Annotated in this window: 51 protein-coding genes and 1 pseudogene (1 of these 52 running past the window's edge); 28 read left to right on the top strand and 24 right to left on the bottom strand. The window is 51.8% G+C overall.

Annotation, left to right across the window (positions count from 1 at the left end):
* From SGR01S_RS01220 to dsdA, 4 genes are all read left to right on the top strand, one after another.
* Positions 1–833: the 3' portion of a GGDEF domain-containing protein gene (locus tag SGR01S_RS01220; protein WP_061806291.1), read on the top strand. 610 nt of this gene lie to the left of the window's left edge; only the last 833 of its 1,443 coding nucleotides appear in the window; its start codon lies beyond the left edge, outside the window; its stop codon occupies positions 831–833.
* A gap of 115 nt (positions 834–948) precedes the next feature.
* Positions 949–1,302, top strand: a complete 354-nt coding sequence (locus SGR01S_RS01215; RefSeq protein ID WP_037415424.1) for a DUF1428 domain-containing protein — start codon at positions 949–951, stop codon at positions 1,300–1,302.
* 13 nt (positions 1,303–1,315) lie between these two features.
* Positions 1,316–1,786: a VOC family protein gene (locus SGR01S_RS01210; RefSeq protein WP_037415421.1), complete on the top strand. Its 471-nt coding sequence runs from the start codon at positions 1,316–1,318 to the stop codon at positions 1,784–1,786.
* Between the two features lie 210 nt (positions 1,787–1,996).
* Positions 1,997–3,334, top strand: a complete 1,338-nt coding sequence (dsdA, locus tag SGR01S_RS01205) for a D-serine ammonia-lyase (protein ID WP_061806290.1) — start codon at positions 1,997–1,999, stop codon at positions 3,332–3,334.
* Here the strand turns inward: dsdA and SGR01S_RS01200 are convergent.
* Positions 3,331–4,164 carry an IclR family transcriptional regulator domain-containing protein gene (locus SGR01S_RS01200; RefSeq protein WP_051922518.1) on the bottom strand — a complete coding sequence of 278 codons (834 nt, stop codon included), beginning with the start codon at positions 4,162–4,164 and terminating at the stop codon, positions 3,331–3,333. The two genes, dsdA and SGR01S_RS01200, sit on opposite strands and share 4 nt — an antisense overlap.
* Positions 4,165–4,186: 22 nt before the next feature.
* The gene (locus tag SGR01S_RS01195; protein WP_037415971.1) at positions 4,187–4,831 is read right to left on the bottom strand and encodes a TetR/AcrR family transcriptional regulator; all 645 of its coding nucleotides are present in this window, start codon (positions 4,829–4,831) and stop codon (positions 4,187–4,189) included.
* A gap of 415 nt (positions 4,832–5,246) precedes the next feature.
* On the opposite strand from SGR01S_RS01195, the gene SGR01S_RS01190 reads away from it, so the two are divergent.
* From SGR01S_RS01190 to pcaC, 5 genes are all read left to right on the top strand, one after another.
* Positions 5,247–6,608 (top strand): MFS transporter, encoded by a 1,362-nt coding sequence (locus SGR01S_RS01190; RefSeq protein WP_370452811.1) that lies wholly within the window; start codon positions 5,247–5,249, stop codon positions 6,606–6,608.
* A gap of 339 nt (positions 6,609–6,947) precedes the next feature.
* Entirely contained in the window at positions 6,948–8,300 is a 1,353-nt protein-coding gene (locus SGR01S_RS01185; protein ID WP_061806288.1) for an MFS transporter, read from the top strand.
* A gap of 9 nt (positions 8,301–8,309) precedes the next feature.
* The gene (locus tag SGR01S_RS01180; RefSeq protein ID WP_061806287.1) at positions 8,310–9,488 is read left to right on the top strand and encodes a 4-hydroxybenzoate 3-monooxygenase; all 1,179 of its coding nucleotides are present in this window, start codon (positions 8,310–8,312) and stop codon (positions 9,486–9,488) included.
* Between the two features lie 134 nt (positions 9,489–9,622).
* The gene (locus SGR01S_RS01175) at positions 9,623–10,990 is read left to right on the top strand and encodes a 3-carboxy-cis,cis-muconate cycloisomerase (RefSeq protein ID WP_061806286.1); all 1,368 of its coding nucleotides are present in this window, start codon (positions 9,623–9,625) and stop codon (positions 10,988–10,990) included.
* Positions 10,980–11,369 (top strand): 4-carboxymuconolactone decarboxylase, encoded by a 390-nt coding sequence (gene pcaC / locus SGR01S_RS01170; RefSeq protein WP_061806285.1) that lies wholly within the window; start codon positions 10,980–10,982, stop codon positions 11,367–11,369. Before SGR01S_RS01175 ends, pcaC begins: the two co-directional genes overlap by 11 nt.
* On the opposite strand, the gene SGR01S_RS01165 is transcribed toward pcaC, so the two are convergent.
* From SGR01S_RS01165 to SGR01S_RS01125, 9 genes are all read right to left on the bottom strand, one after another.
* Complete coding sequence (locus tag SGR01S_RS01165) at positions 11,366–12,301, bottom strand: LysR substrate-binding domain-containing protein (RefSeq protein ID WP_061806284.1); 936 nt, start codon at positions 12,299–12,301, stop codon at positions 11,366–11,368. The genes pcaC and SGR01S_RS01165 overlap by 4 nt on opposite strands.
* A 97-nt stretch (positions 12,302–12,398) precedes the next feature.
* Positions 12,399–13,022 (bottom strand): protocatechuate 3,4-dioxygenase subunit alpha, encoded by a 624-nt coding sequence (pcaG, locus tag SGR01S_RS01160; RefSeq protein WP_037415968.1) that lies wholly within the window; start codon positions 13,020–13,022, stop codon positions 12,399–12,401.
* On the bottom strand, positions 13,022–13,750 hold the full coding sequence (gene pcaH, locus SGR01S_RS01155; protein ID WP_061806283.1) for a protocatechuate 3,4-dioxygenase subunit beta: 729 nt from the start codon (positions 13,748–13,750) through the stop codon (positions 13,022–13,024). Before pcaH ends, pcaG begins: the two co-directional genes overlap by 1 nt.
* 346 nt (positions 13,751–14,096) lie before the next feature.
* The gene (locus SGR01S_RS01150) at positions 14,097–14,984 is read right to left on the bottom strand and encodes a PhzF family phenazine biosynthesis protein (RefSeq protein ID WP_061806410.1); all 888 of its coding nucleotides are present in this window, start codon (positions 14,982–14,984) and stop codon (positions 14,097–14,099) included.
* Between the two features lie 407 nt (positions 14,985–15,391).
* Positions 15,392–16,828, bottom strand: coding sequence for a 6-phospho-beta-glucosidase (locus SGR01S_RS01145; protein ID WP_061806282.1), 1,437 nt, complete (start codon positions 16,826–16,828; stop codon positions 15,392–15,394).
* Between the two features lie 128 nt (positions 16,829–16,956).
* Complete coding sequence (locus SGR01S_RS01140; protein ID WP_061806281.1) at positions 16,957–17,691, bottom strand: MurR/RpiR family transcriptional regulator; 735 nt, start codon at positions 17,689–17,691, stop codon at positions 16,957–16,959.
* Positions 17,692–17,779: 88 nt separating this feature from the next.
* Complete coding sequence (locus SGR01S_RS01135; protein WP_037415394.1) at positions 17,780–19,087, bottom strand: MFS transporter; 1,308 nt, start codon at positions 19,085–19,087, stop codon at positions 17,780–17,782.
* Between the two features lie 90 nt (positions 19,088–19,177).
* Positions 19,178–20,128: a 2-hydroxyacid dehydrogenase gene (locus tag SGR01S_RS01130; RefSeq protein WP_061806280.1), complete on the bottom strand. Its 951-nt coding sequence runs from the start codon at positions 20,126–20,128 to the stop codon at positions 19,178–19,180.
* A gap of 201 nt (positions 20,129–20,329) precedes the next feature.
* Positions 20,330–21,235, bottom strand: coding sequence for a DMT family transporter (locus SGR01S_RS01125; protein ID WP_061806279.1), 906 nt, complete (start codon positions 21,233–21,235; stop codon positions 20,330–20,332).
* A gap of 128 nt (positions 21,236–21,363) precedes the next feature.
* Between SGR01S_RS01125 and SGR01S_RS01120 the strand changes: the two genes are divergently transcribed.
* Positions 21,364–21,933 carry a helix-turn-helix domain-containing protein gene (locus tag SGR01S_RS01120; protein WP_037415387.1) on the top strand — a complete coding sequence of 190 codons (570 nt, stop codon included), beginning with the start codon at positions 21,364–21,366 and terminating at the stop codon, positions 21,931–21,933.
* Between the two features lie 134 nt (positions 21,934–22,067).
* Positions 22,068–24,005, top strand: coding sequence for a DUF3857 domain-containing transglutaminase family protein (locus SGR01S_RS01115; protein ID WP_061806278.1), 1,938 nt, complete (start codon positions 22,068–22,070; stop codon positions 24,003–24,005).
* A gap of 46 nt (positions 24,006–24,051) precedes the next feature.
* Here the strand turns inward: SGR01S_RS01115 and SGR01S_RS01110 are convergent, their stop codons facing one another.
* The gene (locus tag SGR01S_RS01110; protein WP_061806277.1) at positions 24,052–24,966 is read right to left on the bottom strand and encodes a LysR substrate-binding domain-containing protein; all 915 of its coding nucleotides are present in this window, start codon (positions 24,964–24,966) and stop codon (positions 24,052–24,054) included.
* A gap of 100 nt (positions 24,967–25,066) precedes the next feature.
* Between SGR01S_RS01110 and SGR01S_RS01105 the strand changes: the two genes are divergently transcribed.
* Positions 25,067–25,465: a GlcG/HbpS family heme-binding protein gene (locus tag SGR01S_RS01105; RefSeq protein WP_061806276.1), complete on the top strand. Its 399-nt coding sequence runs from the start codon at positions 25,067–25,069 to the stop codon at positions 25,463–25,465.
* Between the two features lie 82 nt (positions 25,466–25,547).
* Complete coding sequence (locus SGR01S_RS01100; protein WP_218000713.1) at positions 25,548–26,444, top strand: SDR family oxidoreductase; 897 nt, start codon at positions 25,548–25,550, stop codon at positions 26,442–26,444.
* A 49-nt stretch (positions 26,445–26,493) separates the two neighbouring features.
* Here SGR01S_RS01100 and ggt read toward each other — a convergent pair whose 3' ends face one another.
* Together ggt and SGR01S_RS01090 are read right to left on the bottom strand one after the other, a co-directional pair.
* The gene (gene ggt / locus SGR01S_RS01095) at positions 26,494–28,167 is read right to left on the bottom strand and encodes a gamma-glutamyltransferase (protein ID WP_061806275.1); all 1,674 of its coding nucleotides are present in this window, start codon (positions 28,165–28,167) and stop codon (positions 26,494–26,496) included.
* Positions 28,168–28,309: 142 nt separating this feature from the next.
* Positions 28,310–29,173 carry a LysR family transcriptional regulator gene (locus SGR01S_RS01090; RefSeq protein WP_061806274.1) on the bottom strand — a complete coding sequence of 288 codons (864 nt, stop codon included), beginning with the start codon at positions 29,171–29,173 and terminating at the stop codon, positions 28,310–28,312.
* Positions 29,174–29,321: 148 nt separating this feature from the next.
* Between SGR01S_RS01090 and SGR01S_RS01085 the strand changes: the two genes are divergently transcribed.
* The gene (locus SGR01S_RS01085) at positions 29,322–30,449 is read left to right on the top strand and encodes an agmatine deiminase family protein (protein ID WP_061806273.1); all 1,128 of its coding nucleotides are present in this window, start codon (positions 29,322–29,324) and stop codon (positions 30,447–30,449) included.
* Between the two features lie 94 nt (positions 30,450–30,543).
* Here SGR01S_RS01085 and SGR01S_RS01080 read toward each other — a convergent pair whose 3' ends face one another.
* Positions 30,544–30,747 carry a hypothetical protein gene (locus tag SGR01S_RS01080; protein ID WP_037415360.1) on the bottom strand — a complete coding sequence of 68 codons (204 nt, stop codon included), beginning with the start codon at positions 30,745–30,747 and terminating at the stop codon, positions 30,544–30,546.
* Positions 30,748–30,845: 98 nt separating this feature from the next.
* Positions 30,846–31,544 carry a TetR/AcrR family transcriptional regulator gene (locus SGR01S_RS01075; RefSeq protein ID WP_061806272.1) on the bottom strand — a complete coding sequence of 233 codons (699 nt, stop codon included), beginning with the start codon at positions 31,542–31,544 and terminating at the stop codon, positions 30,846–30,848.
* 43 nt (positions 31,545–31,587) lie between these two features.
* Here SGR01S_RS01075 and SGR01S_RS01070 point away from each other — a divergent pair, with 43 nt between their 5' ends.
* The 5 genes from SGR01S_RS01070 to SGR01S_RS01050 all read left to right on the top strand — a co-directional run bounded on the left by SGR01S_RS01070 (position 31,588) and on the right by SGR01S_RS01050 (position 39,579).
* Positions 31,588–33,102: an MDR family MFS transporter gene (locus tag SGR01S_RS01070; RefSeq protein WP_037415354.1), complete on the top strand. Its 1,515-nt coding sequence runs from the start codon at positions 31,588–31,590 to the stop codon at positions 33,100–33,102.
* A gap of 146 nt (positions 33,103–33,248) precedes the next feature.
* Entirely contained in the window at positions 33,249–34,403 is a 1,155-nt protein-coding gene (locus tag SGR01S_RS01065) for an efflux RND transporter periplasmic adaptor subunit (protein ID WP_061806271.1), read from the top strand.
* A 2-nt stretch (positions 34,404–34,405) separates the two neighbouring features.
* Complete coding sequence (locus SGR01S_RS01060) at positions 34,406–37,561, top strand: efflux RND transporter permease subunit (RefSeq protein ID WP_037415340.1); 3,156 nt, start codon at positions 34,406–34,408, stop codon at positions 37,559–37,561.
* Position 37,562: 1 nt separating this feature from the next.
* Entirely contained in the window at positions 37,563–39,017 is a 1,455-nt protein-coding gene (locus tag SGR01S_RS01055) for an efflux transporter outer membrane subunit (protein WP_061806270.1), read from the top strand.
* A gap of 184 nt (positions 39,018–39,201) precedes the next feature.
* Positions 39,202–39,579: a DUF1493 family protein gene (locus SGR01S_RS01050; RefSeq protein ID WP_061806269.1), complete on the top strand. Its 378-nt coding sequence runs from the start codon at positions 39,202–39,204 to the stop codon at positions 39,577–39,579.
* A gap of 119 nt (positions 39,580–39,698) precedes the next feature.
* Here the strand turns inward: SGR01S_RS01050 and SGR01S_RS01045 are convergent, their stop codons facing one another.
* Positions 39,699–40,265 carry a DJ-1/PfpI family protein gene (locus SGR01S_RS01045; RefSeq protein WP_061806268.1) on the bottom strand — a complete coding sequence of 189 codons (567 nt, stop codon included), beginning with the start codon at positions 40,263–40,265 and terminating at the stop codon, positions 39,699–39,701.
* Positions 40,266–40,481: 216 nt separating this feature from the next.
* Here SGR01S_RS01045 and SGR01S_RS01035 point away from each other — a divergent pair, with 216 nt between their 5' ends.
* The gene (locus SGR01S_RS01035) at positions 40,482–42,020 is read left to right on the top strand and encodes a long-chain-fatty-acid--CoA ligase (RefSeq protein ID WP_061806267.1); all 1,539 of its coding nucleotides are present in this window, start codon (positions 40,482–40,484) and stop codon (positions 42,018–42,020) included.
* A 56-nt stretch (positions 42,021–42,076) separates the two neighbouring features.
* On the opposite strand, the gene SGR01S_RS01030 is transcribed toward SGR01S_RS01035, so the two are convergent.
* The gene (locus tag SGR01S_RS01030) at positions 42,077–43,351 is read right to left on the bottom strand and encodes a Glu/Leu/Phe/Val family dehydrogenase (protein ID WP_037415325.1); all 1,275 of its coding nucleotides are present in this window, start codon (positions 43,349–43,351) and stop codon (positions 42,077–42,079) included.
* Between the two features lie 619 nt (positions 43,352–43,970).
* Between SGR01S_RS01030 and SGR01S_RS01025 the strand changes: the two genes are divergently transcribed.
* The 3 genes from SGR01S_RS01025 (at position 43,971) to SGR01S_RS01015 (ending at position 47,327) form a co-directional block, all read left to right on the top strand.
* On the top strand, positions 43,971–45,428 hold the full coding sequence (locus tag SGR01S_RS01025; protein WP_037415322.1) for an amino acid permease: 1,458 nt from the start codon (positions 43,971–43,973) through the stop codon (positions 45,426–45,428).
* Between the two features lie 131 nt (positions 45,429–45,559).
* Positions 45,560–46,192, top strand: a complete 633-nt coding sequence (locus tag SGR01S_RS01020) for a helix-turn-helix transcriptional regulator (protein WP_037415319.1) — start codon at positions 45,560–45,562, stop codon at positions 46,190–46,192.
* Positions 46,193–46,349: 157 nt separating this feature from the next.
* Positions 46,350–47,327 (top strand): bifunctional helix-turn-helix transcriptional regulator/GNAT family N-acetyltransferase, encoded by a 978-nt coding sequence (locus SGR01S_RS01015; RefSeq protein WP_061806266.1) that lies wholly within the window; start codon positions 46,350–46,352, stop codon positions 47,325–47,327.
* 57 nt (positions 47,328–47,384) lie between these two features.
* On the opposite strand, the gene SGR01S_RS01010 is transcribed toward SGR01S_RS01015, so the two are convergent.
* The gene (locus SGR01S_RS01010) at positions 47,385–48,161 is read right to left on the bottom strand and encodes an NAD(P)H-dependent oxidoreductase (protein ID WP_061806265.1); all 777 of its coding nucleotides are present in this window, start codon (positions 48,159–48,161) and stop codon (positions 47,385–47,387) included.
* 86 nt (positions 48,162–48,247) lie between these two features.
* On the opposite strand from SGR01S_RS01010, the gene SGR01S_RS01005 reads away from it, so the two are divergent.
* On the top strand, positions 48,248–49,156 hold the full coding sequence (locus tag SGR01S_RS01005; protein ID WP_061806264.1) for a LysR family transcriptional regulator: 909 nt from the start codon (positions 48,248–48,250) through the stop codon (positions 49,154–49,156).
* Positions 49,157–49,177: 21 nt separating this feature from the next.
* Here the strand turns inward: SGR01S_RS01005 and SGR01S_RS01000 are convergent, their stop codons facing one another.
* The 3 genes from SGR01S_RS01000 to SGR01S_RS00990 all read right to left on the bottom strand — a co-directional run bounded on the left by SGR01S_RS01000 (position 49,178) and on the right by SGR01S_RS00990 (position 52,334).
* Complete coding sequence (locus SGR01S_RS01000; protein ID WP_370452810.1) at positions 49,178–51,172, bottom strand: TonB-dependent copper receptor; 1,995 nt, start codon at positions 51,170–51,172, stop codon at positions 49,178–49,180.
* A gap of 306 nt (positions 51,173–51,478) precedes the next feature.
* Positions 51,479–51,946, bottom strand: coding sequence for a DUF2946 domain-containing protein (locus SGR01S_RS00995; protein WP_073963397.1), 468 nt, complete (start codon positions 51,944–51,946; stop codon positions 51,479–51,481).
* Positions 51,947–52,067: 121 nt separating this feature from the next.
* Positions 52,068–52,334: a hypothetical protein gene (locus tag SGR01S_RS00990; RefSeq protein ID WP_061806262.1), complete on the bottom strand. Its 267-nt coding sequence runs from the start codon at positions 52,332–52,334 to the stop codon at positions 52,068–52,070.
* Here SGR01S_RS00990 and SGR01S_RS00985 point away from each other — a divergent pair.
* Positions 52,333–53,295, top strand: coding sequence for a 2-hydroxyacid dehydrogenase (locus SGR01S_RS00985; RefSeq protein WP_061806261.1), 963 nt, complete (start codon positions 52,333–52,335; stop codon positions 53,293–53,295). The genes SGR01S_RS00990 and SGR01S_RS00985 overlap by 2 nt on opposite strands.
* Here SGR01S_RS00985 and dsdC read toward each other — a convergent pair.
* A complete protein-coding gene (gene dsdC / locus SGR01S_RS00980; protein ID WP_061806260.1) occupies positions 53,258–54,199 on the bottom strand; it encodes a DNA-binding transcriptional regulator DsdC in 942 nt (313 codons plus the stop codon). The two genes, SGR01S_RS00985 and dsdC, sit on opposite strands and share 38 nt — an antisense overlap.
* A gap of 207 nt (positions 54,200–54,406) precedes the next feature.
* On the opposite strand from dsdC, the gene dsdX reads away from it, so the two are divergent.
* The 3 genes and pseudogenes from dsdX to SGR01S_RS24630 all read left to right on the top strand — a co-directional run.
* Positions 54,407–55,744, top strand: coding sequence for a D-serine transporter DsdX (gene dsdX / locus SGR01S_RS00975; RefSeq protein WP_061806259.1), 1,338 nt, complete (start codon positions 54,407–54,409; stop codon positions 55,742–55,744).
* A gap of 486 nt (positions 55,745–56,230) precedes the next feature.
* Positions 56,231–56,839 (top strand): class I SAM-dependent DNA methyltransferase, encoded by a 609-nt coding sequence (locus SGR01S_RS00970; protein ID WP_061806258.1) that lies wholly within the window; start codon positions 56,231–56,233, stop codon positions 56,837–56,839.
* A 235-nt stretch (positions 56,840–57,074) separates the two neighbouring features.
* Positions 57,075–57,359: pseudogene (locus tag SGR01S_RS24630) on the top strand (site-specific integrase); the annotation flags it as partial.
* A gap of 193 nt (positions 57,360–57,552) precedes the next feature.
* On the opposite strand, the gene SGR01S_RS24475 reads toward SGR01S_RS24630, so the two are convergent.
* Positions 57,553–57,671: hypothetical protein (locus tag SGR01S_RS24475; protein ID WP_255212210.1), on the bottom strand; the 119-nt coding region annotated here is incomplete at its 5' end.

The following is a 57,671-nucleotide window of genomic DNA, read 5'->3' as shown; positions in this document are numbered from 1 at the left end:
TGTTAATCCTGCTGACGTTGGCCTGCATCTGTAGCATCCTGATCGGGGGGCCAGGTGCAGTGATTTTCCCTATGCCAATCCTGTTGTGGCTGGCGATGACGTTCTCACTGTTCAGTACGATGATTGCCGTGTTGGCCTATGTGTTGTGGTGCCATTTGGCGATTGATCTGGGCCTGATCACGATTAATCTCGACATGACATTATTGCAAAACACGGTGTCGATGCGGTTGGGCGTGGCGCTATTGGCGCTGGGGCCAATCGCTGTCGCCAGCATGAACTTTGCCAGAAATGCCCTGTTACGCAGATTAGAGCACGTGGCGAACCACGATGCACTGACCCACGTATTAACCCGTAGCGCCTTTATGCAGCGTGGCACTCGCCTGGTCAGTCAAAAAGGGGAACGGGTTTGCATTATGATGCTGGATATCGACTATTTTAAATCGATCAATGACCGTTTTGGTCATGCTGGCGGCGATGTGGCGTTATTGTCCTTTACCCGCGCCATTATGGGCGATCTGCGCGATCAGGATCTGTTTGGCCGCATGGGCGGGGAGGAGTTCGCGATCGTCGCACCGATCGAACAACCGCAGGATGCGATGTCGCTGGCTGAACGCTTGCGCCGACGAATTGAAATTGAAGCTATTACCATGCCAGCCGGTAACCATTTGCAAATCACGGTCAGTATCGGCATGGTCACCTGTATTGGCGGTTCCGAACAGAATCTGGACAACCTGCTGAAAATCGCAGATTTAGCGGTATACAAAGCCAAAAACAGTGGCCGAAATCGGGTCGCTACGCCAGAGTTACTCCCTCGAAACTCCCCCGACCTCTGAAACTTCTCCCGACGGTGTCAATGGTTGCGCCCGCCAATGGCGTCTAAAATGGAAGAGGGCGTGGGCAACTCCGCCTGCGCCACACCGACTGTCGAACAGACAAGAGGAATCTCCGATGAAATATGTTGAAGGCTTTGTGGTGGCGGTGCCAGCCGCCAATAAGGAGGCGTACCAAAAACTGGCCGCCGCAACGGCACCCCTGTTTAAAGAGTTTGGTGCTACGCGGATCGTCGAATGTTGGGGTAATGATGTCCCCGATGGCAAACTCACTGATTTTCGCGGTGCGGTTAAGGCTGAAGCTGACGAGGTCGTGGTGTTCAGTTGGATCGAATACCCGTCTAAGGCCGTACGTGATGAGGCGAATCAGAAGATGATGACCGATCCGCGGATGAAGGCATTTGGCGATAAAATGCCGTTTGACGGTAAGCGAATGATCTTCGGCGGCTTCGAATCTATCCTGGACCAGTAGCGGAGGGGATATTGTGAAAATAACCCAACACTTGTGGTTTGAGAAAGACATGGAAGCAGCGCTACGTTGTTACATTGATCTTATCCCCGGTTCTTCCCTGACCTGGCACTCCACATTGCCCGCCGATACTCCCAGTGGCCCTGCAGGCAGCGTAAAGCTGGCGGCTTTTACGCTGGGTGATCAGCGGTATGCGGCGATAGAGGCCGGCCCGTTGGATCCGTTCAACCACAGTTTTTCCATTATGGTCGAATGCGCAGATCAGGCGGAGGTTGATCGCCTGTGGGATGCGCTGAGTGACGGTGGTCGTGTTGAGCAATGCGGTTGGCTGCGCGATCGCTGGGGGTTGAGTTGGCAGATTGTTCCCAAGCGACTGACAGAACTTATGAGCGACCCTGACGCCATGAAGGTGAGAAGGGTAACCGAGGCGATGTTACAGATGGTTAAACTGGATGTTGCGGCGTTAGAAGCGGCAGCTCGTGGGTAACAATCACACCGCATGAAGCCCCGCAGCCATGTCGGTTGCGGGGTATTTAGGTGATTCAATGTAACGCAAGGCGTCATTGTGGGTTGTAAATTGACGTAAATCACCTTTTTGCATCAAGCCTGCTCATGCAGGGCTGAATTTTTATCATTTGTCAGCGTCGACGAATCGCTGCACCCTAGAGCTAACCTTTATGCAGCGTAGAGAACAAAAATGGAAAAGACACAGATTCAGCAATTGGTTACCCAATTCCCGCTGGTGCAGGCACTGATCGACCTTAAACCGGTGACCTGGTTCAACCCACGAGCAACCACGTTGAAGGCTGGACTGCCGTTTGTCGGCCTCGGTGTTGCCGACGTGACTGATGCGGAGCAACGGTTAATGCGTTTTGCCCCTTATCTGAGCGCTGCTTTCCCCGAAACACGCATCACCAACGGGGTGATTGAATCTGATGTCGTGGCTATTCCTGCGATGCAAACGGCGCTCGATCAGCGCTATGGCCTGCCGCTGGGTGGGCGTTTATTGCTTAAAAAAGACAGTCACTTGCCAATCTCCGGATCGATCAAAGCCCGCGGGGGGATTTACGAAGTGCTGGCACATGCAGAAAAACTGGCTCTGGAAGCAGGGCGACTGCAATTGACGGACGACTACGCCACGTTGTTCTCCGCGGAGTTCCGCGAATTTTTCAGCAACTACCGCATTGCTGTGGGTTCGACGGGTAACCTGGGTATGTCGATCGGCATTATCAGTGCCAGACTGGGTTTCAGCGTCAGTGTGCACATGTCGGCGGATGCCCGTGAATGGAAAAAGCAGAAGCTGCGTGATAATGGCGTCAACGTGGTTGAGTACGCGCAAGATTATGGCGTTGCTGTGGAACAGGGGCGTTTGCAGGCCGCGAAGGATCCACACTGCTTCTTTATTGATGATGAAAACTCACAGACGCTGTTCCTGGGGTATTCCGTTGCCGGCGGGCGCTTGAAGCGTCAGTTTGCCGAAAGTGGTATTCAGGTTGATGCCCAACATCCGCTGTTCGTTTATTTGCCGTGTGGTGTCGGTGGTGGCCCAGGCGGGGTCGCTTTTGGATTGAAACTGGCCTTTGGTGACCATGTGCACTGCATTTTTGCCGAGCCGACACACTCACCTTGTATGCTGCTTGGTGTACATACCGGACTGCACGATGGCATTGCCGTTCAGGATTTGGGCATTGATAACCACACCGCGGCAGACGGACTGGCGGTTGGGCGAGCATCCGGTTTTGTTGGTCGTGCGATGGAGCGTCTGCTTTCCGGTTTTTACACGCTCAGCGATGACGAGATGTTTGCACTCCTGGGACTGTTGGATCGTCATGAGCACATTCAGCTTGAGCCTTCAGCCCTGGCCGGCATGCCTGGGCCATGGCGCGTCACGGCAGATACCGAGTGGCTGGCAAGTCAGGGACTGAATGAAGAACAGATGAAGAATGCAACCCATCTGGTATGGGCCACAGGCGGCGGTATGGTGCCCGAAGTGGAAATGGCCAAATATTTGGCTAACGCACAACAGGTTGTTTAGTGTGACAGCAGCGAAAGCTCTTGTGCCCCCTCCAGCAGGATCGGCAGGATACGTTCGGTCAGTGCTTCCAAGGGTACATGACCAGCCTGCACTCCCACGTTTAGCGCGGCGGTAACACCGCCGTTGATCGACATAATCGGCACTGCGATGGAGCGCAGGCCGATTTCCAGTTCCTGATCGTTAATTGCATAACCCTGCGCACGAACTTTATCCAGTTCGTCGCGCAGTTTATCGATCGTGCCAATGGTGTATTGCGTGTAGCGCATAAGAGTAATGCGTTGCAGATAATCCTCGCACTTGTCTGCCGGAAGATGGCTCAGTAACACACGTCCCATCGAGGTGGCGAACGCGGGCAGACGACTGCCAATGTTCAAGTCGATAGTCATAATGCGTTCGGCAGAAGCACGCGCGATATACAGAATGTTGTCACCGTCCAGCGTGGCGATAGAGCAAGATTCATTCAGCAATTGGCTGATGTGCTTGAGCACTGGCTGGGTGGCTGTAGCCAGTGGTGTGGCACCGAGATAAGCATGAGCCAATGCCAGAATACGTGGACGCAGTTCAAAATTTTTTCCGTCCTGTGCGTAAACGAACCCCAACTTGTTCAGTGTATACAGGCAACGGCGCACCGCAGCACGCGGAATGCCTGTTTTCTGGCTGATTTGTGAAATGGACATCAGACGGCGCTGCGGAGTAAAAGCTTGGATGACCTCAAGGCCTCGCGCCAGTGACGCCATAAAATTGGGGTCACCCCGGAAGGGATCGCCACGGGAGGCGGATAGTGAACTATCAGGCGCGGCAATCTCTTCACCAGCAGAGATCTTGGTCATCACAGTCTCCCAGGGACAGTGCCTACAACGCCAGATAGCGCAGGGTTGCCACAACCGCTAACTGACGGTTATGGATCACCTGATCTTCAGGCGGCTCATGGCTTTCAAACAATGTATTAAAAGTATACTGGTTGGCGACATAGTGGAAACACAGGCTACTGATTAATCGATGCACGTCTGCGGCGCTGGCGTCTGGAGTGAACTGCCTGTCTTGCTTGCCGCGCTGCAATATCTCCTCCAGCAGTGTCAATGCACTCTGATTCAAGGCCTTAATCCGCGGTGACTGACGGATATACTGGCCGCGCATCATGTTTTCCATGCAGATTACGCGGATGAAATCAGGGTGTTCTGCATGGTAATTAAAGCTTTCTTCTACCAGTCGGGTCATGGCCTCTACGGGGGGCAGTGCCTGTAGATCCAACCCCGTTTCGTGTGCACGTATATGCTGATATACGTGTTCAAGTACCTCCAGGTAGAGTGATTCTTTGTTTTTGAAGTGATAAACCACCATACGTTTGGTGGTCGCAGCATGCTCGGCAATGTTTTCCATGCGAGCACCTTTTAGGCCCGCTTCGGCAAACTCAGTCAGTGCCGCAGTGAAAATGCGTTGCTTCAGGCCGACGGGGTCGTTTTTGCGCTTGGTTGCGGGGATCTCATCATTCTTCAAAACATCAGTCACTTATCTTTGTGGGGACACCGGTTAAGAGTAACCGGGGTGACTCGGCAATACAATCCGCCGCATTTGCGCTTTTGTGAACGGCATCATGTTACGAGAATGTAAATTTCGTGGCAATAATAGTCGTCGTTAAAGCCATTAAACAAGATTATTTTTCGCCTTATAACTGCAAGTTTTGCGGAGGGTAAGACCAGGTAAGGGATAAGCTTGCAGCGTAATGTCCTGACTGGTGGTGATGGGGTGACATTTATTCTTGTTGTGAATGTACCTAACGGTTCGATAATCATCAGATTATCGATAATCTCCGTTGCTGACCCACGCGGGAATTCTTACAGTAGCAGCACGGTATTTCACGGTTTGTTCGATTATTGAGCATGGGCATGTTGGGCGTTTGCGCGAAGGAAAAATTGTGGTTTCAAACGAAATAGATGTTCGAACGCTGATCAACGATCGTCCGATATGTGGTTACCAGAAACTGATCATTTTGCTGGGATTCATCGTTATCGCTCTGGATGGCTTCGATATTACCTTGATGGGGTTTATCGCCCCTGAGCTGAAAAATGAATGGGGTGTTGGTAATCATCAGCTTGGTATGGTGATCAGCGCAGCGCTGGTTGGCCTGACAATAGGTGCATTACTGTCCGGCCCGCTGGCAGATTGGTTGGGTCGCAAAGTGATCATTATCAATAGCGTGTTCTTTTTTGGTGTATGGACGCTGGTCACTGCATTCTCACACAATATTGAACAAATGATTTTCTTCCGATTTATGACCGGATTGGGGCTGGGGGCGGCGATGCCGAATGTGGGCACGTTGATCTCCGAATATGCACCAGAAAAGAAACGTTCGTTTGTTATCACCGTGGTGTTCTGCGGCTTTACTTTCGGTGCTGCGCTGGGGGGATTTGCTGCGTCGTGGATCATTCCACACAGAGGCTGGCATGCTCTGTTATTACTTGGTGGCGTACTGCCGCTCGTGTGCGTGCCACTGTTGATCGCCAAGCTACCGGAATCAGTGAGATTTTTGGTGACCAAACGCGCCAGCCGTCAACGCATTGGCAACATTGTGGAAAAACTGGCACCCGGCAGCACGGATGCCAATACGCGTTACACCTTACCGACGCAGGTGGAACCGGGCAAAGGCGCAATGCAGATTGTGGTCTCACGACAGTATGGGTTCGGTAGCGTAATGCTGTGGCTGGGCTATTTTATGGCGCTGTTTCTGGTCTATTTGCTGGGCAGCTGGCTACCGACGTTGGTTAAAGGTATTGGCTTGAGTGTGGCGCAGGCTGCGGTCATCACCGCGTTGTACCAGGCGGGTGGCACCTTCGGTTCCCTGATTACCGGTTGGTTAATGGATCGTGTGAATCCGCATCGGGCGTTAGGCGTAATTTATTTGTTGGGCGCGTGTTTCACATTATTGATTGGGCTGACAGCCCATAACACGGTCATGCTTGGTGTGGTGGCATTGGCCTGTGGTTTTTGCCTGAACGGCGCGAATACCGGCATGAATGCGCTATCCGCTCATTATTATCCTACAGAAGCACGGGCTACCGGCTCCAGCTGGATGCACGGCGTTGGGCGTATTGGTGCCATCCTGAGTGCCTTCGCCGGCGCGGAAATGTTGGCGCTGGGGTGGGGGTTCGACCGCATTTTTGCCATTATTGCCATTCCGGCGTTAATCACCGCCTGCGCTATCTTTGTGAAGGGTGCCAAAGGATATAATCGTCAGGCGCAGTTGGCCCCCCGCGAAGTCGCCAAAGGCCTTTGAACTGAGCACAGCAGCGCATCGGCAGCTCAGACCGATGCGCTGCCGTGGTCCTATGTTTCATCAATGTTAATCAGCTCACAAAATACCCATGTTCCCTATGGATGAAAAATCCATGCATCTTTCTGATAATTAAACCCTTCCTTTGTTTTCATTGTTTTCCCGTTCGGTTATCGCACGCTAATTAATTTAACAATATTGAAACTTTTTGTCGGCGATGCTTTGATGAAAAGGCGATTAACGAACCAAGTTTCGATAATCGCACAACTAGCGGTTTTGCCAAGGAAACGCCTGGCCGCTCCCGCCGGGGTTAATTCGCCAGGCCAACCTAGGAAGCGCTCTATGACCCAGCAAAACACCATAGAAATTCAATCATTTATTAATGAAAAACCCTTTTCCCGCTATCAGTGGTTGATCCTGACTCTGTGCTTTTTAACTGTGGCACTGGATGGTTTTGACACTGCAATCATCGGGTTTATCGCCACCTCATTGGTACAAGACTGGGGGATTGAAAAAACATCACTGGGGCCAGTGATGAGTGCTGCGCTAGTGGGACTGGCCGTCGGTGCGTTGACTGCCGGCCCGTTGGCAGATCGCATCGGCCGCAAAAAGGTTTTGGTGCTTTCGTTGATCCTCTTCGGTGGTTTTAGCCTGTTGACGGCATTTGCTACCACGCTACCGATGCTCACACTGCTGCGCTTTTTGACCGGGTTGGGTCTGGGAGCCGCGATGCCGAATGCGGCCACGCTGATGTCGGAATATGCGCCGGAACGCAAGCGCGCGCTGTTGGTGAATTTGATGTTTTGTGGTTTCCCGCTGGGTTCATCAATGGGTGGTTTTGTTTCCGCTTGGTTGATCCCGCATTTCGGCTGGCAGAGCGTGATGGTCCTGGGGGGGGTGATGCCGTTGCTGCTGGCGGTTGTGTTGATTGTCGCGCTACCTGAATCTGCGCGTTTTATGGTGGTGCATGGTTACCCGGCACAGCGCATTGCTGCTGTACTTAAGCGTATCGCACCACTCAATGTCACAGAACCATTGTTTAGCCTGGTGGAAGAGGGCCAGGTGAAAGCCAGGTCGGCGCTGGGCGTGATTTTTTCCCCGCGTTATCTGTTGGGTACCCTGATGTTGTGTCTGACGTACTTTATGGGGTTGATGATTTTTTATCTGTTGACCAGTTGGCTGCCGCTGTTAATCCGGGAAACGGGCGCTTCTATCCGTCAGGCTTCTTTGATTACCGCGTTATTTCCTTTAGGTGGCGGCATTGGTGTGCTGATTATCGGCTGGTTAATGGATCGCATGAATCCGCACAAAGTCGTGGCCGTTGGCTACCTGCTGACCGGGCTGTTTGTTTGCGCCATTGGGTACGTTTACACGGATCCGATACTGATGGCCGTGACGGTGTTTATCGCGGGTACCTGCATGAATGGTGCACAGTCTTCAATGCCGGCATTGGCTGCTGGTTTCTATCCGACACAGGGGCGAGCAACCGGTGTGGCCTGGATGCTGGGGTTAGGGCGGTTTGGCGGCATTCTGGGCGCGATGAGCGGGGGGGTATTGATGCAAATGCAGTTGACGTTCAGCACCATTTTCACACTGCTGGCGATCCCGGCACTGGTGGCTGCGCTGGCGTTGGTGATCAAACACATTTCTGCAAAAGCGACGGCATTGTCCGGCTCACTCAACAAGGCGTTATAGGAGATAACCATGCGTACACAGATTGCGATTATTGGCGCGGGCCCAGCAGGATTGATGTTGTCACATTTACTGCATCTACAGGGGATTGAGTCGGTGGTATTAGAAACACGTGACCAACAGGCGGTGGAGTCCACTATTCGCGCTGGCGTGCTCGAACAGGGTACCGTGGATTTGCTCAATCAAACCGGGCTGGGCGAGCGCATGCGCAAAGAGGGGACGCAGCACCATGGTATCCGTCTGGCGTTTGGTGGCCAGCAACACAGGATCGACCTGACTGAGCTAACCGACCGGGCGATCACCGTTTACGCCCAGCACGAAGTGTTGAAAGACATGATTGCCGCGCGACAAGCGGTAGCAGGGCAGCTTTACTTTGAGGTTGAAGACGTAAAGCTTAAGGAACTGGATGGTGTTCGACCACAGGTACATTACCGCCACAATGGTCAACAACAGCGGCTTGACTGCGATTTTATTATTGGTTGCGATGGGTTTCACGGTATCAGTCGTGCCGCGATGCCGGGCGGGTTGCGACAAGATTATACCCGGGTTTATCCCTTTGGTTGGTTCGGCATTTTGGTGGAGGCACCACCGTCCAGTGATGAATTGATCTATGCACGGCACCCGCGTGGTTTTGCATTGATAAGCACGCGTTCACCGGGGGTGCAGCGCATGTATTTCCAGTGCGACCCGACGGAAAATGTCGATCAATGGTCAGACGATCGTATTTGGAACGAACTGGAAAGCCGGTTGGAAAATCATGACGGTTGGTCACTGAAAAAAGGGCGGATATTCCAAAAAAACGTGGTTGGCATGCGCAGCTTTGTCACTGAGCCAATGCGTTGTAAACGGCTGCTGTTAGCGGGGGACGCCGCGCATATTGTGCCGCCGACCGGGGCTAAGGGGTTAAATCTGGCCATGGCAGATGTTTGCTTGTTATCACAGGCTTTGGATGAATTTTACCGACACAAAAGTTGGCGGCGGCTGGATAGCTACAGCGATGATGCATTGCAACGTGTCTGGCGTGCCGAGCATTTTTCCTGGTGGATGACCAATATGCTGCACACCCATCAGGACGACAGTGCATTCCAGCAGCGTTTGCAGCTGTCGGAACTGCAATACACCGTAAGGTCGCGCAGCGCGATGACGATGTTGGCAGAAAACTACGTCGGCTCACCGTTTCAGATGATGTAATCCGTGCGGAATCGCAAAAACCAATAAAATTGGCCAATGTTTCGATAATCGCCCAAGGTCACGTTTATCGTTCTTGACGCTGCCGACGACGTCACGCCATCATCGGGAGAATCAGCCCTTTGCCTGGAGGATTTATGGAATTACTGACGCCGCTGCTACGGCCTTCAGCGGTAAGCCATTGTTTCAGTGATGCAGCGACGCTGCAAGGAATGCTGGATTTCGAAGCCGCATTGGCCACCGCTCAGGCTGACTTGGGCATTATTCCCACGGAAGCTGCGCAGCATATTGCCGCTGCGTGTCACAGCCATTTATTTGATGCGGCTGCTTTGGCTCAATCGGCGGCACAGGCCGGTAATCTGGCGATCCCATTGGTGAAGCAGCTCACTTTCATCGTGGCGCAGCAGCAGGCCGAAGCCGCACGCTTTGTTCATTGGGGGGCGACCAGCCAAGATGCTATCGACACCGGATTGGTGCTGCAATTGCGGCGAGCAATTGAACTGACGCAGCGCGATTTGAACCGGTTAATTGCGGCACTGGTGCAGCACATTACGTTACATCAGGATTGCATACTGGTTGGACGGACCTGGATGCAACATGCACTACCGACCACATGGGGCTTAAAACTGGCGGGTACCCTGGATGCGTTGTTGCGCTACCGCTCCCGGCTCAATGAAATGTCGCCTCGAGTGTTAGCACTGCAATTAGGTGGGGCCGCCGGTACGTTGGCATCGTTGGGGGATAACGGTGAGCGGCTGGTGAACGCGTTAGCGTTCGGATTGCAACTGACCGCCGCTAATGCGCCTTGGCATAGCCAGCGTGATCGTCTGCTGGAGATTGCGGGTTGGTATGCGGGCTTAACCGGTACGCTGGGTAAATTGGCACGTGATATCGCTTTGCTGACACAAATGGAAGTGGCGGAAGTGGCTGAGCCGGAAGCGGTGGGCCGTGGCGGGTCATCCACAATGCCGCACAAACGCAATCCGGTGGGCTGCGCGGTGATCCTCTCGGCGGCTAATCGCGTACCAGCGTTGATCGGTGGGTTGTATGCCGCCATGGTGCAAGAACACGAACGCGGTTTGGGCGGCTGGCATGCAGAGTGGGAAAGCCTGCCTGAGTTAGTGATGCTGTCAGCAGGAGCATTGCATACTGCGGGTGATCTGATCTCCGGCTTGCAGGTGTTTCCACAACAGATGCAGCATAACCTGAGGTTAACTCATGGCGTAATTATGGCAGAAGCCGTCACTATGGCCTTGGGTGAGGTTATGGGGCGTCAACAAGCGCATCAACACATAGAAAAACAGTGCCATTACGCGTTGGCGCAAAGGCTAACACTGCTAGATGTGCTGCTTGAGGATCCTGTCGTCATGGCGCATTTGTCGGCACAGCGGCTTTCGGAACTGTTAGATCCGCAGCAATACCTCGGCAGTGCACACGCCTTTACTCAGCAGGTACTTGCACAGGCTGCCGCTGCAATATCAGGAGCACATCAAGATGAACGATGAACAACGTTACCAACAGGGCATTGACGTGCGCAGAGCGGTGCTGGGAGACGCCCATGTTGATCGCAGCCTCAGCCAGCTCACACCGTTAAACGAAGAGTTTCAGGATTTTATCAGCCGCTACGCCTGGGGGGAGATCTGGACACGGCCGGGGCTGGCGCGCCATAGCCGCAGCCTGATCACCATTGCGATGCTGATCGCGCTTAATCGGGAAGCCGAATTGCGGATGCACTTAAAAGCGGCAGTAAACAACGGTGTGACCCGGGACGAAATCAAAGAAGTGCTGATGCAAAGCGCGCTTTACTGCGGTCTGCCGGCAGCAAATTCGGCGTTCCATCTGGCAGCGGAAGTGTTTGCCGAGCAGGACCGGGAAGCCGATTAAACGTTTCGCGCAGCGCCGGCGATACGGCGCACCGTCGTGATAAATGCCAGTACGGACTCGCTCAGCTCACCGTCGTTACGTGTCAGAATGCCGACGGCCTCCTCCATTCCCTGCGTGGGTAACGGCAAGGGGACAAGCTGACCGGAGGAAATATCCATTTTCACTGCACTGGAGGGGACAAACCACAGATAGTCGAATTGCAGTGTCATCTGACGTGCCAGCGAGGCGGATAGCGTTTCGATGTACTGGCCAGGCAGACTGAATCCCTGTGTTGAAAGCAGGTTCTCAGTATTGTGGCGCGGCACCGTGCCCTTTGGTGAAATAATGGCTGGATAGTTCAGCGCACGCTCTAGGGTGATGGTTTCACTTAACAATGGATGTCCGGGCCGGGTCACCATCAACAATGATTCCAACAGTAATAACTCAAACGCCAGTCCACTCATCATTTCGGGATCGGCCATTCGACCTATTGCCACGTCAATTTCGCCCGCTTTAAGCTGAGCTAACAGCTCCGTGTTTTTACCGGTGACGACCTGAATGCGCGAATAAGGGTGCGCCTGCTGATATTGTCCGATGGATTGCGGCAACATGCCCAGTGCGGTGGTCGGTAGCGCGCCGACACGCAATACGCGTGCAGGTTCGTCATCGAGCCGGTCGAGCGCGTGTCCCGCCGCTGTGAGTGCCTCCAGCACGCGAGTGGCATAGCCGAGAAACTGCTCCCCTTGTTCAGTCAGCCGTGTTCCCTGGCGGTTACGTACCAGCAGGCGGTTGCCAGTCAACGCTTCCAATTCGTTAAGCGTCTTTGACAGTGCAGGCTGGCTTAGGCTCAGCTTATCGGCTGCACGGCTCAACGAGCGCTCTTGCGCCACGGCAACAAAGCTGTTGATGTGGCGTAAACGCATGCGTTGGATAAATAAATTGGCTTTTTTCATACCTCAGTGTAGGAAGAATTCCCCAGAGGTAACAAGTGATGGTGGCCGCAAATTTGTACTGGCGTACAGATTCTTTGCGGCCACAGGCAGGCAGAAATTACAGATCGAAAAAGACCGTTTCGCCTTCGCCCTGGATCACAATATCAAAGCGATACACAACCTCATTATCCCGACGTTCTGGGTGGGCAATCAGCGTTTTACGGCGTACCTCCAGTTCGATCAGATTCAGCACAGGATCTTGTTGGTTTGCTGTAGCCTCGTCGGCAAAATAAACCCGGGTATGTAACCCAATATTGATGCCGCGAGCGACAATCCACAGGTTAATATGTGGTGCCATCATCCGCCCATCACGACCACAAACAGCACCCGGCTTGATGGTGTCAAAACGGTAGAGGCCTGTTTCAAAGTCGGAACAGCTGCGTCCCCAACCCCGGAATGTGGGATCAAGCGGTTTGTGCTGTTGTTGATCGCCTGGGTGGTTATAGCGTCCATGGGCATTGGCCTGCCAAATTTCCAACAACACGTCACGAATAGGTGTGCCGCTGCCGTCGAACACCTGTCCTTCAAGCGTTATGCGTTGACCCTGGGTTTCCGGTTGGGTCAGTACGTGCCCAAAGTTGTTTTCGAAGATCTCAAAACCCGCGGCAAGGGGAGCAAGGCCAATGTGTACATAAGGCCCGGCGGTTTGGGACGGCGTTTCCGGTAGGTAGTTTTGCGGCATCATGCTTTCCCCTGCAAACGGTTTTCAAATAAGGTGGCGCGGTGACCGCGTAGCACCAGATCGAAACGATAGGCCAGGCTATCGAGTTGAACCGAAGCCGTTTTGTCCAGACCGGCGATCAACGTGCGCACGGCATCGTCATTTTTGATAGCACGGACAATCGGGCAACTGGCAATCAGCGGATCGCCTTCAAAGTACATCTGGGTGATCAACCGCTGGGCGAAGGCATCGCCGGACAGCGAAAAGTGAATATGTGCAGGACGCCAATCGTTAACCCGGTTACGCCATGGGTAAGGGCCCGGCTTGATAGTACGGAAAAAGTAATAACCGTTATTGTCGGTCAGCATGCGTCCGCAGCCTCCAAAGTTCGGGTCTATCGGTGCTAAATACTGATCCTTTTTATGGCGGTAGCGACCACCAGCATTGGCTTGCCACACTTCGACCAGCGCATTGCGCATGGGGAGGCCATTTTCATCGCGGACATAGCCGTGCACGATAATACGTTCGCCAATGGGCAAACCCTGCTTGGCGTAATTCAGGATCAGATCGTTATCCTGTGCGCCGAGTTCATGTTGACCAAATACGGGGCCAGTGATCTCGGAGAGCGAATTTTGCAGTGATATCAGCGCATTTTTGGGGGAGCGGAGTATGCTGGTTTTATATTCCGGCACCAGGACCGGCGGATGCAGATCATAGTTGCGATGGTACAGTTCATTTATCTGGCTCATGCGGAAATCCTCATGGCGTGGGCAGGGTGCAGAGGGCTGATCTGTTTTATTGTTGTGTCAGCGCGAAGGGGCGTGAATGTCATTCCCCACTCTGAGTCTCGCAAGCCAGAGTGTTACGATAAAGTGAAATTTAGCGGTGTTTTACATAACCTAAAGTTATGTAATGACATGGGTTCGCTTCTTTACTAACCCCAAGAACGTAAAGGCGATATACCCAAAATGGAAAAATGGGGGGTATAAGAGTGAAGGTTCTGACATGACTCACTGCGCGTAGTATCTCACTCTGGGGCAGACCACCTTTCTTCTGGTTTACCCCGTATTTGTGCAGAACGCGTTCATTTATCTTTTAAAGTCTAACCATTTTTATACCGGCCATCATTGCTTGTCCGCCGACGCTAACGCGGCTAATTGCCTGCGCCTGCGTCTCAATCGTCACCTGGATCAGAGAAGAACATCCCATGGCCCGCCCTTGCTCTAACAGGAAGTGCGTTTCGCCGGGCTGGAGATGATGGTTCAGATAGCACCCCAGAGCGCCGCTGGCACTACCGGTTGCGGACTCTTCATTTATGCCATAAAGCGGTGCGAAATTGCGGCAGTGGGCTGTGATGGCAGCATGGCGACTCAGTTCAAATACGTGGAAGCCGATAGCGTCGAATGTGCGGCTCAGGTTGGCGATCGCGTCATAATCGGGTCGCAGGCTATCTAAATGGCCGGATTGCACGGGGATAATAATGTCCGGTAACCCTGTTGAAATCACCGCGATGGGCAAGCCAGTCCCTGCAATGACCTCTGGGTGAACGCCGAGGGCAAGTGCGACATCTTCGATATCAGGCCCTGGCCGCGTGATCGGCAAGGTTTGCTCCATAACGATACACTGGGAGCTGACGGCGACACTCAGAATACCGGCCTTGGTTTTTTGCATGTATTGGCCCGGTGTAAGCAGATTGAGCGAAGCCAGGGTGAAAAAAACGGCTAATGTCGCGTGTCCGCAGAAATCCACTTCCCCTTCAGGCGTAAAAAAATCCACCTTGAAATCTGTGTCCTCACCGGCATAGACAAATGCGGTCTCGGAAAAGCCCACCTGTCGCGCGATTGCTATTTTTTGCGCGGCGCTCAGGTCCGGCGGGTAGAGAACGACCCCGGCGGGGTTACCACCAGAATTATCCCGGGTAAATGCGTTCACGAGGTGCACCTTGACGTCATATCCGACCGAGTGTGTTGTCTCATTTTGCATTTGTTGCTCCTGCATTATGGCTTGGTGAACGCGTGTGCCCATCATCTATCCCTTTATTTTAACTGTAGAAATGCTTTCTACCATCTTTTGGAGGGAAACGTTTAAAAATAAATACCCCGGCCCGCAGCCTCTCGAATCAGGCCTGTTTCTTTCAGGCATGGCCATAGATAAGTCTTGTATCTACAGTCGAACCCAAACTGGATCAGAAGACATGGCTAACATCCGAGGGTGCTCATCAACGGGACACAGGTCAGGTCGTCTTCAGGTGTTAGGGATCATGCTTCGACAGGGAGAGCGTTGAAATCAGTGTAAAAGAAGTGTCTGGGAGGGGGGAATCTGTGGGTGCGCTGTGAAGTGACTCAATAAAAATGAGCCACAAGATGTGGCTCACATGAGGGACTGACGTATTAAAGTTGTTCGCCGTTGCTGGCGATCACCCCTCGGTACCAGTCAAAACTCTTTTTGCGCGAACGCTCGAGCGTGCCAGTGCCGTCGTCGTGTTTGTCGACGTAAATAAAGCCGTAGCGTTTGCCGTACTCCCCGGTAGTGAAGGAAACGCAGTCGATGCAGCCCCACGGGGTGTAGCCGATCAAATCAACGCCATCTTCGATCACTGCTTTTTTCATCTGTTCGATATGTGCACGCAGGTAGTCGATACGATAGTCATCGTTGATTTTACCGTCTGCTTCGACCTTGTCGAAAGCACCAAAGCCGTTCTCAACGATAAACAACGGCTTCTGGTAGCGTTCGTACAAGACGTTCAGTGAATAACGCAGCCCAACCGGGTCAATCTGCCAGCCCCAGTCGGAGGCTTTTACGTGCGGGTTCGGTACGTTGCCAGGGAAGTCGAACATCGCATCGCCCGTGCTTACCGCATCCGCCTTAAGGGCGTTGCTCATGTAGTAGCTAAAGCCGATGTAATCCGCACAGCCTTCGCGCAGGGTTTGTGCGTCCTGCGGTTGCATTTCAATCTGAAAACCTTTGCGTTCCCAGTCACGCAACAGATACGACGGATAGTAGCCTCGCACTTGTACGTCGGTGTACAGGTAGCGTGAGTGCATGGCTTCGACGCTGTACATGACGTCGTCAGGTTTGCAGGAGTACGGGTAGAAGGGGACGCAGGCCAGCATGCAGCCAATTTTGAATTCCGGGTTAATCTGGTGACCCAGTTTCACTACCAGGGCGCTGGCGACAAACTGATGGTGCAAGACTTGATACAGCGTCTGCTCAGGGTTCTCTTCCTGAGTATATACAACGCCGGAACAGCAGTAGCCGAACAGCGGGTACTGATAGTTGCTCTGGTTGTTGATCTCGTTAAAGGTCATCCAGTATTTCACTTTGTGCTGATAGCGGCGCAGCACCACTTCGCTGAAACGCACGAAGAAATCGACCACCTGACGGTTCTTCCAACCGCCATATTCTTTCACCAGGTGATAGGGCATCTCAAAGTGCGACAGGGTGATTACCGGCTGGATATTGTATTTCAGCAGTTCATCGAACAGATCATCGTAGAATTGCAGGCCGGCTTCATTCGGCTCAAGCTCATCCCCGTTGGGGAAGATGCGCGTCCAGGCGATCGAAGTGCGGAAACATTTGAACCCCATTTCTGCGAACAGCGCGATGTCCTGTTTGTAGCGACCGTAGAAATCCACCGCTTCGTGGTTAGGGTAGCGATAGCCTTCCAGCACACCGTCAGTCATCACACGATCCACGCCATGTGCACCGCCCGACAATACGTCAGCGATACTTGGGCCTTTACCGCCCTGATCCCAACCGCCTTCAACCTGATGCGCAGCGACGGCGCCTCCCCACAGAAAATCTTTCGGTAACTGTTGCTGTTTCATCGTTGGTTTCTCATTCCATTATTAATGAAAGGTCACGTCTGAGAATATAGTAGCAAGCTGAAATTGAATGTCACGATATAACAAATCCCCCTCTCAGGTGACGTGTCACATTAAAAAAACAGGCTGTTTTATTTTGTGGCGCCAATATGACCCAGCCGCTTTCCGATGGTTTCAATAATGTAGATTACCGGGATTTGTGTCGTGATATTATGTTGTCCGGCAATCAGCTGCGGGGGAACATGGTAGGAGAGGTTGAAGTCTGCCATACGTGCCAGTGATGAGGTTTCATTGTTGGTGATGCTGACGATCTTGCAGTTATGCAGGCTGAACTGGCTGGCAAGGCGCAGGATTTCTTCTGTCTCGCCAGACACAGAAAGCATAATGGCGATCGCGCTTTTATACATATCACTGTTGATAGGATAATACGGATCATCAATATGGGTGCTAAATTTTCCTACATTGGAAAAGAAACGCGCACCGTATTTCCCCAACGCCCCCGACGTGCTGACGCCAACAAAAATAATACGCTCTGCGGCAGCAATATATTGTACCGCTTGGTCAAGCAGTTGGTTAAATTCGTCGTTGTTGATACTTTTAAAGAAACTGATTATTTCGCTGGTGCCGAAATCTATCGGCGGTGCTTCGGTTTGCTCAAGATACAATTTAAAGCGAATACGAAATTCTGAATAACCGTCGCAGCCCATTTTTTTGCAAAAACGCAGTACCGTGGTCGTGGATACCCCGGCGGCCTCCGCCAGTTCACGAATGGTCATGTATATCACTGGGTTCTTATTCTTGATGACGTAGTTATAAACCATCAACTCCAGTGTATTGAGTTCGGCAATTGCTTTATGGGTAAACATAGACCTATCCAGCGAGTAACAACAGACCTTAATCAGCGGGCTAACATAGCAAATTTTGCCGTTGCCCGCTTGTGGTTTTCATTGTCACTCAGGCCCGTTTGGCCTTGTCCAGCAACGCATCATGCGCTGTTTCACTGTCGGTCAGGTCGCACTCTTTTGGCAAGCGCCATGCGATGATCCCGGCAATGATCAGTGACACCGCCAATCCGCAAACCGCAACGTTTTGCCCATACAGATAAATCATCACACCCACCAGATAAGGTCCGCAGAACCCACCCAGGTTGCCCAAACCATTAATCACCCCACGTGCGCCACCGGCCACTTCTGCTGAGGCGATACGCCCAGGCATTGACCAGAATGGGCTGGTCGCCGCTTTCAGGAAGAAACCACAAACCACTAACGCGATATAGGCGGCCACCACGTTATGGCGTAACACTACCGATGCCAACAAAGCGGCAGCGAAGCAGAACAATGAAACCATCACCCACAGACGGCGCTTGCCGGTTTTGTCGGTAAGTACAGAAATCAGGTAAATCCCCAACAACGTTGCCACGAAAGGCAAAATTGCCAGGAAGCCCACAGAGGCCATATTACCGCCAGTGAGGTTCTTCAGAATGGTGGGCAGCCACAGGGTGTAGCCGTAGTCACCGGTTTGATAAAAGAAGTTCAGCAACACCAGCTTCATTAGCCCTTTATTACGGAATACGTCCTTCAGTGGGGCATTGCTGACAGGTTGTGTTCTGCTGCGTGCCTGACGTTCTCGCGTGAGTTCTGTTATCAGATATTCTCGCTCGCGGGCCGGTAACCAACGTGCTTCTTGTGGTCGATCGCTGATCAATAACCACCACACGGCTAAAACCACTAACGACAGCAAGCCTTCGAGGATAAACAACCAGCGCCAATCGAGTTGGTTAATGATGGCTCCAGAGATCGGTGCAGTCAGCATGCCTCCCAACGGCGCAAACATCATGACAAAGGCGTTGGCTCGGCCCAGCTCTTTTTCTGGAAACCAGTTGCTGATCATGGTCAGTACGACCGGTAACATGCCGCCTTCAGAAATCCCCAAGACAAAGCGCAGTACCAGAAGTTGATAATGATTGGTGACAAAACCGGTTGCTATTGAAACCACCGCCCAGGCACACAGTGACCACGCAATAAAGCGTTTGCCGCTGCCGTTAACCGCAATACGTCCACCAGGAACCTGCAAAAACAAATAGCCGATAAAGAAGATGCCGCTGGCCAAACCGGCCATCTGACTGGTGATGCCCAGATCACTTTCCATACCGCCGGGCAGTGCAAAACTGATATTTACCCGGTCCATAAAGGAAATAATGCAGGCAATCAGGATCGGTGCAATGACCCGCAGCCAGCGGGTGTTGGGTATTTTATTATCCATGGCGATCTCTCTTTATAAGGCGCAGGGAGAACCTCCAGACAAAGAGGTTCTGTTATTCGGCGGTAATAAAATCGAAAGAAAACGCGTTATTTATTCAATGGCGTGGGGCAACGGCGCATGATTAAAAAAGGCTTCGACGTTGGTAAACACGATCTCGCTCATTTTTTGCCGTGTTTCTTGGGTAGCGCTGGCGATATGCGGTTGCAGTACAACGTTATCCATAGCGATCAGCGCGGCAGGGACCTGCGGTTCGTGGGCATAAACGTCGAGCCCGGCACCGGCAATGGCACCGCTTTGTAGCGCTGCGATCAGGTCGGTTTCGTTGACGATGCTACCGCGAGCAATGTTGATCACCAGCGCATGAGACGGTAGCGCATCGAACACCGCTTTATCCACCAGACCTGCGCTGTCCTTACCGCCGGAAATGGCAATCACAAAGAAGTCACTTTCCCGCGCCAATGCCAGCAGATCCGGATAATAGGTGTAGGGCAGTGAACTGTCCTGTTGGTGGCTGGCGTATTGGATGCGCATGTTGAAGCCGGCTGCACGCTGGGCGATGGCCCGACCGATGTTCCCCATGCCAAAAATGCCCAGTCGTTTGCCGCTGACCTGTACCGACAGGCCTGGCGCTTCGTGTAGCCAACGGCCATCACGAACAAAGCGGTCGTTGTGACACAGTTGACGCGCAGTTGCCAGCAGCAGCCCGAGTGCCATATCGGCCACGTCTTCTGTCAATGCGCCGGAGGTGATGGTGACCTTAATACCGCGCTTGCGGGTGTAGTTCAGGTCAATGGCGTCAGTTCCTACGCCAAACACGGCAATCAGCCCCAAGTGCGGTAACTGTTCGAGAACCGGCGTTGTGACACCGATGTCCCCACGGGTGACGACAGCCCGGATAGTACGTCCATTCGTTGACAGGAAGGCGACCGGGTCCGCCTGTTCATATAACCGATGCACGACAAAGGTGGCATCAAGGCGAGCAAGCAGGTTTTCCATTACTGGGGCAATTAACAGCACTTCATCGGGCGTATAGGTCGTCATGGTTTCACCTGTTCAAAAATAGCGTTACGTCGTTATTGCTATAAAAGCGGTTTTCCACAGACGGTTTTGCGACAGATATCACGCTGAAGGATGTTAAAAAAGGGTGTTACCGGTAATGTGACCGAGGGGGTAAAACCGGTAACAGCGAGCCGTAACATGCGATTCGACGGCGAAGAGGCTCATTGGTAGATGTCGCAGCCGTTAGTGATCTTCGGCCTGTGAGGCGGATTTACTCGCTCGCAATAGCCGCCAACCAAAGTTCATGCCGGCTGCCGACAACAATATGGCGGCAGCGCCCAACAACTGCATTAAGCTAAGGCGGTGCCCGAATACGGCCCAGTCGACGATAATCGCCATTAGCGGGTAGATGAACGACAATGCGCCGATCAGACTGGTGGGGATTTTTTGGATCGCACTGTACAACAACGATGACATCAACCCGGTATGCAGTAAGCCAAGGGTGGCCAATAGTAGCCACGTGTGGGCTGTTGGTGGCAGAGAAGTCAGACCGGCGAATGGTGCCAGCAATACCATGCCAACGGTGAGCTGAATGAGCACAAGTAGATGCGGCGGCACGCCTTTCAATTGCTTGACGATGGCTGCAGTTACCGCATACATAAAGACAGCGCCCAGTGCCAGTAACACGCCGGTAAGGTAATGGACATTGGAACTACCGGCATCTTGTTTGCCAATAATGATCAGCAACATTCCCCCAAAGGCCAATAGCAGCCAACCGAGTTTATTCGCCGTCATTTTTTCACCAAAAAGCAGCACCCCCAACCCGACTAACATAAAAGGCTGAACGTGATAGGTGACCGTAGCCACAGCAATCGAAGCGTAAGAGTAGGCGCCGAAAAGCAGCGTCCAGTTCAACACCAGTGCTATACCCCCCAGTACCGCAATGGCCGCCTGGCGACGAGTTAGCACGTCTTTTCTTAGCTGGCCGAGCGAGGCACAGACAATAAGCATTGCCAGCGCACCAAACGTACAGCGCCAGAAAACCACTGTGGGTGCCGGCTGCCCCAGTAAGATGACAGGCCAACCCACGGTGCCAGAAATCACCATGGCAAGGACCATCTGCAGCACACCGCTGGTTTTTATTTTCATTCGTTTTCTCCCTGATCTGCTCAGCGCTTGCCGATGTTGGTGTATATCATTAAAATGAACAACTGAACATTATGATGAACATCCTCAAGGTGTTCGTCAAGTCGAACAAATGGATGATATGGTGAACGATGAGCGATAATGCGAGTAATAACGCAACACCCATTGGCCTGCTTTCTGCCGCAATCCGCCGTGAGCGCGAACGAATTGGGTTGACGGTTACCGAACTGGCCCGCCGGGCGGGCATAGCCAAATCGACACTCTCGCAACTGGAGACCGGCAGTGGTAATCCCAGTCTGGAAACGCTGTGGTCGTTGGCAATGGCGCTGGATGTACCCGTCAGTCGGTTAATCTCACAACCGCGCCAGCACGTTCAGGTGATCCGCGCTAATGAAGGGGTTACTACCGTTTCTGAACACGCTAATTATGCAGCAACGTTGTTGGCGACTTGCCCTCCGGGGGCGCAAAGGGATATTTACCGTCTGCGCGTTCAGCCGGGAGAATCACGTATTTCCCGGCCGCATATGCCGGGCACCATTGAACATGTGATTATCAGTAGCGGTAGAGCGAGAATTGGACCGACAGAACAACCAGTGGAACTGAGCGCGGGGGACTACATCAGTTATTCCGCCGATCGAGAGCACATCTTTGAAGCCCTGGAAGCGGATACCACGGCGGTCATGTTGATAGAGCAAGGGTAGTTTTGCGCATTGATGGAATAATGCATCCGGGTTGACCCGATGTTTATTGAACATGAATGATTGTCATAGTGTTGTGCCAGGGTTCTATGGATACGGTGCCTTATGGCCGGTTACTCTTTGTCAAAGGAATGAGAATGAAAATAGCGATCCCATCGATACTGCTGCTCACCAGTTTGACGGCGGCACACCCTGTCATGTTGCTGGCCGCCGATTCGACCTTGCCCACAGGGCAGGAAGCGGCAGCCAGCAATGACTTCAGCTTTGTACGTTACCGTGCTGACTATCAGGTTCTTGCCAATGCCCACAGCGTGAAAACCGAAAGTTATGAGATCTTGCTTAAAACCAAGGCAGCGGTTGAGAAGTTCAGTCAAATTCGATTGAGTTACAGCGAGAAAATGGAAACGCTGGAGGTGGTTTTGGCCTATACGCTCACGGCTGACGGTCAACGTCATGATGTGGCACCTGATCGCATTTATACCCAGGAAAGCTACTCCAGCGCTTCAGCCGCCGTGTATGCCGACCGTAAAGTGAAAGTGATCGTATTCCCCAACCTGGCACCAGGGTCTCGTATCGTATATCAGCTGCGCCAAACCCAAAATGTCCCTTACTTCCCAGATTATTTTGGTCTGTGGGAAACCTTTAGTGTATTCGAGCAATTTGACGATGCAGAGGTCAATTTGCAGGCGCCGGCAGATTTGCCAATGCATATTTATATTCGGGATGTAGAAGGCAGTGATAAGCCGCAGATCCGTGATGGGCAGGCTTACTGGCGTTGGCATTACCAACGAAGCGTGCCACTGAAGGCGCAGAATTGGGCGGCAGATCGCTGGACATTCAGCCCAACCATTATGGCCAGTACCTACCGCGAGTGGCCACAACTGGCCAAAGCCTATCAGTTGAAGGCCAGTGAAGCGGCAAAGGTCACTCCGGCAGTGCAGGCAAAGGCAGATCACATCACCGTCGGCATTGACGATCGCCGTGAACAGGCCGCAGCAATTTATCGCTGGGTGGCACAGAATATCCGTTATGTTGCGGTATACCTGGGTAACGGCGGATTGGAGCCTAATTCTGCGCAAAGTATTCTCGACAACCATTATGGCGATTGTAAGGATCATGTGGTGCTGTTGGAGGCGCTGTTGGCTGCCAAGGGGATAGAGAGTTCGCCGGTGTTAATTGGCATGATGAAAGGACCGATTCTGCCTGAAGTGCCCCTGCTGGGTCGCTTTAACCATGCCATCACTTACGTGCCTGAGTTTGATGTGTATCTGGATTCAACCAGTCCTTGGGCACGCTTTGGTCAATTGCCGGAGGGTGATCTGGGCGTTCCGGTGTTATTGACGCGTGAAGCGAAATTGGCACATACCCCGAACAATGATGCACAACGGACTGAAAGCCCACTCAATGTTGACGTTGTGTTCGATCAGTCGGGCACAATGCGTGGGCAAACCGAACGAAAATTAAGTGAAGTTGATGAGATCAACCTGCGAGGTTATTTCTCTAAAGTTAATCCGCATAATCGGGCGCGGACCGAGGAATCCATCATGTCTTCCTCCGGCATCGACGGGCGCGGGCAGGTGGCGATGAGCGGTGATCCGCTGGATCTAAAAAAACAGTTTAGTTACAGCTTCCGTTTCAAAGCCGATGACTATGTCGATTTTGGCGTTGTGGGTGGGATGACCGTGCCCAATCCGCCGGGCGGCAAGTCTTTCCGCACACTTTATACGACCACTGCCGCGTTAACGAACGAAACGCCATTCTATTGCAATGCGCAACGCTATGATGAAACATATCGTCTGCAATTGCCTGCGAATATCCCCATTATTGCTATTCCAAAAGATCAGCAATTCCGCAATACGGCGGGTGATTATCAGGTTAAATGGCAGCGAGATGGACAACAGGTGATCGTCAATCACAGGTTGCAGCTGAATGCCATTCACGGTGAAGCTACCCTCTGTCAGGCGCAGGATTATCCGGCGTTCCGCGAGTTATTCCAGCAGGTGCGTCGTGGTTTCCGCGGGCAGGTGGTTTACGGCGAGTTGGCGAACGGTGCAGTGAATAAAACCAGCGGGTAATCGTGTTCATGTCCCATTGTTGTCTGTCGGACAATGGGACATTGTTTTACCATGACAGCATCTGACTGTGACGTTTTAATTCATCGATAAATACTCTGACTTTCTTCGGTACATATTTCCGATTGGCGTAGTAGACCCACATGGGTGGCAAAGGGCGACAAGAGCCGGGCATTATTTCAACCAGCGAGCCTGCTTCAAGTTCCTTTTTTATCCGGTGACGTAAAAATACATGGGCAATACCCATTCCAGCTCGAGCAGCCTCTATAACTGCCTCTGTATTGTCGGTAATAAATACGCCAGGCATGTCAATGTCATGATCTTTTCCACCCTCGGTCAACGCCCATTTATGCAATACGCCGCGATCAGGGAAGCGAAAGCGTATGCAGCGATGTTGTTGCAAATCGGAAATGGTCTCTGGGGCAGAATATTGCTCAATATAACTGAGTGAAGCGATGAGTGCACATGGCAGCTCCGGGGTGATCTGCACGCCAACCATACCGGGTTGTAATTTATCCGCGAGTCGAATACCCACATCAATGCGTTCCTGAATAATATCCACCAGATGATCTTCGTAATTTATTTCCAATGTGATTTGTGGATAGCGGCGGTTGAATTCGGCTAACAAGGGCGCTTTGAGCAGTTCTTTGGCCATTTGCACAGCGGTGATGCGTAAATGGCCTGACGGCAGGTTTTGGTTTTGATGCAGGCCTTCGCGGGCATTAAGTATATGTTGATAAAAAGGTGCAACGCTGTGATAGAACCACTCACCCGCCTCACTGAGGCTGACACTGCGTGTTGAGCGATGAAACAGCTTTACCGCCAGTTCAGTTTCCAACTGCCCAATCCTCAGACTTACTGCGGCAGGTGTGACACCAAGCATCGACGCGGCACGGGAAAAATTGCCAGCCTCGACCACGGTCAAAAACAAGTGAATGCCGTTAAGCGGGTCTTGTCTATTCATAAGATAAACTAACAACTGTTGTCAGGTGAGTGTGTATTGTTCACATCCTAGCGCAACTTTATAGTTTCCCCCAAGATTACATTAATAGGGGGGAATCACCATGTCAGGATCGCTATCGCTGGACTATGCCCAGCAATTGATTGCCAGAGGGGTTGCGGCAGCTCGGCAGCAGGGTGTGGCCGTTTGCATTTGTGTCTATGACGACGGTGCCAATATGATTGCCTTTATACGTATGGATAATACCCCGCTGGGAGCTATTGATTTGGCCCAAAGGAAAGCGAAAACGTCAGCGTTATTTCGCATACCTAGTGCCGATCTGGGGCAGCTTTCAGGTTCTGGTCAGGAATTATGGTCTATCGAACACAGTAATCAGGGATTGGCCTCTTTTGCTGGTGGACTACCAGTCTATTCATCCACAGATGAATTCATTGGCGCAATTGGCATTTCAGGCGCCAAATCTCATGAGGATGCTTATATCGCAGAAACCTGCTTAAAGTAATGCTCATTACTTATTAGTCATCGCGTTAATTAAATAACTATTTACTGGCTTATATCATTCTGCTTATGCAGAAGGAGGGCGCATGTATGGAATAACCCGAAGGAAATTTATTATCAGTAGCGGTGTGGTCGCGGCAACGTCGGTATTGCCCGCAATGACCGTTAATGCAAGTCATATTAATGTGGATAGAGGAAATAATCAGATGGTTAAAAAAACGGTATTAGTGACAGGCGCAGGATCGGGTTTTGGCCGAGAGGTTTCATTGGCGTTGGCCGCTCGCGGGCATAAAGTCATTGCCGGTGTGCAACTCACGCCACAGGTAACCCAACTGCTCGAGGCGGCAAAACAGCGGGGCGTCGAGTTACAGGTCGAAAAGTTGGATATTTTGGATCACCGTGATCGAGAATACGCGTGGAAATGGAATATCGATGTCTTGTTCAATAATGCTGGTATTGCTGAGGCGGGTGCTGTCGCAGAAATGCCCATTGATGTGCTGCGTGCCCAGTTTGAAACCAATGTGTTCTCCAGTATGGCACTGACCCAGGGATTCATTAAACAAATGGCAGAGCGTAAGAGCGGCAAGATTGTTTTCGTTTCTTCGGTTGCAGGTTTGCTTACCGGAGCCTTTACCGGTGCATATTGTGCATCTAAGCATGCATTGGAAGCGATCGCCGAATCCTTACGTATGGAACTGGCTGATTTCGGCGTAAAAGTAGCGACGGTAAATCCAGGGCCTTATCTGACAGGTTTTAACGATCGAATGATGGAGAGTTTCAGGAAGTGGTATGACCCAAAGGTGAACTTCATCGACCATAGCAAACTCAAGTTTCCATTTGATCAGTTCGATCCACAGGAGATGGTCGACAAAATGGTCAGCGTTATTGAAGAAGATAATGGGTTATTCCGCAATCTGCTGCCTGAATCCTTCATTGAGGTGGTCAAGAATGACCAAAATGACGCATGGACGCGTAAGCAATAACTGAATGATGGCCGACCCACGATTCGACGTGCGGGTCGGCCATATCATATTACTTTTTCACCACCAGTCCCATGCCGCGGCCCCGTGGGTCGGATGCGGTTTCCGGTGTGTTACCGTTAACGCGTATTACCTGAATATCCCCCATATACCAGCCTTGATCCTCCAGTTTATAACCCATCGCTTTCAGCTGTTCGGCCACTTTGCCAGTCAGTGGGGCAAAACCGTCGTAGAAAATGGTGTCTTTCGGTAGCAACTGATGATGAACGCGCTGCGCAGCAACCGCTTTTTCTAAGGGTAAGTGATAATCATAGATATTGTTGATTACCTGGAAAATCGAGGTAAAGATACGTGAGCCACCCGGCGTACCAATGACCAGACTAACGTCGCCGTCACGTGTGATGATAGTCGGGCTCATGGAAGAGAGCATGCGCTTGCCTGGTTCAATGGCGTTAGCGTCACTGCCTACGACACCGAAGGCATTAGCCACGCCCGGCTTGGCGCTAAAATCGTCCATTTCGTCATTCAGCAGGAAGCCCGCGCCTTTCACCACCACGCCACTGCCGAAGTCCCAGTTCAACGTGTAGGTGTTGCTGACCGCATTACCTTGGGCATCAACAATCGAAAAATGGGTGGTCTGATGGGGCTCAAGCCCAGGGCGCACCTTTTCGGTCGGTGAAATCGCGATTGGGTTGATCTCCGCCGCCCGTTTTTGCAAGTAGTCCGGGGCGATCAGCTTGTCGACAGGCACATGAGTGAAGTCCGGATCGCCGAGATAGTCTGCGCGATCGGCAAATACACGTTTTTCAATCTCAGACAACAGGTGAATGTAACGTGCGGAATTCAGTTCTACACCTTTGAAATCGGCAGCGCGGTCCTCTTTTATTCCCAATAGCTGCGCCAGCGCGATCCCCCCGGAACTGGGCAGCGGAGCGGTATAGATGATGTTACCGCGCCAAGCGATTTGCATCGGATCGCGCCATTTCACGCGATAGTCAGTCAGATCAGACTGCGTGATGAGGCCGCCATCACGCTGCATCTGTGCCACCAGCAGTTTGGCAGTTTCACCCTGATAGAAGTCGTCGGCACCTTTGTTGGCGATGCGTTCCAGCGTTTTAGCCAGTTCAGGTTGTTTAAACACCGCACCGGGTTTCATGTTGCCAAAGTAATCACCAAAGTTGGTTTGACCGGCAAACAGCTTATTGGCGTCCTCACGGTACTGATATTGCTGATCGGCCACTTTAAACCCTTGCTGCGCGTAGCCGATAGCTGGGGTAAGGAGCTCTGCCCAAGGCAATTTGCCAAAGCGTTTATGTGCCTCCCACAGGCCTAACACCGTGCCTGGTACACCGGCCGCCTTGGTGCCCACCAGGCTGAGATTTTCAATAACGTCACCGTTTTTATTCAGGTACATGGTTTTGGTGGCCGCTTTTGGGGCAATTTCACGGTAATCGAGGAAATAGGGTTTACCGTCGATGTACAGCGTCATAAAGCCACCGCCACCAATATTACCGGCTTCTGGGTAGGTTACCGCCAGGGTAAATGCGGTAGCTACCGCAGCATCTACCGCATTGCCACCAGCTTGCAAAATTTGTGCGGCCACTTTTGCGCCGTATTGATCCGGTGCCGCCACGGCACCGGCATTCAAATTCACAGCCAATAGCGAGGGGCTGAAGGTGGCAAGCGCCACGCCAAGTGCTAATGTTTTCAATATGACAGAATGCATAGCGGTTCCTTTTCGAATTGAACGATGACAGGTGAATTCAATCTCAACAATCACTTAGCGCCATTCTGTGGGCGCTTGATTGAAAGTAGCACTGCACAATCCGGCGTGCTTTATTCACCGTCTGGAACCGTGAGCTAGAACGTTAAACCGCGTGAGGTAATTGGGTTAGCAACCACTCACAAAAATGTTGGGTAAACGGATTGTTTTCACTGTCGCGATGAATCAGCCATGCCCAATTGGGACCACGTACATTTTGTTCCGTCAAAGAGGTCAGCAACCCTCTGTCATGCGCGTGTTGTGCCAACAGTTGGCTAACCAATGCGACGCCAAGACCGTCGCAGGCGGCATCCAGCAACAGCCCAGGGTCTGAGAAATTCAGCCCATGGCTGCTTTGCCCGATGTTGATGCCGCCCTGAAGGACCCAATGGCTCCAGTCCATTTCGCGTTCACCATGCAAAGTGGTGCGCTGTTCGGCCTCAACGTTCAGCAAGTCAGGGTGGCATGCCGGATATAGCCGATCCTGATGCAATATTCTGAAGCTGCATTCCGCTTGGGCACTGAGATCGTCGCGGATCGCCAAATCGATGGTTTCTGTCGCCATATCCGGCGGATCAAAGGTCGTGAACAACCACACGTCGATATCTGGATGCAGTCGATTAAAACTCTTCAGGTGTGGTACCAACCAGTGACGGGCAAACGCCGGGGTAGTGTTGACGATCAGTTGATTAGGTTTACGGTACTGCTCTAAACGACGGATACCGATAGCCAGTTGCTGAAGCATCACCTGTGCGGTGCTATAGAGATCGTGACCGGCGTCGGTAAGGCTGACGCTGCGACCACTGCGAAAGAACAAGGGTTGTTCAAGAAAGGCCTCCAGACTGCGTATCTGTTGGCTGATGGCAGACTGGGTGAGGTGCAGTTCGTCTGCGGCCTGGTGGAAGCTGCCTAGCCGGGCGGCGGCTTCAAACCCGCGTAATGCATTCATTGGCGGCCAGTGTTTTAACATTATCGATAAGCCTGTCTAATCACGTGTCTGCTAAATGTATCGTTTGTTCAGGCTGTATTGGAAGCTTTAACATGTATTACATCAAAATCATGCCGTCTTCAGCTGAACAGAATATCTTATTTCAATGATGGCAATACAGGAGCAAACCATGTCAACGCGTCGCGAATTTATTAAGCAGGCATCCCTGATTGCCGGCATGAGCCTAACAGCCTCTATGGGGCTGTCGTTACCCGCCCATGCTGCACAGGCTATACGTGGAGAAGGCTGGCGTATGCCTGATGAAGGAGAGGTGCAGCAGCGCGCGTTTATCTCCTTTGGTGCGCAGCGGGCGATTTGGGCTGATTACACATCGGGCGTACAAGATGCTTTGGGGCGAGTGGCCCGTGCAATCGCTCAATATCAGCCGTTAACGGTGTTTTGCCGAGAGAATGAACGGCAATTGGCCGAAGAGAAATGCGGTACTCACAATGTGACCTTCATTATCACTGAGCTTGATGATATTTGGATGCGCGACATTGGCGCCAACTTTGTGATTAACGATAAAGGTAAGCTGGGGGCCGTGGACTTCAACTTTAATGGTTGGGGTAACAAACAACAGCATACCTACGATTCGCGCCTGGCGGCATTTGAAGCGAAACATTACGGCGTCGCCAATATACGGCGCAGCGGACTGGTGGGTGAAGGCGGCGGCATAGAGGTGGATGGCCATGGCACCGGGATCATGACCGAGAGCAGTTGGGTCAATGCTAACCGTAACCCTGGCTGGAGCCGTGACCGGGTGGAACAAGAGTTAAAAGACATGCTCGGCCTGCGCAAAATCATCTGGCTGCCGGGAATTAAAGGTAAAGATATTACGGATGCCCACGTCGATTTTTATGCACGCTTTGCCAGTCCAGGGGTCGTGGTTGCCAATCTGGATACCGATCCTGAATCTTACGACCACAAGGTGACGCAGGCCCATCTGGCTATCCTCAAACAAGCGACTGATGCTGATGGTCGCAAGTTAAAGGTCCATACGATGTCGCCCCCGATGGATCCACGTCGCAGTCGTTTCAGCAAGGGTAATCCGGATTTTGCTGCGGGATATATCAATTACTTTGTGATCAACGGTGCGGTTATTGCCCCGGAGTTTGGTGACCCTGAGGCAGACACCGAAGCACTGAATTTATTAACGGAGCTTTACCCTGAGCGTGAAGTGGTACAGGTGAATATTGACGCCATTGCCGCCGGCGGCGGGGGGATTCACTGCGTGACCAACCAACTGCCGGCAGTGTAAATAGCATTCGCAAAACAGGGCCACTTTTGGCCCTGTTTGTATAATTCTGATGGCTTGTCAGTGTATTCCACAAACCCGCTCGAGAAGTAGTAGTTTATTGATAATCCTTTAGTTTTAAAACATACTTTTTCCAGAAATGGCTTGAAAGGAATGCGTAAAGCAGGGTGATGATGATTGAAGCAAAGCAGGCTTTAATCAGGGAGTTGGGAAAATGAAACTCCCCGATATGTGTTATCAAATAGACTGCGAAAGAGATACCTGCGACCTGTGCCAATCTTTTACGCCGTTCCTGTTTCATCGTTAATCCCTTCGATCTTAAAGACGTTATATTACAATCTCTCATCTATACGGCCCAACGCAAATCGTTCGTTCCCATTTTCTAAGCGATCTCACCTTTCAGCGTTGTGGTCCCAGCCCCTGGGTAAGCAGCGTGATGGCGTGACGGGCAATAACGTCAGCGTTCAATGGATGATCATCGTCATTGCGCTGCCATTTTGGCGCAGTGGCTAATGGCAACAGCGTCATGCCAAACAGGGTAATAAACATCAGTGATGGCTCCAGGCCTGCATTCAGCTTGCCTTCTGCCTGCCAGCGAGTGATCGATTGCAGCGCCGTTTTGCGTTGCGCATCACCAAAACGTTCGTTCATGCGCTGCTTCAGAACGCCGTTATCGCTCATTACTTCACGCAACCACAGTGGGGCAAACCACGGATGATCAGTCGAGATATCGATAAACCGCTGCGCCAGTTGGGTGAAGGCGGCTACCGGGTCGTCTGTATGCGCGTCAAACACACTGCCAGCGGCAAGCCTTACCGGCAGAAAACGTTCGTCGATCAGCACATCCAATAGCTGTTCACGGTTGTGAAAATAGTAGTGGAGCATGGCAGGGGTTACGCCGGCCTCGCGGGCAATGGAATTCAGCGATGTATCAGCAATGCCTTGACGGGCAAACATATTCAGCGCCGTGTCGAGCAAATGCTCGCGTTTTTCTGCGCCATTAGCGCTGCCGCTAGGGCGGCCGGGCCGTCGTGGTTTTTGAACGTTTTGTGCTGTCATCGCGGTGAGATCCATTGACCGGAGAAAAGAATAACTCATATATTAATTACTCGATTAATTAATTACAAGCGGGCTCACTTAAATGGGTACTGATAACGTAGCAGGCAACGAAGAAAACGGCAGGGTGTCGGAACAGGCCCCCTCGATCCGTTTGTTGTTCTCAGCACTGCTGCTGGTCATGTTACTGGCGGCGCTCGATCAGACGATTGTCTCTACTGCGTTGCCGACCATCGTCGGTGAATTCGGTGGTCTGGAGAACCTGTCGTGGGTGGTGACCGCTTATTTGCTGGCGTCGACCATTGTGGTGCCGCTGTATGGCAAGTTCGGCGATCTGTTCGGTCGCAAGATCGTATTGCAGATCGCTATTGTGGTGTTCTTGCTCGGTTCCGTGCTGTGCGGGTTAGCCCAGAATATGACGGAACTTATCCTGATGCGTGCGTTGCAAGGACTGGGCGGGGGTGGCTTGCTGGTGGTAACCATGGCCGTGGTTGGCGATGTGATCCCACCGGCCGATCGTGGGCGCTATCAAGGGTTATTTGGCGGGGTCTTTGGTCTGGCGACGGTGGTTGGGCCGCTGATTGGTGGGGTGCTGGTGCAACATTTCTCTTGGCGTTGGATTTTCTATATCAACCTGCCGCTGGGGATTTTTGCGCTGTTGGTGATTGGCGCGGTATTCCAGTCCAAGGTCAATCGGGTTAAACATGAAATTGATTTTCTCGGGGCCAGCTATCTCGCAGCGGCATTGACCTGCATCATCTTGTTTACCAGCCAGGGCGGCACCGTAATGGCCTGGTCCGACGGCCAACTGTGGTGCATTTTAGCCTTTGGCCTGGTGTCGATAGGCGGGTTTATCTACGAAGAGCGACTGGCGAGTGAGCCAATCATCCCGTTAGGGCTGTTCCGTAATCGCACCTTTGTGTTGTGTGCATTAATAGGCTTTATTGTCGGCATGTCGCTGTTTGGATCGGTGACCTTCCTGCCGTTGTATTTGCAGGTGGTGAAGGATTCCACACCGACACAGGCTGGGATGCAATTATTACCGCTAATGGGCGGGATTATGATCAGCTCGATCATCAGCGGACGGTTGATCAGTAAGCACGGTAAATACCGCATCTTTCCGATCATCGGCACGTTATGTGCGTTGGCAGGGATGATACTGCTGGGTACGCTGAAAAACTCGACCCCGGTGCATTTGTTGTATCTCTACATCAGCCTGTTGGGGCTAGGATTGGGTATGGTGATGCAGGTAATGATCCTCGCGGCACAAAACAGCGTAGAGCCGAAACACATGGGGGTCGCGACCTCCAGTGCCACGCTATTTCGTTCTATCGGGGGGTCTATTGGGGTCGCCGTATTTGGCGCGATCTTTACCAACGTATTGCACAGCCGTCTGTCCAGTCTACTGCCTGAAGGTGCTGAGTTGCCTCGCTCACTGGGGGCAACTGCCGTGCATCATCTACCAGCAGCGCTGCAACAGGACTACTTGCAGGCATTCGGTGGTGCGATTCACTCGGTGTACCAAATTGCCGCCGTGGTGATGGCACTGGCCTTTGCGTTAACCTGGTTGCTGAAAGATATCCCACTTCGGAAGAAATAGCCTGTTCGCCGGTGCGTCGTAAGCGCGCACCGGCTCTCTTCATGCTCTGCGATGCAATTTTACTGAATCCTTACGCAACCCTGTCAGACTAAAAACGTCGCTTTCTATATATTGAGAATAAACGTTCTCAATAGGATAGAAAGTCGATGCAAAGGAAAAAGGTTTTTCTTGTCAGCCTGTCGTTGTTACTGGCCGCCTGTGATGGCCAAAGTGGCAGCGCCCCCACAGGCGCCAGTGGCGTGCAGGAGGTTGGGGTGGCGACACTGCATGGTCAATCTGTAACGCTGAGCAGTGATCTGACCGGTCGAGTGAACGCCACCATGACCTCGGATGTCCGTCCTCAGGTGGAAGGCATTATCCAACGTCGCCTATTTACCGAAGGTGCGGAGGTCAAAGCCGGCCAGGTGTTATATCAAATCGACCCAGCGACCTATCAGGCGAGTTATGATCAAGCGGCCGCACAGGTAAAAAGTGCCCAGGCCACGGTGAATTCCAGCCGTCTGAAAGCGCAACGCTACGCTGTTTTGGTTAAAGAGAATGGCGTATCCAAGCAAGATGCAGATGATGCAATGGCGACCTATCTGGAAGCCGTTGCCGCTGTTGCACAGTACAAGGCTGCGCTGGAAACGGCCAAGATAAATCTTGCCTATACACAGGTGCGTGCGCCCATCTCCGGCCGTATCGGTATTTCTTCGGTTACCCCTGGTGCGTTGGTGACTGCCAGCCAGACAGATGCACTGGCAACCATTCGTGCGCTTGATCCTGTCTACGTCGATCTCACACAGTCCAGCAGCCAACTGCTGAAATTACGCAAACAACAGGCTTCGTTACAACGTGACGATGTCACGCCGGTAACCATCAATCTCGAAGACGGTACGCCTTATTCTCACTCAGGCAAACTTGAACTGACAGAAGTGTCGGTAGATGAGTCTACGGGCTCTGTCACGCTGCGCGCCGTATTCCCCAATCCGGAACACGAATTATTACCCGGTATGTATGTTCACGCCAAAGTTGATAACGGTGTCGATCCCAAGGGGATTCTGGCGCCACAACAGGGCATAACCCGCAACGCTAAGGGTGAGGCGACCGCGCTGGTGGTTAACGCACAGAACAAGGTTGAGCAGCGCACTGTTACTACCGAGCAAGTTATTGGCAGTAGTTGGCTGGTCAGTAAAGGGCTGAGTGAAGGTGACCGGTTGATCGTCGAAGGCACCAGCAAGGTGGCTGTCGGCGCTGAGGTCAAAGCGGTTGACGTGCAAAAACAGGCGGATACCGCTGTGGCTAACGGCGGGGAACAGTAACCATGGCGCAATTCTTTATTCGTCGCCCGGTGTTTGCCTGGGTGATTGCGATCATCATCATGTTGTGCGGCCTGATGTCGATCAATTCGCTGCCCATTTCGCAATATCCTGACGTGTCGCCACCGCAGATTTCCATTTCCGCAACTTATCCGGGCGCAGATGCGGAAACCCTGGAAAATAGCGTTACTCAGGTGATTGAACAGCAGCTCACCGGCTTGGATGGGTTGCTTTATTTTTCGGCGACCAGCAGTTCTGACGGTTCAGTGAGTATTAACGTGACCTTCGATCAAGGCACGGACCCAGATATTGCCCAGGTTCAGGTACAGAACAAGGTACAGCAGGCGGAAAGCCGTTTACCGACCGAGGTCACCGCCCAAGGGGTGACGGTTAAGAAATCGCAGAGCAGCTTTTTGCTGATCGTCGGTCTGTATGACGAGACGGACAAGGCCAGCATGGCGGATATTTCTGACTACCTGGTGAGTAACATTCAAGATCCCTTGTCACGTATTGAGGGCGTCGGCGACGTGCAGGTATTCGGTTCAGAATATGCCATGCGCATTTGGCTGAACCCAACCAAGCTGGCGTCCTATTCATTGATGCCATCTGATGTGGAAACGGCCATTGAGGCGCAAAATACCCAGGTTTCAGCCGGTAAGATCGGCGATTTGCCATCGGGAGCCGATCAACAACTGACCGCTACCGTGAAGGCGCAATCACGTCTGCAAACGCCGGAGCAGTTCCGCAATATCATCCTGAAAAGTGACAGCAGCGGGGCGCTGGTACGCTTGGGCGATGTGGCGCGGGTTGAGCTGGGCAATGAGGACTACTCCTCCAGCGCTCGGTTGAATGGTCATCCTGCGTCCGGCATTGCGGTTAAATTGGCTGCCGGTGCCAACGCGCTCAACACCGCCAAATTGGTTAAGGCAAAAGTGGCGGAATACCAAACGTCCATGCCGAATGGTTACAAGGTAGCTTACCCGAAAGACAGCACCGACTTTATTAACATCTCGATCGAAGAAGTGGTGAAAACGCTGATCGAGGCAGTGGTGTTGGTGGTGATCGTGATGTTTGTGTTCTTGCAGAATCTGCGCACCACACTGATCCCGACCATTACCGTGCCGGTGGTGTTGCTGGGTACCTTTGGTGTGCTCGCCGCTTTCGGCTATTCGATCAACACGCTGACCCTGTTTGGTATGGTGTTGGCGATCGGCCTGTTGGTCGATGACGCCATCGTGGTGGTAGAGAACGTCGAACGCGTGATGCGAGAAGAGAAACTGCCACCGCGCGAGGCAACGGAAAAATCGATGTCGGAGATCACTGGCGCATTGGTGGGTATTGCCATGGTGCTGTCAGCGGTATTCCTGCCAATGGCGTTCTTTGGTGGTTCGACCGGGGTGATCTATCGCCAGTTCTCCGTCACCATTGTGGCTTCTATGGTGCTGTCGGTGATCCTGGCACTGACGCTGGCACCGGCACTCTGTGCGACTTTGCTGAAACCTGCCCATGACGATCTGACCAACAAAGGTCTGCTTGGCAAGTTCAACCGCGGCTATAACCGTCTGCAGGAAAAGTACGCAGACAAAGTTGGCCGGGTGATCCACAGCCCAATGCGTTATCTGCTGCTGTATGGCCTTTTGTTGATCGCCGCCGCAGTGATGTATATGCGGTTGCCGACCGGCTTCTTGCCCAACGAAGATCAGGGCGTGGTGATGGTGCAGTATACGTTACCGGCCGGGGCAACCAATGCCCGTACCGCTGCGGTCAGTGACGTGGTGAAGGATTATTTCCTGACCGACGAGAAGGCCAATGTCAGCACTATTTTCACCATTAACGGTTTTGGGTTCAGCGGCAGTGGGCAAAATGCCGGTATGGCTTTCGTTAGCCTGAAAGACTGGAGTCTACGCACCGGCAGTGCGAATACCGCCGATGCGATTGCCAAACGTGCAATGGCGCACTTCGCCACTATCCGCGACGCGCAGGTCTTCTCGATGAGTCCGCCGGCGATTGATGGTTTTGGCCAGTCTGACGGTTTCACCTTCGAGTTGCAGGCCAAGGGGGCAACCACCCGTGCGGAGCTACAGGTGATGCGCGATCAGATCATTGCCGCCGCGGGTAAAAATCCGAGCCTGAGCGCCGTACGTGCCAACACGTTGCCGGATACGCCGCAGCTGCAAGTGGAGATCGACAACGACAAATTGCAGGCGTTAGGTCTAAGTGCCAGCGACGTTAGCAGCACCCTGTCCAGCGCGTTCGGCAGCACCTACGTCAACGACTTTATCGATCGCAACCGGGTGAAGAAAGTCTATATGCAAGGTGACGTGGAATATCGCTCCAAACCGGAAGATCTCGATAAATGGTTTGTGCGCGGGACATCCAGCACAAGCACCACCAGCATGACACCGTTTTCTGCCTTTGCCGCTTCCCATTGGATCTACGGCCCGGAAAACTTATCTCGTTACAACGGCTTGTCGTCCTTTGAAATCACCGGTGAGGGCGCACCCGGTGTCAGTTCTGGCACGGCGATGGATGAGATGGAAACGCTGGCAGCAAAATTCTCCTCCGCCAGCAGTTTCTCGTGGAGCGGCCTTTCTTATCAGGAGCGGCTGACCAGTGGGCAAGCGGCATCGCTGTATGCTATCTCGCTGGTCGTTGTGTTCCTGTGTCTGGCTGCGCTGTATGAGAGTTGGTCCATTCCGTTTGCAGTGATGATGGTGGTGCCGATGGGTGTGGTTGGCTCGCTGTTGGCGATCACGCTGCGCGGTCTGGAAAATGACATTTACTTCCAGGTAGCGTTGCTGACCATTATCGGTTTGTCGGCCAAGAACGCGATCCTGATCGTTGAGTTTGCCGAAGAGAAATACCAGCGGGGTGAAACCTTGATCGCCGCAGCCATAGAAGCGTCCCGCATGCGTTTGCGACCTATCCTGATGACCTCGTTAGCGTTTAGCGCCGGTGTCTTGCCGTTGGCTGTTTCCACTGGTGCAGGGGCCAACAGCCGGATCGCCATTGGTACAGGGATCATTGGCGGCACCATCACGGCGACGTTATTGGCCATCTTCTTTGTTCCTTTGTTCTATGTATTGGTGCGCCGGATGTTTTCACGCAAAACGCCCCTCGCTACACCGGTAAAAAATACTGCGCCACAGGCAGGAGAATAATGTGCTGCAACGTTTAATCACTCTGACATTTCCGCTGCTACTGGCGGGATGCCTCTCGCTGGATCCAGACTACCAGCGCCCACAAGCGCCGGTTCCTGCCAATCTGCCGCAGGGGGCGGCATATGCCGCACCTTCCGGTAAATTGTCATTGAGCTACCCGGATATCCCCTGGCATGACTATGTGGTCGATGCCAAGTTACGGCAGGTGGTGGCAATGGGGCTGAGCAGCAGTCGTGACCTGCGTGAAGCGATTGCCAATATCGAATCGGCGCGGGCGCTATACGGCGAACAGCGTTCTGATTTGTTCCCAACCATTAATGCCGGAGTGGATGGCAGTCGTGGTCGTGCGCTGACCGGCAACGGTAACGCCACAGCAATAAGCCAGAGCTACGAAGCTACGGCAGGCACCAGTGCATTTGAACTGGATTTATTCGGCAAAAATCGCAGTCTGTCGCGTTCTACCTTTGAAACCTATCTGGCGGAATCAGAAGCGGCGAAAAGCACGCGTCTGACGTTGATCGCCGATATTGTCACCGACTGGGTTGATGTTGCGGCTGCACGCAGTAATCTCGCCGTGGCTAAGAGCACGATGGAAAGCGCCAGATTGTCGCTGGAGGTAACACGCAAAAACCAACAAAACGGCATTTTGTCGATGGTCGATGTCGCCTCGGCGGACACGGTGTATCAACAGGCACGATCGGACGTGGCCAGTTATACCACCAGTGCCGCACAGGCAAAGAATGCCTTGGATCTGGTGGTGGGGCAAAGCGTGCCAGAAAACCTGCTGCCAACGGATATTGAAGCACTGTCAGGCATCATGAAAGACATGCCGGCTAACGTGTCATCGCAAGTGTTGCTGAACCGGCCTGACGTACTGGAGGCCGAACATAACCTGAAAGCCGCCAATGCCAACATTGGCTCTGCTCGTGCGGCGTTCTTCCCATCGATCAGCCTGACGGCTAGCGGCGGAGTGGGGAGTGGGGAACTGTCGTCACTGTTTAGCAAAGGTGTTGGCGTTTGGTCGTTCGCGCCAAGCATCAGTCTGCCGATCTTCACCGGGGGTTATAACACCGCGCAGTTGAATTACACCAAAGCGCAGAAAGACCTGTATGTCGCCACCTATGAAAAAGCGATACAGACTGCCTTCCAGGAAACTGCCGATGCGTTGGCACGCAAGGGGACTATTCAGGAACAGTTGGCAGCGCAAACTGGCTATGTGGCGGCGTCACAAGAGTACTACCGCCTCGCTGAACTGCGTTATCGACAGGGTGTGGATACGTATCTGACGATGCTGGATGCGCAACGGACATTGTATACCGCCCGCCAGTCGTTGATTACCGCCCGGCAAACCGAGTATCAGAACCTGATTACGCTGTATAAAGTTTTGGGGGGCGGTATTACCGCAGAAAAACAGAGTGACGGTGTGATCGCCAATAATGCCTCGCTAACCCAATAAATTTTATCGCCGACAATAACGCTATTACGCAGGGTGGAGTGACTCCGCTCTGCGTATTGTTATATTCATTCTGTGGTGAAAGTGTAAAGAAAAGGAAAATAACCTCGCTGTAAAGAACTCGTAACAACCATCAGGGTCTGAATGATATTGCATCATTCTCGCAGCCAAATAGTTTGAGGTTGAAATGGAAAGTGATATTCAGCAACAGGTGATCTCGGTAATTGAGCGATATAACCCATCCAGCCTCCTCAAACGGGGGATAGCCGTTACTCTTAATACGGAAATAAACAAAGAGCTCAATCTGTCGTTACCGGTGTCGGAGACGTTGATGCGTGGCTATTTCGACGCTTTTCTTATCGATAGCAGCAATTACAATCATGAGTTATATTTTCGGCAGGCATCAAAATCAGCACTGTTATTTTCTTCATCAACGCGCCGCAGTAATCACTGGGATCTTGAAATAGAAAGGATCAGGCCCTTGTATGTTTATATGCTGGTGCGATCTGCCCGGGCCAAACGTTGGTTGTATGACATCCATTTTCTGATAGAACAACTAAAGTGACGCGGTGACATTCTGGATAAAATAGTGTGTTCGTGGCCAAATTCATTATGTGGTATTTATCGCATATAAATAACAAAGAAAGGCCCGGGCGTTAATACCGGGCTTTTCTTATGGTGCTATTAAGCCAGCAACTCGGCAAATTTTGCCAACCACTGCGGATGTGCAGGCCATGCCGGAGCCGTTACCAGATTACCGTCAACATGCGCTTGATCAATGCCAATGTCCGCATAGTGGCCACCACTCAATTGCACTTCTGGTGCACAAGCCGGATAGGCACTACAGGTTCTGCCTTTTAAAATACCAGCGGCGGCCAACAGTTGTGGCCCGTGGCAAACGGCTGCGATTGGCTTACGGGCGGCATCAAAGGCTTGTACCAGTTTAATGACTTGCGGGTTCAGGCGCAGATACTCAGGGGCTCTGCCACCGGGGATCAACAAGGCGTCGTAGTTTTCCTCTTTCGCTGCTGCAAAGTCTGCATTTAAGGTAAAACGATGGCCGGGTTTTTCACTGTAGGTTTGTGCGCCGTCAAAATCATGGATCGCCGTCATAATGTAGTCGCCTTTAACTTTGTCGGGGCAAACTGCATCAACCTGGTGACCAATCATCTGCAATGCCTGAAACGGCACCATGGTTTCATAATCTTCGGCATAGTCGCCGACCAGCATCAGGATCTTTTTCTTACTCATGGGGGCAGTCCTCTGGGAGGGAAAGAATGCCTAACATATAGACTATTGAACAGGGGAACGCGAACCTGTACACAGGTATGACCTTGTCTATACTTTTTGGTGCCGTGGCTTTTTCCGCCGTAGGCTGTTCAGGGAGAGCAACCTCAGCGAGGTGGCGCAGTATCTCATCCATTGGCTCGCCGGGAGATACCCGGTCTCTGCTTACGAGTACATCACATGCTAAACCTGGCCACATTGCTTGAAGAAAGTGCGCGTTCATTTCCAGATCGTTTGGCACTGGTACAAGACACATTCCAACTCACCTATGCTGAGCTTAATCACCGAGCCAATCAGGTTGCCAATCTGCTTGTCACTCTGCGGGTGCAACCTGGAGAAAGGGTGGCGCTGGCTTGTCCAAACATATGGGAGTTCCCGGCCATTTATTATGGCGTGCTCAAAGTCGGTGCGGTAGTCGTACCCTTGAACACGTTGTTGAAAGCCGGTGAATTTGAGTATTACCTGCAAGACTCACAGGCGGTGGCCTTCTTTTGTTTCGAAGGGAGTCAGGGATTGCCCCTGGGGGAAGAGGCGCGGCGTGCCTTCGAAACCGCAGAAAACTGCCGTGAGTTTATTATTATTGGCGACAGCATACCGCTCACAGGTGACCGCTTCAGCCAAGCCATCAGTACACAACCCCCCCATTTTGACAGTGCCACCACGGTGGAGTCTGATACTGCGGTAATCCTCTATACCAGTGGCACCACGGGCCGTGCCAAAGGCGCGGAGCTGACCCATTCCAATCTGGTGTTAAATGCACTGGGTTCAGTACAACTGTTCAACAGTTCCGTGGAACGTCCCGATCGTCACTTGGTCACGTTGCCGCTATTCCATACGTTTGGCTCCACGGTGCAGATGAATGCCGGTTTTGCCTTGGCCGCGACACTGGTGTTAGTGCCGCGTTTTGATGCGAAGCAGGCTATCGTGCTGATGCAACAGCATGGCATTACCTTTTTTGCCGGCGTCCCCACAATGTACTGGGCATTATTGAACTCGCTGGACGATACAGCAGACCTGCCACTGTTACGTAAAAATTTGCGCATGGCCGTGTCCGGTGGCGCCAGTTTGCCAGTCCAAATCATTGAGGATTTTGCCCGGCGTTTTGGCGTCAACATACTTGAAGGATATGGGTTGTCGGAAACCAGCCCGGTTGCCACCTTTAACCATCCGGGGCGAGTCAACAAAGTGGGGTCTATTGGCCAACCTATCTGGGGTATTGAAGTGCGGTTGGTTGATGTCACCGGTAAAACGATAGAAGGCATAGATCAGGTTGGTGAAATTGCGGTGCGTGGTCACAACGTGATGAAAGGCTACCTAAACCGCCCAGAAGCGACGGCTGAGGTGTTGGAGAATGGGTGGTTTAGAACCGGTGATTTGGCACGGTGTGATGCCGATGGCTTCTATTTTGTTGTCGACAGGTCAAAAGATGTGATTATTCGCGGTGGCTTCAATGTGTATCCGCGAGAAGTGGAAGAACTGATGATCCGCCATCCGGCAGTGTCCTTTGTGGCAGTGATTGGCATACCGCATCCATCACTTGGCGAAGAGATTAAAGCTGTGGTGGTGATGAAGGATCTGGACGAACCGGTGAGTGAAGACGCGTTGATCGCGTGGACCAAAGAGCGGTTGGCGGCGTTTAAATACCCGCGTATCGTCGAGTTTGTTGAGCGGTTGCCGATGACCAGTACTGGGAAGGTGCTGAAACGACTGTTGCGTTGAAGGGGGCACTCATAAAAGACTCCCGGCCTGCAGAGCAAGCCGGGAGGGATAATGCATTAACCTGGGTAAATGCCACGCTCTTTACGTGCGGTCAGGATACGCTCACAAGCGACGATATAGGCCGCGGTGCGCAGGCTGCACTCTTTCTCTTCGGATTTGTTCCAAACGTGAATCATCGCGTCGGTCATAATCTTGTCCATACGCTCGTTGATCTCGCTTTCGCTCCAGAAGTAGCTGGCCATGTCCTGAACCCACTCGAAGTAACTCACGGTTACGCCACCGGCGTTACAGATAACGTCAGGTACCACAGTGATGTTGCGTGAACGCAGAACGTCGTCCGCATCTGGGTAGGTTGGGCCGTTAGCGCCTTCCAGAACCAGTTTGGCACTGAGAATCTCTGCACGTTGACGGGTAATCTGGCCTTCCAGCGCAGCTGGGATCAGAATGTCCATATCAACAGACCAGAATGCTTCGCTTTCGATCTCGCTAGCGCCAGGGAAACCGGCGATTTGCTTGTTCTTGGCTTGCCATTCGGTCAATGCAGTCAGATCGATACCGTTAGCGTTGAACAGCGTTGCTGAGTGGTCCTGAATCACTACCACACGCGCACCGATGCCAACAAACAGACGAGCGGCTTCGCTACCTACGTTACCAAAGCCCTGAACTGCAACTTTAGCACCTTCGATTTGTACGCCCAAACGCTTAGCCACTTCACAACCTGTCACGAACACACCGCGACCTGTTGCTTTTTCACGCCCCAGAGAACCACCCAAATGGATAGGTTTGCCGGTGACTACGCCGGTGATGGTCGTGCCGTGGTTCATGGAGTAGGTATCCATCATCCAGGCCATCACTTTAGAGTTGGTACCCACGTCTGGTGCAGGGATATCTTTCTGTGGCCCGATGATAAAGCCGATTTCGCTGGTGTAGCGACGGGTCAATCTTTCCAGCTCGCTTTCAGACAGTTTGAAAGGATCGACGCGGATCCCCCCCTTGGCACCACCGTATGGCAGGTTAACTGCCGCACATTTGATGGTCATCCAAGCTGACAGCGCCATAACTTCATCGAGGTCAACGTCTGGATGGTAACGGATACCGCCTTTACCCGGGCCGCGTGACAGGTTGTGCTGAACGCGGAAACCTTCGAAGTGGCGGATTGAACCGTCGTCCATCTGCAGTGGGATATCGACAATTAGCGCACGCTTAGGGTGACGCAGGGTATCGACCCAACGCGACAGATCACCCAGGTAAGGCGCAACGCGGTCGATTTGTTGCAGATAGGTGGCCCAGGCCGTTGTGCTGCTTTCTGAAGCGTAGGATAGCTTTTCCATAACCAACCTTTTTTATATAGAGGTATTTATTTTGTTTAACCGTGGATTACTAAGTGCATAACACTTTTGCGACGCTAAATTTACCATTAAAAATGCCGCTTGTTAGCCCCCCCTCATCGGGCTGGAAGCCGGTTGCCAGCGGGTTTTGAGCCGTAAAAATGAATAGTTAATTACTTTTTCAGAAGCGGTTAGCTGACTACGCATACTTTATGCATAAAAAATGCATAAAACCCGTTTTTATCTATTTTTCAGAACCTTGAATGTGATCAAAAAGTTTCATTTTATTTAAGTGTCATGTTGACAATGCCGTTTCCTGACGCCAGAGTTAAATTCATGTTAAATCGGCGCTTGCAGCGTTTTTTTCTTGAACGAGAATATTTATAACAAACTGATAGTAAAGCAATTACCCGCCACGCTCATGCCTCGCATGCTAAATGTGGGCGACAGCGCAGTTAGAATAGCCGTTTTCAGATGTGTACAGATATTTACTTCCCTTTAACAAAAGGGCGGGCTTCGTTTTGCCTGAATCTCTTTTTTGCCGGTAAAACGCCCGGTGCGTTTCACTCCTGCTGCAGCGGCACAAGCTGCTTAATCGCCTTAATGACGGACAGGTAACACCATGACAAAAAGTAAGCAACATCGGTTGAATACCCTTTCAACCGAGGGGCCCGACTGCGCCCAAACCTTGCAACGCGGTTTAAGCGAACGCCATATTCAACTTATTTCCATTGGCGGCGCCATTGGCACCGGTTTGTTTATGGGCTCAGGCAAAACCATTGCGCTCTCTGGGACCTCTATCGTTTTGACTTATGTCATCGTCGGCTTCTTTATGTTTATGGTCATGCGGGCAATGGGGGAACTGTTGCTGACCAAGCTCGACTATCGTTCGTTTGCTGATTTCGTCTCCGAATACCTGGGGCCCAAAGCCAGCTTCTTTCTCGGTTGGTCCTATTGGTTGAGCTGGGTGGTCACATGCATTGCCGACGTGGTGGTGTGCGGTGGCTACATACAGTATTGGTATCCGGAGGTCTCGCCGTGGTTACCGGCCTTACTGACGCTGGGGCTATTGTGTCTGTTTAATATGCTGTCGGTGAAGATGTTTGGTGAAGCAGAGTTCTGGTTTGCCATTATCAAAGTGATCGCCATTATTGCGTTGATCGTTACAGGGGCCTGGATGGTTTTCATTGGCTGGACTTCGCCGGACGGTGTTAAGGCGTCGGTCAACAACATCACAGATCCCGCTATTTTTATGCCTCATGGTATTTTCGGCTTCTTTGCCGGTTTCCAGATTGCCATTTTTTCCTGCACCGGCATCGAATTGTTGGGCACTATGTCAGCCGAGACCAAGAACCCGCAAAAGGTGCTGCCTAAGGCGATCAACGTCATCCCGGTGCGCATCATCATCTTCTATGTGTTCTCCATGTTGGCGATCATCGCCGTGACCTCATGGAGCCATATTTCCCCAGACAGTAGCCCGTTCGTTATGCTTTTCGATCAGGCAGGTTTACCCGCTGCTGCTGCGGTGATTAACTTTGTGGCACTGACGTCGGCCATGTCTTCGGCTAACAGTGGCGTGTATTCCAGTACGCGTATGTTGTATGGCTTGTCGATGGAAAAGCATGCACACGGGCAGTTCAAAATACTTTCGCGGAATACCGCTATTCCGATCCGCAGTTTGATGTTCTCGTGTTTTTGCATGGTGGTGGGGACGATGCTGCTCATTCTGATGCCAAATGTGATGACGTTGTTTACCATTGTATCTACCGTGGCAGCGATACTGGTGGTTTACAGCTGGGGCATGATCCTGGTGGCCTATCTGGTTTATCGCAAAAAACGGCCTGAACTGCATGCACGCTCTACCTTCAAGATGCCTGGCGGGGTAATCATGACCTGGCTAACACTGGCGTTTTTTGCTTTCACGCTGGTACTGATGATATTTGACCGTGACACGTTGATTGCTCTGTGCAGCATGCCTCTGTGGTTTATCACTCTGGCGGTTGTCTGGCGCTTCCGAATCAAAAACAGTGTAGCTCGGGAAGGCTACGTGTTTTACCAACGCAGTCGAGAGGCAGAATGATACTGGCAGGAGGGCGGAAGACCGCTCTCCTGCTCGGCATTCAAGGGCAATTAAGGTATGCTAAGCGGCTGACCAGATGATAGAAATTGGCCAATATCATCATGGCTTAATCGCTACGGAGAAAGAGCAAAGTGTTGAAAACCACGTCCCAACTTGAATTATTGCAGTCAGTCGCTGATGGCATCGCTGCGCTGTTTTTTCCCAACGTGGAAGTGGTGATTCACGATGTCTCTACCAACAAAATCGCCTATCTGGCCAATAATCTGTCAAAACGCAAACCTGGCGATGACGCCGGTCTGGAAGATTTTGATATCGACAGCGATGGCCAGGTAACGGGACCTTACGAAAAGCTCAATTGGGACGGCAAAAAAATGCGTTCTGTGAGTATTGCCGCCCGGGATGAGCAGGGATTACCCCGTTATCTCTTGTGCATCAATCTGAGCACGGCCATGTTTGAAGACGCCAGGAATGCGCTAGACATGTTTCTGTCGGTTACGCGTTTGCAGCCACAGCCTCAACAGCTGTTTAAAGATGACTGGCAGGAGAAGATCAATACCTTCTTGCATGAGTGGATTCGTCTACAAAACACATCGCTGGGTTCATTGACCCGTGAGCAGAAAAAGCAGCTGGTGATCGATTTGTATAAAGAAGGTGCCTTCAAAGCCAAAAGTGCCGCCGATTATATCGCCAATGTGTTATCCCTTGGCCGCGCAACTGTGTACAAATACCTGAAAGAGTTAAAAAAAGGTGAGGGTAATGCCTAGGGTTTACTGTTTACTATGCCTGAAATCGCTTCTTGAACCATGTCATGCTACACCAGACACACTGCATTTGTACTTTTTGGCCAAGCCGTAACGACCGCTTGAATTCGTGAACAACTCTGATATGGTTGCGTGATACAACTATATCAGAGCGCCAATCATGTCGATAACTCAACCAAGTCCATATTTACACTCCATCAGGGATGCATCACGCCACTTAGTGCGTGAACTGGGCTTTATGGGCAGTACCCTTGCAGGGACGGATCTGCCTCCTTCCGCTGTGCATGCATTGATTGAAATAGGTGATCGGCATGTGGATACCGCGGCAGAACTGTGTAGCGTGCTCAATCTGGAGAAATCCAGTGTCAGCCGCATGTTGAACAAGTTGATCAAAACCGGCGAGCTAGTCACACAGCCCAGTGAGCGTGACGCTCGAGAAAAGCTACTGCGGTTAACGGAAAAAGGGCAGCAGACACTGGCCGGGATTAATCGGTTTGCTGAACATCAGGTACTTAATGCCCTGGCTAAGCTGCCGGCAGGAGCCAGCGCCGACATCGCCGACGGTTTACAGCATTATGCTGCTGCGTTGCGCGCGCATCGTTTGGGTGAAGCATCAGTTGCTCCTCCGGCTATTGAGATTGTTAGCGGTTATTTGCCGGGATTCGTCGGCAGGGCGCTCGAAATGCACATGCAATATTATTCACGTGCCGTGGGCTTTGGTGCCTTCTTTGAAGCTACCGTCGGTTCGATGCTGTCCGAACTCGCGAACCGGCTATCACATCCACAGAATCAAACCTGGTCCGCAGTGAGTGGGGAACGTATTGTTGGCTCTGTTTCCATTGATGGTGAAACTCTTGGAGATAACCGCGCCCATCTGCGCGCTTTCATTATTGATGACAGTTTACGTGGTCGTGGTGTTGGCCGTCAGCTTTTGAACCACGCCGTGAGCTTCTGTGATGAACAGGGTTTTGATGAAACACACCTATGGACGTTCAAAGGGCTGGATGCAGCCCGGCACCTGTATGAAAGCGTCGGTTTCGTGCTTGCAGATGAACAACCGGGTACACAATGGGGCCAACAGATGACGGAGCAGCTATTTATTCGCTGTTCTACGGATTCTCGCTCAATTGCACAGTAATTTCCCCGCTTGATTAAAGTACGGTGCACAGCATGATAGATGCTGTGCACTTAATCATTATTTGATGTGCGCGCTAAAACCTACCCGCTCAGGGGCTATATCGGGTTTCAGGATTAATGCCGGGATTTCATATTCCCCTGCATTCTGCCGGCGGAAGGGGATCGGTGCGGTGTGCGCCAGGTTGTCCAGACGTTGTCCTAGGGCGTGACTCATCTCGGCAAATCGGGCCTCGTCGACTCGACCGGTACGATAAATGACAAAAGGGGGTAACACGTCGAAGCCGGGGTAATGCAGGATCCCATGCTGAATAGGGAACAGAATATCATCAATCGGGCCGTTGATACCCCGTGCCGCGTAGTGAGACTCCCATCCCCCAGTAGTAACAATCAACATTGCCCGTTTGCCAGCCAACGTTCCTTCACCGTAACGGTCCCCCCAACGTAAGTCAGAGTGTTCCCCCACACCATAGGCGAATCCATAGGCATAGACGCGCTCAACCCAGCCTTTAAGGATTGCCGGCATTGAGAACCACCACAGGGGAAACTGCAAAATGACCGTATCGGCCCAGAGCAGCTTTTCCTGTTCCAGCTCAATGTCCTGGCTCTGTAATCCATTGGCAAATGCATGCTGGGAATCGAGCGAAGGATCAAAGCGTGTGCCTAATGGGGAGACAGTGCTGTCATTGGCATCGAGCGTGGCTTTCCATTGCATGGCATACAGATCGGAAACCTGTACCTGATGCCCGACAGCCTCCAAACGTTGGACTGAAAAATCTTTGAGTGAACCGTTCAGTGACTTCGGTTCAGGGTGAGCATAGACCAGCAAAACATTCATAGCAGGACCTCCATTGGTTGATGGAAGTCAGGGTAGGCGCTTATCAGTTATACTAGAAATGAATTTCTAATATTACAGGTATTACTGTGAATAATATCAGACGACTGGATCTCAATCTGCTGGTGACGCTGGACACCTTGCTGGCCGAGCACAATGTGACCCGGGCGGCACAGCGCTTAAACCTGTCGCAGCCTGCGGTCAGTGTGCATCTGGCTAAACTCAGGGATATCTTTAACGACCCTTTGTTGATGCCGGGGCCGCGTGGCATGCGACCGACCGCGCGCGGCGATGAATTACGAGAACCGCTGCGCCTGGCGCTTGAAGCCCTGGAGCGTGCGGTATCACCATCGGAACCCTTTGATCCTGGTATTGCGGACAACATCTGGCGCGTGGCGGCTTTTGATTATGGTGAGTCGACCATTGTTCAACCGGCGCTAATGGGGTTACGGGCTGCGGCACCGTATAGTCGGCTGGCTGTGATTGAAACGGTGCCATCACGCATTGCGAAGCAGGCAGAATTGGGTGAGATTGATTTAGCCTTTCATACGCGTGAAGGCTCACCGCCTAATCTGCGTCAACGGATCCTGTTTAGCGAACGTTACGTGCTGGTCGGTCGTGCGGGGCACCCAGGCTTGCAAAAAACGCCGTCACTGGCGCAGTTTTGCATGCTGGAGCATGTAATGGTGTCGCCGGACGGCGGGGGATTTTTCGGTATCACCGACAAGGTACTGGCAGACGCCGGTTTAACTCGGCGGGTGGTGCTTTCCGTGCCACACTTTCTGTTTGTGATCTCGGTGCTGGCAAATTCGGAGATGGTGGCCATGCTGCCTTCACGCCTGGTACACAAAAATAGTGCGTTGCAGGTCGTTGAACCGCCTGTTGAGATACCGGGCTTCGAAATGACCATGTTGTGGCATGAGCGTTCCCATCGTGATCCGGCACACCAATGGCTACGTGAGCATATTGTCGCGTCGGTCAGTGCTGCCGGGCGATGACGATGCATCGCCCGGCTCTGCTTAGAAGGTTACATTAACCTTGGCCCAGAGGGTACGCCCTGGCTCATTTACCGAAGTATTGGATGAATAACCGAAGGTGCTGTTGCCTGCCAGATTGAGGTGCTCGCTGTAGGTTTTGTTGAGGATGTTATCCAGACCTGTGCTGAGTTTTACATGTGGATTAACCTTGTACGCCACATTAGCAGAAAGCACGCCAAAGCCCGGGCTATCGGCAAAGTCTTTACCTACGACGTTACCTTGGTTGATCGCCACACGGTGCTGGCTGCTGACCACGCGCCAAAGACCCGTGCTGCTCCAGTCGCCACGCTCGTAGGTCAAGCCAAAGCGGGCTTCCAACGGTGGGATCTGCGGCAACGGTTGGTTATCAGTGGTGTTTTTGCCCCAGGAATAGGCCAGGCTGGCATCCGTTTTCCAATGTTCGGTCAGTTGGTAACCCATGCCCATCTCACCCCCCATAATGGTGGCATTGACGTTATCGGCCTGGCTGATACGCGCGTGGTGCGGATCATACTTGAACAGGATAAAGTCATTCACGTGGCCAAGATATGCCGAAACCCAGCTGTTAAAGCGTTTGTCGGTGTACTGCGCGCCAATATCGATTTGCGTGGTCTTTTCACTCTTCACGCTATCAAATGGGTTTTTACTGCCGTCCGGGCCAAAGGTCGGAGAGAACAACTCCCAGTAGTCAGGGAAACGCTCGGTATAGCCAATCCCGGCGTACACCATTAGCGGCATGCCGGTAAGCGTATGCTCAATACGCGTAAAACCACTCGGCAAGGTGTCCGAACGCTCGGTGTCATTACCGTATTTATAATTATCGACCAGGCTGCGATCAAGGCGTGCACCGCTGATGACCTTACTTTGTTCAGTTGCGGTCCAGGTCAGCTCGCCAAAGGCGCCGTAGTTATGGAATTGCGCATCCTTCTGCCAGCCGTCGCCCTGTTTGTTGCGATGAGTGTTAGTTTGGGTGTCCACACCGCTTTCCAGTTTGAAATCTTGCCACAACCAGGTACCCATTACGCGCCCGCCGACGGTGCGGCGATCCAGTTGCATCGTCATCCCCATATTCATATGACCCATGCCCATGTGTCCCATCGCCATGCCGCCCTGACCGGGGGAACGAAGGGTGACGTTATCCATAATATGGTTGGCATAGTTGTAATAAACCTGAGCTTCAAGTTTATCCAGCACCTCGCCAATGTTGGACTTTTCAAACCGCATGCCCAAACTTTCACGCTTGAACTGTGAACCATCCATACTGCGGCCGGCATAGCGGGCTTCACCGTTACCGCGGCCCATGGTCACTTCCAGCAAGGTGTCATTGTCTGGCGTCCAGCCAAGCGCCAGATCGCCATTCCATTTGTCCCAACGCGACGGTACGCGTTGGCTATTGCCGTCCTGATAATCATTGGAGCGCGATTTGTTCCCCATCAGGCGCAGATAACCTTGTTCGCCCCCCAAACTGGCGTCGATATTTTCGTCCCAACGCCCATTTGAACCGGCTAATACGCTGGCATTGCCTTTGATGCCAGGTTGATCAAAGCGTGGTCGTTCACGGTCAAAACGCACCGTGCCTGCCGATGAGCCGGCACCCCAGAGTACCGTTTGCGGGCCTTTTGTTATGGTCAGCAAGTCGTAGCTTTCGGGTGAAATATAAGACGTTGGGGCATCCATTCTTGAAGGACAGGCTCCCAGCATTTCCCCTCCGTCGGTCAGAATCTTTAGCCGTGAACCAAACATGCCGCGGAACACGGGATCGCCGTTGGTACCGCCATTACGGATTTGCGAGAAGCCTGGGATAGTTTTCAGATAGTCCGAGCCATCACTGGCGGGTACTGGCTGACGTGGCGTTTTCGGTGATGTCACTATGGTCATTGGTGAATAAAGCGGTGCGGTTACGGTGATCACGTCGCCGTCATTCGTTTTGACGGCCGTATCATGCTGGTGCTGCTCTGCCGCATGACTGTTGAAGGCCGCCAGGATAAACAGGGGCATTGCCGCGCTGATATGCAGTGACAGAGGGCGCTTGGTATAATTTTTGGTTTTTCCGAACATCATCGTTCCTTAATGCAAATTTTGACGCTAAAAATAGCTTTCACCGCAACAGACTATTATTGAGACGTAAATATGCCCGGAGCATAACGCCGCCGTTAATAAAATCTTGGCCCAGTTTTGACGACAAAAATAACGTCAGAAGGGTTGCGATGAATAATGACTTGCAGCAATAGAATCTACAGGCGTGATTAACCCGCCTGGTTGAATCATTTCAACAGGTGTTATTTGGCTGCGGTCTATTAATTTTTAAATCAGAGGAGGTGATGCTGGTGGAGCGCGCGGCTGCGACTCGGCGTGGATCGCGTGGGCGAATAATGGAAAGATATAATGAGCGGGTGGTGCGCGTGACAGCAACGAACCTGACCAGAACAGAGGGGAGTAGGCCAGGTCCAACAGCGGCACATGGATAAGCAATACGCAATATCCACAGGCGCTGTCATCCATCATCATCGCCATATTGTGGCTGCCGGTCTGCATGGACATCGGCATGCTGTGCGAGTTGACCTTACTGGTCTGGGCTGGCGGCGGCTCATGATGCATGGGCATCGACATATCCATACCGCAATCAGACATACCCGCAGATTCAGACTGCCCGACGCGTGCATGCTCCAGCGATCGAGAGATCACCGGAGCGATGAACAACATCAGGATCGCAAAAATCCCCAAACAAGCTGGGAGATAGCTTCGCGATGTGGCAGTTCGAATTAACGACACATATATCCTAAAATAGCGTGATATTAACGGGCGGGATTGTACTGTTTTATGCTGCAAATGTTAAAACATTTTATGCATAGTTAGCTAATTCGCAAAGTAAAATGCCATTCATCTCACGTTATCAACCATTTTGAGCATTAATAGTCACCGTGATTACATTGGCGAATAATACTGGCAATAAAATAGGTGTTATAACTTCGCTGATGGATTTTTCATCGAAAGTATCAAGGTAAATGACGCGGTAATCTGCGACGGAAATTAATACTTGCTTTAGGAAGTGTGACATTACTTTTTGTATGATTGCCCCTGGCTGTTCGCACTTTCCGTCGTGAGGCATGAGGATCATTACGCTATGCTGAATATGAGCACTTTGCTGGAGTATTCCCATGCGTCGTCATCTGCTGATCATTGTTGAACTGGCACCCGAGTTTCGACTGCAATTGGAACGGGCTGGCTTTTATGTGCACACCGCGACCTCGGTGGCGGATTGGGTCATGCTAGCGCCAAATATTGCTGCCAAGATCCAGGCTGTACTCACCAACGGTTCTACGGGGCTTAGCAGAGACGAAATGGCTATGTTGCCAGCCCTGGAGATCATCTGTGCGCAGGGCGCTGGCTATGAGAATGTTGATGTTGTTGCAGCGCAAGCGCGCGGCATTATTGTGACCCACGGTCCCGGTACCAATGATGCCTCGGTCGCTGATCACGCCATTGCGTTGCTGATGGCGATTGCTCGTGGGATCCCGCAGGCTGATGCGGCAGTGCGCAAAGGCGAATGGAAGCAAGCACGGCAAGCGCGGCCCATGATCTCCGATAAAAAGCTTGGCATTCTTGGGCTAGGCAACATCGGTATGCAAATTGCTCACCGAGGAGCCATGGGGTTTGGCATGCCGGTGGCTTACCACAATCGTAGGCCGCGCGCAGACACACCTTACCTCTATTTCCCGACCTTGATTGCCTTGGCGGAGTGGGCTGACTTTATGGTTATCGCGACGCCAGGCGGCAGCGCTACCCGGCATATAGTGGACGCAGCCGTGTTGACGGCTCTCGGTCCCAGCGGATTTTTGATCAACATTGCCCGCGGCAGTGTGGTGGACACGTTAGCCTTGATTGATGCTCTCAAACACCATCGGATTGCTGGCGCCGCGCTGGATGTGGTGGAGGGTGAACCCACGGTACCTATCGAGTTAACCCAGTCTACCCATGTGATTCTGACACCGCATATTGCAGGACGATCACCTGAAGCGATAGCGGCAACGGCGCAGTTGGTTCTCGATAATCTCAACGCATATTTTCGCGGGGAGCCGGCAATTACGCGGGTTGTTCTCCCAATGCCTTTAACCAAATAATGAACGCATCAATTTTTGGCCACTGGCGGTCGGAAAGCGTCGACACATAGTAGTGTTGATCGCATTTCAGCTCCATTTTGGGGAAGGGTGCCACGAGTTCACCGGTACTGAGTTGTTTACCGATCAAACGTTTACGACCCATAGCAACGCCGACATGGTTCATGGCCGCAGTGACGGCCAGATCGGATCGATCGAATCCTATGCCCGGAGATGTATCCAGATTTACGCCGAAATGCTGCGCCCAACTGTGCCATTCATCGGTACCGGAGTCATAGCTCCAGGCTTGCCGATCATGGAGCAGAGTACAATGGGAGAGGTTGCCTGGAAAGTTGACCAACTCAAATTTATTGGCGTACTCCGGGCTACATACGGGAATGATCGCCTCATCCATCAGGTATTGATAATGGAGCTGTGAAGACGGCGTCGCATCAAAATACACCGCCAGATCGATCCCCGCCCGCTGGAAGTTCACATTTTCATTACCGGTTAGAATGGTCAGATTAATAGCAGGATAACGGCGAGAGAAATCCGCCAGTGCCGGCACGATCCAACACTGGGCAATCGACGGCCGTGAGTAAACGGTTAACGACCCTGACAACGCCTGATTTTTGATATCCAAAATCTCTTGGTTCAGAGTACCGAATGAAGACTTCAGCGCCCAAAAAACCCGTTTGCCTTCTGTGGTGAGTTCCACCTTACGATGAGAGCGGACAAACAGCTGAATACCCAGGTTTGCCTCAAGTTGATTAATGTTATGACTGACCGCGCTAGGACTGACTGAAAGCTCATCAGCTGCCATCGCAAAAGATTCATGACGCGCAGCGACTTCAAACGTATACAACCGTGATAATTGCCAACCATTAAGTGAACGATGTTGACCTGTTAGCAGGTGATTTACCGCCATAACGCCCCCTGGAACTTAAAAAATATCTGCGCTTAGCGCACTAGTCTGGTGAGTAAACTTGACCCATGTCGCTAAATTGCACCATTTCTTGGCGTAAGTCACTCGTTTGATTCTGTTTTACTCATGTGAGCGTGGATTTTTATCGTTTGTCACCGATCGCCGTTTTCCTGTCCAATGAAGGCAGGTTAATTGCAGGGGATAGAGGCTATGGATTCACACGTTTGGGTTGCTGTCACGCTGATCGCCAGTATTGCGCTTATCATTTTGACCATCGTTAAATTTAAATTTCACCCATTTTTGGCGTTGTTGCTAGCGAGCTTTTTTGTCGGTGGCATGATGGGCATGGGACCGATTGATATGGTCAATGCCATCGAAAATGGCATTGGTAGCACGTTAGGTTTCTTGGCTGCTGTCATAGGATTGGGCACCATCCTGGGCAAGATGATGGAGGTTTCTGGTGCGGCAGAGCGAATTGGTATTGCGCTGCAGCGTTGCCGTTGGCTTTCTGTCGATGTCATTATGGTGTTGGTCGGCTTGGTTTGCGGCATCACCCTGTTTGTTGAAGTGGGTGTGGTTTTACTGATCCCATTGGCATTCTCTATCGCCAGAAAAACCAATACCTCATTGCTGAAGTTGGCGATTCCTTTGTGTACTGCGCTAATGGCGGTGCACTGCGTCGTTCCTCCTCATCCAGCCGCGTTGTTTGTAACAAACAAGCTGGGTGCAGACGTGGGCACGGTGATTGTCTATGGGCTGATCGTCGGGCTGACGGCATCACTGGTCGGGGGGCCGTTGTTCCTGAAATTGCTGGGTAAACGCTTGCCGTTTAAAGCGGTACCGCCAGAGTTTTCAAATCTGGCCGTGCGGGAAGAACATACATTACCATCCCTTGGCGCAACGCTGTTTACCGTTTTGCTGCCGATCGTGCTGATGCTTGTTAAAACGGTCGCTGAGCTGAATCTGAGTAAAGAAGGGCACTTGTTTGCTGCAATGGAGTTTATCGGTAACCCGATTATCGCCATGTTTATTGCTGTGTTCGTGGCTTATTACGTGCTTGGGATACGCCGCCATATGGGGATGAGCGCCCTGTTGAGCCACACAGAAACCGGTTTTTCTTCTATCGCCAATATCTTGTTGATCATCGGTGCTGGCGGGGCATTCAATAGTATTTTGAAAACCAGCGGGTTAGCGGACACCCTGGCACTGATGCTGTCCAACCTGCATATGCATCCGATTCTGCTGGCTTGGTTGGTTGCACTCATTTTACATGCCGCCGTGGGCTCCGCCACCGTTGCCATGATGGGGGCGACAGCGATTGTCGCGCCAATGTTGTCGCTTTATCCCAATGTTAGCCCGGAGATTGTGACGATTGCCATTGGCTCTGGCGCCATAGGCTGTACCATCGTGACGGATTCGTTATTCTGGTTGGTGAAGCAATATTGTGGTGCGACGCTAAATGAAACCTTCAAATACTACACCACAGCAACCTTTATCGCTTCAGTATTGGCACTGGGAATGACCTTCTTGCTTTCATATGTAATCTGAAACTGAGCCGGTAAGGACTGTATCTATAAGTGGGTAACAAGATGGATTTAAGTGACAATGTCACCTAAATCCATCCGAATTAATGCTGATTTAGTTGGCTTTCAACCCGTAATAGACCACAAATATCCTGAGTATGTAGGCTACAGAGAATCTGCCTGGCAGATAGCCATGTGACAATGTCACAAAAACCTTTCCTGTTGTTCCAAATTAGAATGCATTGTTCAGTTAAGGCATCTTGATACACAGCCACGTAAAAGCCTCATTTTATGCTTTCAATAGATGCTTATAACGGTGCGTTTTGGTGAATTCTGCAAGGATAATACAGCCAACATTTCTCAGATTTCACGTAGCGCGATCAAAAAAGAGCGGGTTTTGAGGCTATATTTAAGCCAGTAACCAAGGGTTGAGGCAGATAACAGTAAATTTATGTCCGGTCATCATAAAATTCCGTCGATTCAAGCACATGTTGAAAATATGGGAGGGTAAATGACACATTCTTCAGCAGGGAAAATCATCTCATTATATGAGCAGCATGCCGAAGCCTGGGAAAAACTACGACCAACGGATCTCTTTGAGCAGCCATGGTTGGACAGATTTTTGAGTTTGGTGCCAGTAACCGGGAAGTTATTGGATATCGGATGTGGGAACGGCATGCCAATTGCTGCATATTTTAGTCAGCGGGGTTTCGACGTTATGGGGATTGATAGTTCGCAATCGATGATTGATGCATGCCAGAAAAAATTCCCACATCAGCAGTGGCGCGTGATAGATATGCGCACATTAGCGCTCAATGAAATGTTTGATGGGCTGATCGCCTGGGATAGTTTTTTTCATTTACCGCGTGATGACCAACGCCAGATGTTTAAAATTTTCGCAGCACATGCCAAGAGTAAAGCGGCATTGATGTTTACCAGCGGCACCAGCGATGGCGAAGCTATTGGCGAGTTTCAAGGGGAGCCGCTGTATCATTCAAGTTTGTCGCCAACAGAGTATCAGCAGTTGCTGCATGAAAATGGCTTTGATGTCGTGAATATGGTTTTTGAAGATCCTGAATGCCAAGGTCGTACAGTGTGGCTGGCGCAAAGAACAGCCTGAACATTACATGGATGAAGGCCATGACAAAGCCAAAACTGTAGATATCACGTAACGCCACCTTGGTGCGCATAATGTATATTATGTTAAATAACCTACATTGATTAATAACTTCATGAGTCGCTCTACCCATGCTACAAATCAGACAGTTACCTTTTATGATAATGCTCGCGTTTTTGTTGTTATGTTCATAGTAGATTTTGGTTCATGTTTGTTATGTTGTCAGGACTGATCATTCATGTTCTCACTGACCCAGCTCGATGTGCCTGGTCACCGACGCCAGTGGATGTTAATGGATATGGTAACCTGCTTGCCTCTTCTCTATCCATTGCGTTACTGCGTTGATCACCTCGGCTTTCGTTCGTTATCAACCCAGTCAGCATCACTCCAGGCTATCAAGTTCTTCTATGAGTTCTGTTTGCAGAAACACAGTGTGACGTTTTGCCACAGTTTCAATGTATCCATGCACAATCCAAAGATTGCCATTGACGAAATGACAACATTTTTTCACTACCTAGAGTCTGGACGCTCCACGCCCTCTGGTGTAATAGCTTTCCTCTGTCAGTTACAGCAAATGCTTTGCGCGCACGGGCCGTTATCCGATTCATTGAGTTCTTAATCAGTACCTATATATCTCCAGTTTATCAGTCTGGCTCCCCAAAAGAGTTATCACTAATGAAGCAGCGTGGTTTTACCCGAACCGGCAACAGCGAATATCACTCTCTTATCCATGCTAGCGCCTCCTGGATATAGTCGGGTACGATCAGCTCTGGGCCGTATTGCTGCAAAAGCCGGAATGCCGCTTCTGCCTTATTGGCTAGCATATAGGCCTGTA

The organism is Serratia grimesii NBRC 13537 (assembly GCF_001590905.1).
GTDB classification, from domain to species: domain Bacteria; phylum Pseudomonadota; class Gammaproteobacteria; order Enterobacterales; family Enterobacteriaceae; genus Serratia; species Serratia grimesii.
The sequence above is the reverse complement of the archived record's forward strand: the minus strand, read 5'-3'. Positions and strand labels throughout refer to the sequence as shown.

What these genes read in the sequence shown, in the direction of transcription:
- pcaC (WP_061806285.1), top strand. Translation starts at nt 10,980, where the DNA reads ATGAACGATGAACAACGTTACCAACAGGGCATTGACGTGCGCAGAGCG.
- SGR01S_RS01085 (WP_061806273.1), top strand. Translation starts at nt 29,322, where the DNA reads ATGTCAACGCGTCGCGAATTTATTAAGCAGGCATCCCTGATTGCCGGC.
- SGR01S_RS01200 (WP_051922518.1), bottom strand. Translation starts at nt 4,164, where the DNA reads ATGACCAAGATCTCTGCTGGTGAAGAGATTGCCGCGCCTGATAGTTCA.
- SGR01S_RS01090 (WP_061806274.1), bottom strand. Translation starts at nt 29,173, where the DNA reads ATGTTAAAACACTGGCCGCCAATGAATGCATTACGCGGGTTTGAAGCC.
- SGR01S_RS01050 (WP_061806269.1), top strand. Translation starts at nt 39,202, where the DNA reads ATGGAAAGTGATATTCAGCAACAGGTGATCTCGGTAATTGAGCGATAT.
- dsdC (WP_061806260.1), bottom strand. Translation starts at nt 54,199, where the DNA reads ATGGCGGTAAATCACCTGCTAACAGGTCAACATCGTTCACTTAATGGT.
- SGR01S_RS01070 (WP_037415354.1), top strand. Translation starts at nt 31,588, where the DNA reads ATGGGTACTGATAACGTAGCAGGCAACGAAGAAAACGGCAGGGTGTCG.
- SGR01S_RS01075 (WP_061806272.1), bottom strand. Translation starts at nt 31,544, where the DNA reads ATGAGTTATTCTTTTCTCCGGTCAATGGATCTCACCGCGATGACAGCA.
- SGR01S_RS01115 (WP_061806278.1), top strand. Translation starts at nt 22,068, where the DNA reads ATGAAAATAGCGATCCCATCGATACTGCTGCTCACCAGTTTGACGGCG.
- SGR01S_RS01180 (WP_061806287.1), top strand. Translation starts at nt 8,310, where the DNA reads ATGCGTACACAGATTGCGATTATTGGCGCGGGCCCAGCAGGATTGATG.
- SGR01S_RS01105 (WP_061806276.1), top strand. Translation starts at nt 25,067, where the DNA reads ATGTCAGGATCGCTATCGCTGGACTATGCCCAGCAATTGATTGCCAGA.
- SGR01S_RS01010 (WP_061806265.1), bottom strand. Translation starts at nt 48,161, where the DNA reads ATGAATGTTTTGCTGGTCTATGCTCACCCTGAACCGAAGTCACTGAAC.
- SGR01S_RS01000 (WP_370452810.1), bottom strand. Translation starts at nt 51,172, where the DNA reads ATGCCCCTGTTTATCCTGGCGGCCTTCAACAGTCATGCGGCAGAGCAG.
- SGR01S_RS01065 (WP_061806271.1), top strand. Translation starts at nt 33,249, where the DNA reads ATGCAAAGGAAAAAGGTTTTTCTTGTCAGCCTGTCGTTGTTACTGGCC.
- SGR01S_RS01060 (WP_037415340.1), top strand. Translation starts at nt 34,406, where the DNA reads ATGGCGCAATTCTTTATTCGTCGCCCGGTGTTTGCCTGGGTGATTGCG.
- SGR01S_RS01140 (WP_061806281.1), bottom strand. Translation starts at nt 17,691, where the DNA reads ATGTTTACCCATAAAGCAATTGCCGAACTCAATACACTGGAGTTGATG.
- SGR01S_RS00985 (WP_061806261.1), top strand. Translation starts at nt 52,333, where the DNA reads ATGCGTCGTCATCTGCTGATCATTGTTGAACTGGCACCCGAGTTTCGA.
- pcaH (WP_061806283.1), bottom strand. Translation starts at nt 13,750, where the DNA reads ATGAGCCAGATAAATGAACTGTACCATCGCAACTATGATCTGCATCCG.
- SGR01S_RS01120 (WP_037415387.1), top strand. Translation starts at nt 21,364, where the DNA reads ATGAGCGATAATGCGAGTAATAACGCAACACCCATTGGCCTGCTTTCT.
- SGR01S_RS01215 (WP_037415424.1), top strand. Translation starts at nt 949, where the DNA reads ATGAAATATGTTGAAGGCTTTGTGGTGGCGGTGCCAGCCGCCAATAAG.
- SGR01S_RS01150 (WP_061806410.1), bottom strand. Translation starts at nt 14,984, where the DNA reads ATGCAAAATGAGACAACACACTCGGTCGGATATGACGTCAAGGTGCAC.
- ggt (WP_061806275.1), bottom strand. Translation starts at nt 28,167, where the DNA reads ATGCATTCTGTCATATTGAAAACATTAGCACTTGGCGTGGCGCTTGCC.
- SGR01S_RS00990 (WP_061806262.1), bottom strand. Translation starts at nt 52,334, where the DNA reads ATGGGAATACTCCAGCAAAGTGCTCATATTCAGCATAGCGTAATGATC.
- SGR01S_RS01125 (WP_061806279.1), bottom strand. Translation starts at nt 21,235, where the DNA reads ATGAAAATAAAAACCAGCGGTGTGCTGCAGATGGTCCTTGCCATGGTG.
- SGR01S_RS01185 (WP_061806288.1), top strand. Translation starts at nt 6,948, where the DNA reads ATGACCCAGCAAAACACCATAGAAATTCAATCATTTATTAATGAAAAA.
- SGR01S_RS01165 (WP_061806284.1), bottom strand. Translation starts at nt 12,301, where the DNA reads ATGAAAAAAGCCAATTTATTTATCCAACGCATGCGTTTACGCCACATC.
- SGR01S_RS01015 (WP_061806266.1), top strand. Translation starts at nt 46,350, where the DNA reads ATGTCGATAACTCAACCAAGTCCATATTTACACTCCATCAGGGATGCA.
- SGR01S_RS01100 (WP_218000713.1), top strand. Translation starts at nt 25,548, where the DNA reads ATGTATGGAATAACCCGAAGGAAATTTATTATCAGTAGCGGTGTGGTC.
- pcaG (WP_037415968.1), bottom strand. Translation starts at nt 13,022, where the DNA reads ATGCCGCAAAACTACCTACCGGAAACGCCGTCCCAAACCGCCGGGCCT.
- dsdA (WP_061806290.1), top strand. Translation starts at nt 1,997, where the DNA reads ATGGAAAAGACACAGATTCAGCAATTGGTTACCCAATTCCCGCTGGTG.
- SGR01S_RS01175 (WP_061806286.1), top strand. Translation starts at nt 9,623, where the DNA reads ATGGAATTACTGACGCCGCTGCTACGGCCTTCAGCGGTAAGCCATTGT.
- SGR01S_RS01145 (WP_061806282.1), bottom strand. Translation starts at nt 16,828, where the DNA reads ATGAAACAGCAACAGTTACCGAAAGATTTTCTGTGGGGAGGCGCCGTC.
- SGR01S_RS01080 (WP_037415360.1), bottom strand. Translation starts at nt 30,747, where the DNA reads ATGAAACAGGAACGGCGTAAAAGATTGGCACAGGTCGCAGGTATCTCT.
- SGR01S_RS00970 (WP_061806258.1), top strand. Translation starts at nt 56,231, where the DNA reads ATGACACATTCTTCAGCAGGGAAAATCATCTCATTATATGAGCAGCAT.
- SGR01S_RS01045 (WP_061806268.1), bottom strand. Translation starts at nt 40,265, where the DNA reads ATGAGTAAGAAAAAGATCCTGATGCTGGTCGGCGACTATGCCGAAGAT.
- SGR01S_RS01035 (WP_061806267.1), top strand. Translation starts at nt 40,482, where the DNA reads ATGCTAAACCTGGCCACATTGCTTGAAGAAAGTGCGCGTTCATTTCCA.
- SGR01S_RS01110 (WP_061806277.1), bottom strand. Translation starts at nt 24,966, where the DNA reads ATGAATAGACAAGACCCGCTTAACGGCATTCACTTGTTTTTGACCGTG.
- SGR01S_RS01025 (WP_037415322.1), top strand. Translation starts at nt 43,971, where the DNA reads ATGACAAAAAGTAAGCAACATCGGTTGAATACCCTTTCAACCGAGGGG.
- SGR01S_RS01135 (WP_037415394.1), bottom strand. Translation starts at nt 19,087, where the DNA reads ATGGATAATAAAATACCCAACACCCGCTGGCTGCGGGTCATTGCACCG.
- dsdX (WP_061806259.1), top strand. Translation starts at nt 54,407, where the DNA reads ATGGATTCACACGTTTGGGTTGCTGTCACGCTGATCGCCAGTATTGCG.
- SGR01S_RS01030 (WP_037415325.1), bottom strand. Translation starts at nt 43,351, where the DNA reads ATGGAAAAGCTATCCTACGCTTCAGAAAGCAGCACAACGGCCTGGGCC.
- SGR01S_RS01130 (WP_061806280.1), bottom strand. Translation starts at nt 20,128, where the DNA reads ATGACGACCTATACGCCCGATGAAGTGCTGTTAATTGCCCCAGTAATG.